Raw genomic sequence first — 57,671 nt, forward strand, 5'->3', positions numbered from 1 at the left:
CATGGGCTCCACCTGCCTTACGACCAAAAGCACCGCGTCAATATGTTTTTGCTGCAATCTGTCCGGCATTAGGGAAAATGACAGCCCTTATCCTGCCATACGCTAATACAGAAACAATGAATATCTTTCTTCGACATGTTTCTATAGATTTTCAAATTTATTTCATGATCATCGTTGTTGATCAGGCAGCATGGCATATGTCTAAAAATCTTGTTGTGCCTGAAAACATCCGACTTATACCTCAGCCCGCACATTCACCGGAGCTCAACCCCACAGAACATCTCTGGGAAGAGGTCAGAGAAAAGTATCTTCATAATACCGCTTTTCAATCCATTGACAGACTTGAAGACACACTTTGCACTGCTTTGAATGACATCTATAACGATCCGCATAGACTCACTTCTATGACAAACCTCCCTTATCTTAGAGTAACTCTATGAAGGCTACTCGGTATTAGGACATTTTCATTTTGGTTAAACACCGAATTTTAGTGCAATTGATAAACCCACATGGTTTTTGTTACTATATTTGACCTTATATTTGGTCTATATACTAAACACATTAGAGGGAGGCTGTTTTGTCAGGCAGGCGGGTGTTATTGGTAGATGACGATGAATTGGTAAGAGAGATGGTATCATTTTTTCTGACGGAAAGCGGCTTTGATGTCACTTCTGCTGCAAGCGGCAAAGACGCGCTTGACATTATAGATAAAGGGTCGTTTTTTGACATTATCGTCTCAGATATGAATATGCCTGTAATGAGCGGTTTAGAGCTTGCACAAGAGGTAAAAAACAGGGATTTGTACATACCGTTTATTTTTCTAAGCGGAACTCCCTGCGATTTAAGTGAAAGTAAACGCAAGGACCTTGCAGTTGCTGAGTGTCTGCTAAAGGACGCTACCCTTGACACCCAAATTGTTAACGCTCTGAAAAAGTATATTTAATGCTGATCTCTGTAAATAAAAAATATAAAGTTGCAGTCAGAAGCATAACAAGGCGGCAATGAGAAAGTGACGTAGGCGTACTTTCAGTACGTTGAGGAGCTTTTGACGATGCCAACGAAGTTAGGCGATTGAATGCAGCTTTATATAAGGAGTTATAAATAATAATATGCTTGACATAAGACACATTCGGGAAAATCCTGAAAAAATAATCCAATCGCTTAAAAAACGTAATTCCAATATAGATCTAAGCGAGCTTCTCAACCTTGAACAGCGCCGTAAGACGCTTCAGATGGAGGTTGAGGAGTTGAGAAACCAAAGAAACGTAGTCTCTGATGAGATAGGCAAACTCAAAAAGCAAAAGCAAAATGCCGACAGCCTTGTTAATAACATGAAAGAAGTGTCAGAGCACATAAAGCGCCTCGATGAGGACATAAGCGGCATTGAAACAAAAATCTCAGAAACTATGCTTCTTATCCCTAACATTCCACACGATAGTGTTCCCGTGGGAAAAGACGAGACCGAGAATATGGAGATAAAAAAGTGGGGAGAGCCGCAGAAATTTGATTTTGAACCCCTTAACCACTGGGATATAGGCACAGCGCTTAACATAATAGACTTTGAACGGGCGGCTAAAATTGCAGGCGCACGGTTTGCCCTCATGAAAGGGTTGGGGGCAAAGCTTGAGCGGTCGCTTATGAATTTCATGTTAAACCATAACGTAAAGCGGGGCTACACAGAGATTTTCCCCCCTATTTTGGTAAACCGGGTAAGCATGACGGCAACCGGACAGTTACCCAAATTTGCAGAGGAGCTGTTTCGCACGGCTGAGCCGGAGTTCTATCTGATCCCAACAGCCGAGGTTCCCGTAACAAACATCCACAGGGATGAGATACTTAAAGACGAGGAGCTTCCGATTCGCTACACAGCCTATACACCGTGTTTCAGGGCGGAGGCCGGCTCTCACGGCAAAGACACGCGGGGGCTCATAAGACAGCATCAGTTTAACAAGGTGGAACTTGTTATGTTTACCAAACCGGAGGATTCTTACCGCTATCACGAGGAGCTGACAGAGGTTGCAGAAAGCATTCTGGAGACTTTAAAACTTCCTTACCGAAGAGTGCTCCTATGTACCGGAGATATGGGATTTTCATCGGCTAAGACCTATGACCTTGAGGTGTGGCTTCCCGGCCAGAACCGTTACAGGGAGATTTCATCATGTTCTAATTTTGAAGATTTTCAGGCAAGACGCGCCGCCATACGGTTTAAAAGACCGGACAAAAAGGGGACAGAGTTGGTGCACACGTTAAACGGCTCAGGACTTGCTATCGGGCGCACTCTTTGCGCTATACTGGAAAATTACCAGCAAAAGGACGGCTCTGTCGTTATCCCCGAAGCTTTGTGCCACTACATGGGCACAGAGGTGATTACTGTTTAGCCATTTTCCTAAACATTGCTTTAATCATAGAGGAATATTTTGAAGTTTCCTCCTGATCTTTTTTTAATTGTGTTTCTGCTTGTTTTTTATGCAGAGTATTCGGGGACCCTTTTGCTAAATTATATATTAGAAGTATTCTTTCGTAATGTTCACGTCTTTCTTCAACAAGCGCTTCGTTTTTGTTTAAACCATATACTTCGATTGATTCTTTACCCTTTTTACTATTATTTAGATGATAAGCTACATTTTTTCTAAATGAAATATGCTACTCAGGGTCATCGGCAGCCGGATTAATCAGTAAAGGCTTCTCGTCTTCTATTTTGTCGTCATGTGTTAGTGCTCTGTTGTTGGGGTTTTCAAGAGGGAAACGATTTGCCTTACTTTGATTGCATTTTTCACAAGAAAAAAAGAGATTTGACCAATCGTAAGCAAGCCAATAATAACCGGGCCTTCTAAGCACTGAATCTATGTCTTGTTTGAAGCCGCCCTTTGGTCTGAAATGTTCCACATGACCATGACTTATATGAGTTACGTCCGATTCGCAAAAACAACACTTACCATGTTGTGCCTCGATTAAAGTTTTTTTTACTTCTTCATCACCATAAAGTTCTCTTTGAAACTTAAAAGTTTGAACCCCACTAATATAATACTCTTTATTTTCATTAAACTCGTTGCATAACTCCTGAGTTTTTTCTACTCCTTTAGTCGCAAGGATTTTAGGAGGCGTTTGTTGTTTTTTTATCCTGATCATTTTTTTTTATATAGTCTGCGGCTTTTCGTATTATATCCATCGCTTCTATATCGCGGGGTGTTTCACCTACCGGCAAATAGCCAAGTTCTTCTTCGATTGCTTCCAGTCGTTTTTCATCGTCATCGGACAGTTCTGATTTTGAAAGTATTGCCTTACGTTTATTGAGAAGCTCCTCCTTGCTTTTAGGCCAAGCTGATTTAAGACCAAATATATCGCTTGTAAGTATTTGATCTACACGCCAACTGCTTATGTGTTTGAGGCTGCTGTCAAGAACTACGTGATCACCTTCTTTTCTTAATAAAACAATGTTAGCCTCATTATTACCCTGAACTATTAGCGGACTATGGGAGGTCACTATAAATTGGGTTTTGGTAAATCTGCTGTTTAAGAAGTTTATTAATTCTCTTTGCCATGCAGGATGTAAGTGCAGGTCTATTTCATCTACCAGTACAACAGCAGGCTCAGACAGCGGGTCGTTACTGTCTGGATAAAGGTCGAAAAGGCGGCGTGTAAGGTCAACCATCCAAGCAGCCATAGTTTTGTAGCCTAAACTTAAATCCTTAAGAAATACCTCGCCGTAGGGAGTGTGAAACTTAACCTCGTTTCTATCAGGTGCTGTTTTATCTGGATTAATCTCGATATTGTTAACGTCCGGTAGTACATTTATTAATATCTCTTTTACTTTATCTCTTTTAGCGATTGCCGCCTTCTGTACGTCCGATTCCTTAATTGCTGCATAGTCGGCTAGCAAAAGCCATTCTTCAGGGTTCTTCAAATCTGTATTGTCAACTAAAATCTTATCACTTGCATTTTTATCAGGTTCTTCATGAAATTCTGTCGGAGAAAAGCGCCTGCCAGCTCCGTAGGCAAAACAATTCATCTTTATATTCACACCCTTAGAAAAATCTCCAGTAACCTTATAGGAAACGTTTTTAGGGAGATCTTGATTAGATTTTCTGGAATTTATATCAGATGCCGCCTGTGACAAAAACCAAAGTAGTGAAGTTTTTCCTGTGCCATTTTCTCCAAGAATAATGGTCCACTTTACAAAATCATTCTCATTGGCGCTTAAGTCCAGCTTCTGTTTTTCTTTAAAGCATCGTATATTTTTAAAGGTAAGGGATTTAAAATATACATGATTCCCTTTGCCTTGCTTTGCATTTTCCAGTGCCTCAAGTGTCAATGCTAAATTGTCACGTGTATTTTTAACAGATGGATGGCTTTCATCAAAAAACATTGAATATATATTTAAAGCCTTCTCGTAATACTCTTTAGCTTTCTCATATTCACCAAGGTCGTCCAAAATAAATCCATAATCATTAAGCAAAACAGCCACATTGCTATCTTTTGACTCTATAGCTTTTTCAATAACCGCATCGTCTATTTTTTCTGCTATTTCCTTTTGCATGGACGCTGTCTCTCTGTAGATTAACAAGTCTTTCATGTGATTTCCTAATGAAACTGCATGCTTACAAGCGCCGAAAATATTATCTGTTTTTGTGGCGTGGTATAACGCCTCCTCCAAATACTTTGGGTCTGGTTTTGTATCGTTTTCCTTGCTCTTTTCAACTTCACCATCATACCAGTTATAAGCAAGATCGTGAATTTTAAGCTTTTCGGCATCATCGAGTTTATCCCACATCATGTCTCGTAATACAGGGGTTACCCAATAGTAAGAATCATTTTGTCCTATCTGCTCCTTTTCCATAAATGTCATGGTTACAGCTTTTTCCAGCAGAGTTTTATCACCATACGTAGTAAAAGCATTTTCACCAACCGGTGTTCTAAAGACGGCGGATTTGTTTATAAAAGTTTTAAACTCCTCTCCCTCAGTTTCGGTTATTAAATCTAAAAGATAGTCTCTGACGAAATCCTCGTTTCTGTCTTTCAATTTTGTTTCAAGCTCTGCGACGTCATATTTGCGTTCGTCCTTTGCAATTATATCCAGCCACTCAAGAAGCAGGGGATTGCCGTGGCCATATTCGATGTATAATTTTTTGTTCTTACTTTTAGCAATGTTTTCAAGACTGTCGGTTTTTTTCTTTAAATCTGCTCCGGTAAAGGATATTAGCGGCATATCGTATAGCTTTTCATTTAGGCGTTTTCCTTCAAATTCAAGTTTGAAGTTATACCGGCTTGTGATTATAATGTTTGTAACATGCTCCGCCCAGTCCACAGAGTAAAACAGCGGCCTCATAGCGTCAAGGGCGTCAGGCGTTATACGGAATTCGCCATTAACCGAGCGTAGCACTGGCTCAAAATCGTCAAACAAAAATATTACGGGAATTTCATTAAATACATCTTTCATTAACTCTTTTATTTGCTCATTATAACCCATATCCGATTTTAGGATATTTAAGCCTTTTTCATTTTTTTTTCTTTCTACCAAATCCCTAATCTTTGTAAGTATATCAACTTTACTAAACTCACCATGAAGCACGATTAATTCCCTGTCTTTAAACCGCTCTACGAGTTTACCGGAGAGAGTGCTTTTCCCGACTCCTGCCACACCCCGGATAAGCAACCCAAACTTATTGTGTTCTTTTCCCTTTAGAATGTTAATTCCATGCTGTAAGTATCGCCGCCTGCCAACAAATCCGGTTTCAAGCACTTTAACCTGCGAATCCCCCAAAAACTTATAAAGCAGCTTTCGCCGTGGCAAATATTTTAACTTCTGTCCGGGGGTTACTATCGGCACAAGCGGGCTTTCATCAGTAAATGCCCTCAGGATATGCCACGAATGGTAACTGTCTTTATATAGTTGCCGTGTCTTTATAATGCTTTCGGCGATACCCTTGCCCTCTGCGATGGTTTTATAAAGCTCCGCTCCCATTCGAGTTGCGCTAAAATCATAAACCGACAGCCCCCAGCCAAGCACTATGGGAATTCCAGCCTGCACCATCTTGTATGCAAAAGACTGACCTGAGCCATCCCCCTTTCCTGTCAAACACCCGGAGAGAAATAGCATTTTGGGCTTAAAACTTTCCAGCTTTTCCCATAACCTTTCATGTGTCACCATATCGGGATTGCCTGTTTCATCTTCCATACAAAACACAGGGTTTTTGTCTTTATCAATAGTGGCATGACCGCTCATATGGACTATGTCGCTGCCATTAATTTCGAACAGAGTATCATACAAGCCGTCTATAGAGCCGGAATCCTCCACTGTTATATCAACAGGTATGTGCGCCCCATTTTTTCAAGAATTAGCTCCTCCTCCTTGTCGTACTCAAGCACAGGCTTTACACCCTGAGGAGATGAGGCCATAAATAGAAGTTTCAGAGGGCTGTTGTTGGGTTTTCGTCTTTTGTCTTTTCCACGCAACGCTGCCAGCCTGAAAATATTGATTTTGTGGGTAAGAAGCAGAAACCCTCCGTTATTAATTAATTCAAACGGCAAATCACTAATCTCCGGTGGAAGTTTCAAGTATATATTCAGAATCTCGTCGTTATCTGAAGCCTCGGTAATTTTTGAGGCTAATGTTCCGCCTGTACCGTTAAGAATATCAAAGAGTATTTTCCCGAGCTTTGCTCCCTCTATGTCATTATCAGCCCAATGATTTAACTTTGAAGAGTTAAGAGCATCTTGAATGCTCTTTTCGTCAACACTATGAGACGGGTAGTAATTAAACAGAATATCTCTTTTGTTTTTTGAAGACACAGAGGTTATTTCTACAGTAATATTCACCACTTATAGTAGCATAAAAGGAATATTCAGAACAAATGCTCTTTTAATCGTTGTTATGTCTCTTTATTAGTGCAGCCCCTCTGTTTTGAACAATTTCACTTTAATAAGAAACGGTTATTTCTACTTTACATTGACAGCCGTGTATTTTAACCTTGACATCCTTTTGCGTCACTCGTTAGAATTAGATGACAAATAAAATGAAAAAAGCATTTTGATTAAATCATCCTACCCACTTCAAATGGAAAGGAATCTAATACAAGTTATGGAAAAAATAAAACTTATAATAGGCACTCGCGGCAGTAAGCTGGCTCTTTGGCAGGCCAACTGGGTTAAATCTGAAATTGAGAGGGTCCAACCAGGCGTTAAAATAGAGCTTAAGACAATAAAAACAACCGGAGATAAAATCCTTGACGTGCCGCTTTCAAAAGTTGGCGGAAAAGGGCTTTTTGTCAAAGAGATAGAGGAGGCGCTCCTTGGCAATGAGTGTGACCTTGCCGTTCACAGTATGAAAGATGTACCGGTGGATTTCCCTGAAGGACTCCATCTGGCAGCAATTTTAAAGCGTGAAGCACCTGAGGATGCGCTCATAAGCAGGAGCGGCCTGAAATTTATGGAGCTGCCACATGGCGCAAAAATAGGCACAAGCAGTTTAAGGCGTGCTTGCCAGCTTTTGAATCTCAGACCGGATATAGAAATACACCAATTACGAGGCAACCTTGATACCCGTGTCAGAAAACTTGATGAGGGGCAGTTTGATGCTATAATAGTAGCCTGTGCTGGCCTAAACAGACTTGGTCTCTCTGCGCGTATAACCGAAAAACTTGCTCCTTCTGTGTGTCTGCCAGCAATAGGGCAGGGGGCAGTGGGAATAGAGTGCCGCACAAATGACAGTGTTGTAAATCCAATTGCCGATTTGTTAAACCACAAAGAGACTGAGCTTTGCGTGTCAGCAGAGAGAGCGCTTTTAAGAAAACTTCAGGGGGGTTGTCAGGTTCCTATAGCGGCTCATGCAACACTGTATGAAAACGAACTACTGAGGCTTTACGCTCTTGTAGGCAGTGTCACCGGAGACAGAATAATACGCGGAGTCAGAGAAGGCCGTACAGTGGATGCTGAGGCAATTGGAGTATCCCTTGCTAATGAACTCCTAAAAAAGGGCGCAAAGGAAATATTAGATGAGGTATATGAAAAATGATACGGTGTAGCAAAAAACCGCCTGGGGTCGCTGACCCCAAAGGTAAGGTATATTTAACCGGAGCCGGCCCGGGAGACATCGGGCTACTGACAGTGAAGGCATTAAAATGCCTTAAAAATGCAGATGTTATTGTGTATGATTTCCACATAAACGCTCAAATTCTTAACTATGCCAAAGAGGGTGCCGAGCTTGTATATGCCGGAAAGCGCGGCGGACATCACGATATGAATCAGGATGCCATAAATGCAGCCCTTGTGCAACTTGCACTGGCAGGGAAATCGGTTTGCAGATTAAAGGGGGGAGACCCGTTTGTGTTTGGCAGGGGTGGTGAGGAGGCTGAGGTTTTGGCAAGCCACGGGATAGAGTTTGAGATAATCCCCGGTGTCTCCTCAGCTATCAGTGTTCCGGCCTACGCAGGTATTCCCATAACGCACAGGAAGCATTCGTCCTCGTTTGCCGTGATTACCGGAAATGAGGATGAAACAAGGACAGGGAGCAGAATTAACTGGCAGGCACTTGCCGGAGGGTTTGACACTCTGGTGTTTCTAATGGGAGTCAAGAATTTATCTTTTATAACACAAAAACTTATAGAGCACGGTAAAAGCGCCGACACACCGGCAGCCGTAATCCGCTGGGGCACACGGCCTGAGCAGACAACGATAACCGGTGTTTTACAAAACATCGCATCACTATCGCAGGCTGAACATATAAGGCCTCCGGCCATCATGGTTGTAGGCACCACGGTACTTCTCAGAGATACTCTCAATTGGTTTGAAACACGGCCGCTATTTGGTGAAAGAATTTTAATCACCAGACCCTATAGCGCTGAGTATGAACCGCTTGAGTCGCTGGGAGCCGAAATCTTTGAGTTTCCAACAATTAAAATTGTGCTGCCTGAAAGCTTTGATGAACTTGACGCAGCCATAGACAATGTCGAAAGTTACGATTGGCTGATATTTACAAGCTCAAGCGGAGTTGACTATTTTATTAAACGCTTACTGGAGAAAGCTCACGACATAAGAGACCTCAAAGGGATAGGAATTTGTGCGATAGGAATAAAAACGAAAGAGGCAGTTGAAAAATACGGGATGCGAGTGGATGAAATGCCGGATGAGTTTAACGCAGAGGGCTTAATTAAACTATTTGAAAGCAAAAACGGGATAAAGAGCAAACGGTTTTTACTGCCACGGGCTGAAAAGGCAAGAGAGACTTTTCCTGAGCGTGTAAGAGCGCTTGGAGGTTACATCGATACCCCTGTGACATACAGGGCAATAAATCAAATACCCCATATAAAGCGGCTTGAACGGTTCCTAAGAGAGCGTAGAATCACAACCGCCACCTTTACATCTGCAGCCACGTTTACAAACCTTCTTGACTCTGTAAGCGGTAGCCTCACAGAACTCCTTTCAGGTGTAACCATTGCCGTCATAGGTCCGGTAACTAAAAAAGCTATAGAAAAACACGGCCTAAAGGTTGACATCATGCCAGAGCGTGCCACCATTGCCGATATGGTCAGTGCTATTGTTGAAAATAAATTAACAACAGTCAAATAATACAAAGTAGCATTCTATCGCCTAATTTTGAATAAAACTAAGAAAAAAACTAAAAAAATCAGGCTTGATATTGTTTTTTATTAAATGTTACACTTAATTCCAAGAAAAAATAGCATTTGAGGGAAAAAATGGAAAGTAAAAAACCAAACAGCACTGTCCACATAATTGACGTAACCAACAGAGATGGTGTTCAGACTTCAAGGATACTGTTGCCAAAGCTCTCCAAGACCATGCTGAATCTGTATCTGGACGAGATGGGAATTTTTCAAAGTGAGGTAGGATTCCCTACACTTAAGCATGAAATTGGCTACATTAATGCCAATCTCAAATTGTTTAAAAAAGGAGTTATCAAACAGATTCATCTTGAGGGCTGGTGCAGGGCTGTCACTGAGGATATTGAGTTAACATTTAAGAACTGCCCTGAGATTAAGCACTTAAACATCTCAGCCTCTACTTCAGATATTTTAATACGAGGCAAGTTCATGGGCAAGAAAACCTTTAAAGACGTTGTAGATCAAATGGTAAAGGCCGTAAAAGTGGCTCGTGATCATGGGGTGGAAACCATCGGGGTAAACGCAGAGGATGCCTCACGGACTGAGTTGGACAAGATAGAGGAGTTTATCATTGCTGGCAAAGAGGCAGGAGCAGACCGCTTCAGGTACTGCGACACTTTAGGCGCTGAGGGGCCTATCTCAATCTATGAAAAGATAAAAGAACTATCCGAAAAAACAAAATTCCCGATAGAAATGCACTGTCATAACGATTTAGGCATGGCTGAGGCAATCTCAATAGCCGGAGCAAGAGGAGCCACGGTGTGCGGCATGGACACCTATATAAATACCACAGTTAACGGCTATGGCGAAAGGTCAGGCAATGCAGACCTTGTATCCATTTTACTTGCACTAAAGTATTCTAACCACTTCAGTGACAGGGTTTATCTTGAGGATACGGTTAACTTAAAGCATTCGTGGAGGATAGCTAAGTATGCCTCGTATGCCTTTGGCCTTCCTCTTCCCATAAACCAGCCCGGAGTTGGTGCTAACGTGTTTGCCCACGAGTCAGGGATTCACGCAGACGGCGCACTAAAAGACAGAAGAAACTATGAACTCTATGACCCCGAAGACGTTGGACGCGGGCACTCTGATTTACTGGGCACAGGCCGGGTCATAACAACCGGCGCCTATGGAGGAATAAAGGGATTTCGCCACGTTTACGATAACCTCGGCGTTTACTTCAGTAACGACGATGAGGCACGCGACATACTTGAGCTTGTCCAGTACGCAAACCTGCACACTCAAAAACCGCTGACCGATGATGAGTTAAAATTTATAGCCAGTAATCCCGATGAAGTGAGAGAGATTATGAGGGTGGATTTATGATACACAATGTGACATTAATTCCCGGAGACGGCACAGGGCCTGAGATAACCGAGGCTGTCGTCAGGGTTGTTGAAGCTACCGGAGTAAAGTTTAACTGGGATGTGCAAAATGCGGGGATTGATGTGTTTGAGGCCGAGGGCAGTCCTCTGCCAGTAAGAGTTATAGAGAGTATAAAGAAAAACAAGGTGGCAATAAAGGGCCCCGTAACCACTCCTGTAGGCGGAGGCTTTAGAAGCGTTAACGTTACTTTGCGGCAGGAGCTTGATCTTTATGCCTGCCTACGGCCATGTAAAGCTTATGAGGGGGCACGCACCAGGTTTCCTGAGGTTGATATAGTAATAGTTAGAGAAAACACCGAAGACCTCTACGCAGGAATTGAGTTTAAAAAAGACGATGAAAACACTCTGTCACTGATAGAGTTTATAAAGTCCAAAACTGGTAAAACAATAAGAAACGATTCAGGAATAAGTATAAAGCCGATTTCCGTTTTTGGTACGGAAAGGATAGTGCGATTTGCCTTTGACTACGCACGTGCCCATGGCAGGCGGAAAGTGACGTCGGTGCATAAGGCAAATATAATGAAGTTTTCCGATGGCCTGTTTCTTGAGGTATCAAAAAAAGTAGCCGAGTCATATCCTGACATTGAGTTTGAAGACAGAATCATAGACAATATGTGTATGCAGCTTGTACAGAAACCGGAGCAGTATGATGTGTTAGTGCTGCCAAATCTGTATGGGGATGTGGTGTCGGATTTAGCAGCGGGTCTGATAGGGGGGCTGGGGCTTGCGCCCGGGGCCAACATTGGAGCCGAGATGGCAGTGTTTGAAGCCACTCACGGAAGCGCCCCTAAGTATAAGGGGCTTAACAAGGTAAATCCCATCGCTATGATGTTATCAGCTATAATGATGTTAAACCACCTTGGGGAGAAAGATGCTGCAGTTGCACTTGACAACGCTATAGCTAAAATAATCAGAGAGGGTAAAGATGTAACTTATGACATGAAGCCAAAACCGGATGACACAACTGCCGTAGGAACCTCCGGTGTTGCCGATGCCATCTGTAAAATACTTAAAAATGGATAAAAACTGTGCAATCTTACAGGGGAGCACTCTAGAGGGAAAATGAAAAGAATAAGGTTTTTTGTTGTCTTAATGGCCTGTGTTTTGCTGTTATTTTTAGCTGCTGCATGTACACCAGTGTGTGTATCTACAAGAGTCTCGTGTTTTGGTTATCAAAAGCCGTTTGACCTTAAGGGTTCTGTCATTGTGCCTCTATGTGAGAACTTGTTTATGACCTGTCAGTTTTGTTACGATTACAATGAGTTAGCAAATATATGCAATAAGGAAATCAGGGGCTGCAGCGGACGTTGTATGGTTTTTGGAGCGTGGGCGTCTTGTTATTCAAAAGACGGAAGGATTTCCTGCTTGTCGAAGGAACCCTCTAAAAACACAAAATCTGAGTCTGAGAAAAAATCAGAACCTGCAGCCGGTACAAAACCAAATATTGATGCAGAAAAAAAACCTGAACCCGATAAAAAACCGGAGCCTGACGTAAAACCAGTGCCACCAGCCGATACTAAGCAAGAGCCGGAGAAAAAACCTGAGCCCGCACCTGATACTAAACCACAACCTGAGTCCGGTGCCAACCCTGAGGCGGCAACTGATGCCAAGCCTGAAGCGCCAAAAGACACAAACACTGAACCGCTAAAAAATCAGGAATAATATCATAAGTTTTTTATCTCAGGATACATTGCTCAGGTTCTTTAACACTCAGTTTCTGTGGTTAAAAGTAAATGTCTTAGTCCTTACCTCACTGATTGAGATTTTGTTGATAGCTGCTATAATAGTTTTTGTAAGTATTTTCAAAAAACCGGTAAATTCCTTTGTTAAAAAATCCATAGACAGGCTTAACATGGCTGAAAGCATTTATGCGCCTGTTATAAGAAATATATCAGACCATTTAAGCGGCATTATTACAGCTCTGCTGCTTCTTTTTGCCCGTCACATATCGGTGGAATTACACCATAAAACCAAAATTTTACAACTGGCTGCAAACATCTACATTGCATGGATAGCCATAAGCATTGTATCAAGAGCTATAAAGAAGAGGGAACTTGCAAAGGCTGTAAAAATCGTGGTTTTGGTACTTACATGTCTTAATATTTTAGATTTGCTGACCCCTCTTATGGCACTGCTGGACAATATAGGTTTCATGTTTACAAACAAAAAAATCAGCATGTTGACCATTATAGAAGGTGTTGCACTAACCACAGTAGTATTTTATGTCGGCAATTTCATAGTAGATAGTATTTCAGTAAAAATCTCAAAAAAATCCAGCCTGAACCCGACACTTGAGGTGTTGTTTTTAAAACTGTCAAAAACTCTGGTTATTGTTATATCAGCAGCTGCCGGGCTTGAGATGGCAGGATTTAGCTTTCAAACACTTCATTACTTTAGTGGAGCTTTAGGCATTGGGATAGGTTTTGGCCTAAAAAATATCTTTTCCAATTATATAAGCGGGATAATACTGCTGATTGATAAATCCATAAAACCGGGAGATGTAATCGAGGTGGGAGATAAATTTGGATGGATAACAGATTTAAGGGCAAGATACGTTTCACTTTTGACAAGGGACGGCAAAGAGTACATAATCCCAAACGAGGAACTGATAAATCAGCGGGTGGTAAGCTGGACACACTCTGACAATCGCATAAGAGTTGTGCTGCCTGTGGGTATCTCGTATGACTCCGACGTAAGACTGGCAATGGATTTGACCGTAGAGGCGGCAAAGAGTGTACCGCGGGTATTGAAAAACCCTGAGCCTGTTTGCAGATTCATAGAATTTGCAGATAGTTCGTTAAACCTCTCTCTGAGAGTTTGGATAAGTGATCCGCAAAACGGAATCGCTAACGTAAAAAGTGATATTAATCTTGGGATACTGGACAGATTCAACTCAAACAATATAAAAATTCCTTACCCGCAAAGAGATATTCATATGAAACCACAAGCCTCTTAGAACGCGCGATAACACCAATTTTTAACTGCAAACTGATAAAATAAATCTGCTTATTACATTGATTGGATATATTGAGTTATAATAGACTTAATTCTTTATAAAATACACCTTGGGAGGGTAATAAGGCGATGGCAGGCACTGAGTTTAGCTGGTTACATTTGTCTGATTTACATTGGAATGAAAAAGTATCAAATGCTAAATGGTCAACGATTAAAAATGAATTATATAATGATTTAGATCGTATTCATAAAAAGGCTGGCCCATTTGATGTTGTTATTTTCTCCGGTGATTTAACCAAATTCGGCTCAAAAGAAGAATTCGACAAAGTTACTGAATTTTTAGAAGATCTGTTTAAAAAGTCATATTGTAAAGATGCTCACTTTCTGTGTGTTCCCGGCAATCATGATTTAGTCAGAGCTACAGATATAGATACCAATACTAACATTAACAATCTTGGATTATGGTTTACAAAAGATGCAATAAGAAAAAGATTTTTTGATGACACAAACTACGACCTCAGAAAATTTATTCACAATAGTTTTGAACACTATTTCACTTTTATTACATATAATACATTGCCATTTGCCAAAAATATCCAGCCCGGTCACTTACCCGGTGACTTTTCGGCTACTTTTGAAAAGTGTGATTATAAGTTTGGATTTATCGGTCTAAATTCCGCTTTCTTACATTTAACTGATGGGGCTAATGAAACCAATATCGCAGTAGATGTGGAACAGATTCATAAAGTTTGTAATAAAAATATTCCAGCATGGTGTGCCGCTAACCATGTAAATTTCCTAATCACTCATCATCCACCACATTGGTTAACCGGAGGAAGCGATGACAATGCAGTCCGTAAAGATTTTAAATCGCACATCGCTCCATCCGGTAGATTTCACGCTCATCTGTTCGGACATATGCATGATACTAACATTACGTTATCTTCAATGGGCGGAGGCCTGATCAAACGAGAACTTCAGGGAGTTGCTTTGTCTGAAATAGAAAAGTTACCTGATGGCTCAACAAAACGAATCCACGGCTATAGTGCCGGCAAAATTATTATTAATAAAACTGATGCCCAAATTTATTGGTGGCCGCGAAAACTAGCTGAGAAAAAAGATGGCAGTTATGGAATTGGACGTGACTGTGATTTTTATTTAGATGAAGACGGAGGGTATATTAAATCAGATGAATTTAAAATAAACATCAATGTAATCCCTAAAGCAAAAATCCTATACAAAGCTAATATTGTTACTTCTTACGATACACATCAGGTAACATATAGCACATTTTTAGGCCGTAACGAACTCATTAATAATGATTTAATACCATTATTGAAAGATCCCAAAAGGCGCCTAATAACCTTATGGGGCCCGCCTGGAGTAGGTAAGACAACTATCGCTCAAGTTCTACTGGAAAAGGCGGAGTCTTTGTCTTTATTTAAAGACGGAGTTTACTTCTGTTCGTTTCAGGACGTTGTAGCATTAGACAGTTTTATTGCAACACTGAACTCTACAGTAGCTAAATCTACAAATGCTAAAAAAGACACTCTGTTTGAATTTCTAAAAGAAAGAAATTGCCTTTTAATTTTAGACAATTTTGAGGACCCGCTTACAAGCAAAGATGAAGATAATGTAAAAGATTTTATTACAACGCTTTTGCCACATGCACCCAATGTGAAACTCGTAGTTACGACCAGAATAAGGCTTAATTTACCTAAAACAGAAGATGTCATACCTGTAGAAACTCTAAAGAGGGAGTATTCAGAGAAACTTCTTAACAAGTTAGTTGTCGCCCAAAAGATAGCCGTTGATTTGAAAAAAGGAGATTTACAAGCACTCCTTGACGAATTAGGGGATATTCCATTAGCAATAGAACTTGCCGTGCCTAACCTTGTTTCAGGGGTTGATGATTTGACAAACGAATTAAAAAATCTTAATCTTGGTATTTTAGGTGAGTGTGGATCAGATGAAACAAGTGTTGATAGAAATCAGAGCATCTGTAAAAGTATTTCTCTTTCTTATTCTAAAATAAAAAACGATACTGAAAGGCTTCTGTTTTTTGTCTGTTCTCTTTTTCCATCCGGACTTAAAAGGGCTGACGCAGATAAAATCATTCATGGGCTTGGATTGCAGACTATCAAATCACTTATAGACAAGTCTATAGTATCATATTCTGCTGAAAAGATATTCACCATGCTTGCTCCCATAAGAACTTATGCTTACGGAATGTTTAAGAAAATGGCTGAAATAGATGATGGCGTCAAAAATCGTTGGATTGATTTATGTATCGAGAAATCAAGGGAATATCATAATATCAAAAGTGGAACCGCCAAAAAAAAACCTAAAGACCTGATAAACGAGCTTCCCGATATGTTCAGAGTTTTGGAGTATCTGGTTTCTAAGTCAGAAAAAGATGCTCTTATTAAAATACTTGGTAATTTAACTGACTTTTCACACTTAGTTGGAATAACAAAAGATGTGATGTCTTTTTTAGATAAAACAAAAGAAATTGCAAAGAAAGCTGGTGATATTTTAGGGCAGGCTAAATGCATTTATTGGATGGGTTTTATTCATTTGTACGAATCAAGAAACAAGGAGGCGATGGAGTCTTATAATCAAGCATTGCCGCTTTACAAGCAGATTGGCGATATTTTAGGACAGGCTAGCTGCATATTTAGTATAGGCGACATTCATCTTTACGAATCAAGAAAAGGTGAGGCAATGGACTCTTATAATCAAGCGTTGTCGCTTTACAAACAAGTTGGCAGCATTTTAGGGCAGGCTAACTGCATATTTAGTATAGGCGACATTCATTTTAGTGAATCAAGAAATGATGAGGCGATGGAGTCTTATAACCAAGCATTGCAGATGTTCAAAAAATTCGATAATATTAATATTTTAGGACAGGCTACTTGCATATGGAGGATAGGCGATATTCATCGTTACGAATCAAGAAATGATGAGGCGATGAAGTCTTATAACCAAGCATTGCAGTTGTTCAAAGATGTTGGTACCATTTCAGGTGAGGCTCACTGCATTGCGGGTATAGGTTGTTGTTTTATAAATAATAACAAGACAGATGAAGGAATTAAAAAGGTATTTGAGGCGATCAAACTTTATGAAAAGGTAAGTGACAGACATTCAACAGGAGAAGCTTATAAAGACCTTGGCAATGAACTTGAGAAAATTAAAGGATATGAAGACAAAGCGCTTGAATATAGAAAGAAAGGTGAGGAGATATTAAATAGTATCGAGCGGGCGATAAAAGACTGAGACCGAGTTGCGCTCAAAAGAGGAGATTGCCACATCCCCTGCGGGGGTTCGCAATGACGGAGGGGGCTGTACATGAGCATCCCTATCTGTCATTACGAGGAGCGTAGCGACCAGGGGAATCACCTTGAGGTGTGAGTAATCTCCTCTTTAAATTATAGTTTAGGTTGCAACTCGGTATGAGGCGGGATAACATAAATCTTTTTATCTGCTCGTCTGTTGTGCGGGCGGAGCTCGCAATAAGACTTTTTAAGCGGCGGAACGCCGGTTAAAAAATTCTTTACCCATAAGTAAACCAACAAAACATCAGATAAAACCAACCAATCGCTAACCCAAAAACCGGGGGGTCACGGGGGAATCATTTCCCCGTGTGGGAGAGGGTTTAAGGGAGAGGGCAAAGCCCTTTCCCTACTACTTTTTCTTCTAACATTCCAGTAAGTTTTTCATATATAGCAGTCACCTGAGATTTGGTTTCCTCAGGATTACCGGAATTATCTATAACAAAGTCAGATAACGCAACTTTTCTGTCTTGCGGTATTTGTGCCGATAGTCTGCTCTTTATGTCCGTAGTACTAAATCCCCTGTTTTTAAGCCTCTCCTCAACTACCTCAATGTCGCTTATTACCGTTATTGTCTTATCAACATCTCTGGTAAAATTACCTTCAAAAAGAAGCGGTATTTCGGCAACTACCACCTTATCTGTATTTGACGAGGCCTTACGCTTTATCTCAGCTATCACTAAAGGATGAATTATCGTCTCAAGTTCCCGGCGCAATTGAGGATTATTAAACACGATGGCTGCGGTCTTTGGTTTATCAATGTTTCCGGCACTGTCAAAGACATCACCAAGAAGCTCCCTAACCCTGAGCTTTATGTCCGTTTCTGATAAAAGTCTGTGAACTATCTCATCGGAGCTTACTGTTATAGCCCCAAGCGCTTTAAACATCTCAAGAACAGTTGATTTGCCAGAGCCGAAATTCCCTGTCAACCCTACTAACACACTAGAGCCTGTACCTTACATACACTTAGTGTAGCCGCAGTCGTGACACACTGCACAGCCACTTTCGTGCTCAACCACTCCGCCACACTCTGGACATGCTCCCATAGACATGTTTACATTAGACTTTGGTTTTTCGGTAGAATTTTTGCTGTGGCTGCAGTAATTTTCCACTGCCTTAGCTATTGCATCTGCACAAGAGGATATTTTACCGCCGTTTGCCCATATAGGCTGATGACAGGATATCCCTTTAAGCTGAGTTATAAGCTCATCCGGAGCTATGTTACATCTAAGCGCCAAAGAAACAAGCCGTCCTATCGCCTCCGACTGGCTTGACGCACACCCTCCGGCTTTCCCGATGTGGTTAAACACTTCAAATGGCAAGCCGTTTTCGTCTTCATTTATCGTAACATAGAGATTTCCGCAGCCTGTCAGTATGGACTCGGTAGAGCCTTTAATCAGCTTAGGGCGCTTGCGCGGTGTCAGTTTCTGTTGAGCACTTACCTGAGCATCAACAGTTGTGGTACTGAGCGCTGCTGCCGTTGGTTCATGGTGGGATGAGGTAGTAAGCACCTGACCCTCGCGTGAGCCGTCTCTGTAAACCGTCACACCCTTACAGCCCAGTTTAAACGCCTGCATATACGCCCTTTTAACATCATCGGTTGTAGCTCCAGATGAAAAATTAACTGTTTTTGACACAGCATTATCCACAAACTTCTGAAATGCTCCCTGCATCTTTATGTGATACTCCGGGGTTATGTCATGCGCTGTGACAAACACTTTCCTGACGTCTGCCGGAATGTCGGACACCTCTGCAATTGATGGCCTTAGTGAAATATCCTCCATAAGGTCTAACGAATAAAACCCGCGCTCTTTTGATGTTTTTTCAAACCATGGATTAACCTCGTATAATCTGGTGCCGTCCATTACCGTTTTTACATAAGAGACGGCAAATATCGGCTCTATACCCGATGAACACCCGGCAATGATGGATAGCGTACCGGTTGGAGCTATCGTTGTAATGGTAGCGTTTCTTTGTTTTCTCTTTCCGTCATGAATACTCCCTTCAAAGTTAGGAAACACTCCCCTTTCCTCAGCAAGCGCTTCCGAGGCGTTTCGTCCCTCATCTCTTATGAATTTCATAACAGACTCTGCCGCCGTTAATGCCTCCTCGGAGTTATACGGAATCCCCAACTGTATAAGCATATCAGCCCAGCCCATCACTCCAAGCCCGATTTTTCTGTTTCCCTTTGTCATTTCCTCTATCTTTTTAAGAGGATACTTGTTTAAATCTATGACGTTATCAAGAAAATGAACAGCCTTGTGGGTGATTTCCCTGATGCGGTTGTAGTCAATTTCCATTGTGCCGGCGGATGATTTTTTAAGCATCTTTGAGAGATTTAGCGAGCCCAGGTTGCAGGACTCAAAGGGCAAAAGAGGCTGCTCGCCGCAAGGATTAGTGGATTCAATCAAACCCAGGTGCGGGGTTGGGTTTGACTCGTTTATCCTGTCAAGAAACACGATACCAGGCTCTCCGTTTTGCCATGCGTGCTTTACAATGAGATCAAACACAAAGCCTGCGCTTACTTTTTTAACCGCTTTGCCGCTTCTTGGATTAATAAGCTCGTACTCGCCATCTTCCGAGACGGAATTCATAAACTTTTCAGTAAGTCCTACAGATATATTAAAATTATTAAGCCTGTGGCTGTTTTCCTTACACGTTATAAATTCAATTATATCGGGGTGGTCAACCCTTAAGATAGCCATGTTGGCGCCCCTGCGGGTGCCGCCCTGTTTAACCGCCTCAGTTGCCGTATCAAACACGGTCATAAACGATATGGGTCCGGATGAGACCCCTTTGGTTGAACCGACAACATCTCCTGATGGCCTAAGACGAGAGAAACTAAATCCCGTGCCGCCCCCTGATTTATGAATTAAAGCAGCGTTTTTAACCGCTTCAAATATGCTCTCCATTGAGTCTTCAACCGGAATAACAAAGCATGCGCTTAACTGTCCCAGCCGCCTGCCTGCGTTCATTAACGTAGGAGAGTTTGGGAGAAAGGCCATATCGGCCATCATCTCGTAAAAATCCCTTTCCAACTGCTCCATGTCGGAAAAACTCTTCCCATAGTTTAAATCGTTTGAGGCTATCGCATGTGCAACACGAGTGAACATATCATGCGGAGTTTCAACAGGCTCACCGTTTTCACCCTTTTTTAAGTACCGCTTTTGAAGCACTTTTAGTGCATTTTGTGTCAGACTCATATCCGCTGTTGTTTCCAAAATTATAATCCCCCAATTTTATGCTACTTACTTACAATACAAACTAAGCAAGTTTGCTAATATTATATAGGAGAGGAGGACAGAATTTCAAGTGGTAAAAAACTTAAGGCGGGTTAGTCGAATATGTCAATGAGGTTAATTTGAAGTCCGTCTATGACTTTAGATGTTACTACGCCCTCAAATGCTGCAACACAATGGAGCCTGTACCTGTCACCCTCAATGGCTAATATTTGGATAGTTTGCAACTCCGGCATGACTATCCAGTATTCCGGCACCTTGTATTTTTCGTAGATAGCCTTCTTAACCTCGGTATCTTTTTCGTAACTGCCCTAAGATACTATTTCACACACCATATCCGGCACGCCTCTTACCCAATCCTTTTCAATATCGGCATGTTACTTTTTTATAAATAACAAGTCAGGCTGAAGTCTGTTTATTCCCTCCTCAAAGATTACGTCAAGGGGGGATAAATATAACTCTCCCAGGCCGTTTGTCTCAATGTAAGAAAAAATCTTACTTGCTATTCGTGATACAATTTTTTGGTGTCTTATAAATGGACTGGGGCCCATGATTTCCTCTCCGTTAATAATTTCCGTTAAATCTAAATCTCGTTCGATAGTTTGCATAAAAGTAGTGTATCAACAGAGAGATGGTTTTGTCAAAAATAAAAAAGTAGAATATATTTCCTCTTGTTTTTTTCATGTTAGTTGTGATTCATATATTTATTTTTCAAGTAAGACAAGTGAAATATAAGAATGCTACGTAAAAGTTTATGTATTGAACTAATACAACTAAGTTCTTTATTATCTTTTTGTCAAATCCGGCAAAGAAACGCTTTAATAAAATCATCCCAGCGGCAACAAAAAACGATAGTGTTTTGTCCTTTTATCGCATTATTATTGTCAGGTTGAATTGTACGAATAGATATAAAAAAAGGGAGGTTAAGATGAAATTTCTGCAAGGAAAATCTGTAGAAAAAGATTTAAAATCATATGATGCACAGGCTAAAAGCTTATTAGCGCAAACCCCAACCGATAAAAAACTATTGATGCTAAGCACAACTGTAGCAGTGACGTCAATTACTATGGTTCCCACTGCTGATGCTTCAACAGTATTGCCTGGAATTACGGATGGTCTCCCCGGATTAGACAAGGTATTTATTGAAGAGTTTCCAAAAGCAAACGTCCAGAGGTGTCAGATTCATGTGGCAAGAAATGTTTTAGCGAAGGTTCCTAATAAGCTGAGAAAGGATGTGGCGGATGATTTAAGGTCTATATTTTATGCATCGTCAAAGGATAAGGCGACAGATTTTTATAAGAGTTTTTATGAGAAATGGGAAAAAGAAATTCCATCAGCAGTAAAATCATTATCGCAGTCGGTAAATTGTTGTTTGACTTTCTTTAGTTTTCCCAAAGAGGACTGGATTTCATTAAGAACGACTAACATTATTGAACGTTTAAACAAAGAATTTAAAAGAAGAACAAAACCAATGGAGATTGTAGTGCCTGTTACAGATTGCTGGCTTTTATATCCTTAAAAATGGAATTGAGCTGGAGGGCAAACCCCAAAGGAAAGGTGCGGCCTAATTTGCCTTTTTATTTTTTCACACTAAACTCTTGACATTACCAGTCAACAAAACATCTAAATTTAGCCTAACTCCTTGAAAGTATCCTTTACATTAGTGATGGTACTTTTCTCTTTATCGTGTCTCATCAACTGCACTATCTTTTTTGCAGCCGCTAAGTTTATTAGTATTACCATGAAGTTTCTTTTCAGAGGTCTTAACCCGCCGCTCAAGTTTCCTGATGTCTTCCTCCGGGGGTAAGCTCTCAGGTTTGATGCCGCTTTTGTCAAGAAGCTCCCTAACATCCTGATTGTTCTTTACATGTTCAACCGTAATATGTTCCTCACCCTTTAAATTGTCTTTCCTAACGTTAAAATTCGTTATCTCTGTAGCCAGGTCCTTGGCTTTAATAGTAATAGTAGGAAGAAAATCCGCCAAAGGCCTATTTTCAGGGATACCTAATTTCTTTTTCATTTGAAAAGTTGAATGTCCGCCAAACAGTGCATGGTCTCCTTTACTCCTGATTCGTCCAAATCCCTGATTGTCAACGCCTCGCTCATAGATAATATTAGAAAGTTCTTTTTCCGTGTCAACTAATTTCCTTCTTGCACTCAAACGCTCATTGAGATTTATTCGCTCCTCAAGCAGTTCCTGTTTGCGCGTCTGAATTGCAAAATAACTCTGTGCGAATGCTATCTGTTCCTTGCGCGGGTCTCCGTTTTGAGCGATTAAATAACAGGCGTATCGTGTAAGCATTATGTCATCAACCTCTCTTTGCGCACCCTTGGCGATATCTATCATTTTGCTGACGTCAGCAAAATGATCGTTGACATCCTGCCCAGCATTCATACATGCGATTTTAGCCTTCTCTATTACCAATGAAAAATTGCGCCATTGTGTGTAGTCAAGAAGTGTCTGTAAATCCCTCGCCAGCCAATATTCTATACCATTTTCCTGATACGCCGATTCCTCAAATGTTTTGTTAAGTGATACGATAAGCTCTTTCCTCATTCTATTTAACCTCCCCCAAGTTATTACTGTCCCATGGCTAAAATCCATTACCTACGTTATGAAAGCGCCTGAAGAGCCTTCTTAATTCTGTTAAGCCCCTCTTTTATGACCTCCATAGAAGTTGCGTAGGATATGCGGATATAACCCTCCATACCAAAGGCGCCTCCCGGCACAAGTGCCACAGCGGCATCCTCAAGCAGATACATCGCCATATCCGATGAATCTTTAATTTTGCGGTTGCCGACCGATTTACCGAGATGGGCTTTTATGTTTGGAAAAGCATAGAAGGCGCCCTGCGGCCTCCGGCATGATACGCCCGGTATCTCATTTAACTCCTTAACAATGAATTCCCTGCGCTTGTCAAACTCTTTTACCATCGTCTTCACACTGTCCTGCTGCCCTGTCATCGCCTCTATGGCGGCCTTTTGGGAAATTGACATCGGGTTTGACGTTGATTGGCTCTGGATGTTTTCCATAGCCTTAATGACGCTCTTATCTCCGGCAGCATAGCCAATGCGCCACCCTGTCATTGCATGGGATTTTGAAAGCCCGTTTATGACGATGGTTTTCTTTTTCACCTCTTTATCTACTGAGGCTATGCTTATATGAGTGAGCCCATCGTAGAGGAGTTTTTCATATATTTCATCCGATACAATAAAGAGATTATGTTTAAGGGCAACTTCGGCAATTCCCTCAAGAGTTTTCTTGTCATACGTGTAACCGGTTGGATTTGATGGATAATTGAGGATAACTGCCTTAGTTTTTTTCGTGATTTTCTCTTTCAATGAATCCGCTGTGACCATAAATAAATCCTCTTCACGGCAGTCAACGATAACGGGCAGAGCATCGTTAAGCAGCACCTGATCCGGGTACGATACCCAGTACGGAGCCGGAATTAAGACTTCATCGCCAGAGGAGTACAGCGCTTGTGCGGCATTATACAGTGAATGTTTTGCTCCGCATGAGACCACTATTTCAGCTCGCTCGTAATCAAGTGAATTATCTGCCTTTAGCTTATTTATTATGGCATCCTTAAGTTCCGGCACACCGCCCACCGGAGTGTATTTTGTAAAACCCGCCTTAATTGCCTTAATTGCGGCTTCTTTAATGTTATCGGGAGTATCAAAATCCGGCTCTCCAAGAGCAAAACTAATAACATCCACTCCGGAAGCCTTCATCTCCTTTGCCTTTGAGTCAATTGATAATGTTGCCGATGGTTTAATTTTCTTAGCTCTTTCTGATAACATCTTAATCTGCCCTCTTTATTTTTTTGATTTACTCTAACTGAATTGCGTGATTTTAACATATTCCACAGATAAATTTTCGGTTTTTTGGTTAGAGTTTGAACAATTATTGACATGTCTGTCATCTTAAAACTATACTTTCTCTGTTATGTCTGTGACGTTTGATCAACTGGTTGCTATTGTGGAGAGGCTACGTTCAAAGGATGGCTGTCCGTGGGACAAAGAGCAAACGGCTGAAACCATTGTCAATTTTCTGATAGAGGAATCCTATGAGGTCGTGGACTCCATAGAGGAAAAAGACCACGCTAAGATTAAAGAGGAACTTGGCGACCTGCTGTTTCAAATTCTCTTCCTTGCCCGGATAGGGACCGAGGAGGGGCACTTTACCATTGAAGACGTAATCGAGGGTATCAGCACAAAGATGATTTCAAGACATCCGCATGTTTTTGGACAAAAGGTTTGTGCTGACTCAGAAGAGGTGCTTAAACAGTGGTATGATATCAAAAAGAGTGAGGGCAGGCATGATGAATCAATATTAAACGGAGTGTCAAAGTCGCTACCAGCTCTTTTGCGCGCTCAGATGATACAATCGCGTGCTTCACGAGTGGGCTTTGACTGGCAAACGATTAACGATGTTTCAGAGAAACTCGATGAAGAAATCGCAGAGTTTAAATCCGCTCTCACAGAGGAAGGGCCTTCATCAGAACGAGTGGAGGATGAGCTTGGCGATCTGCTCTTTACGATAGTCAACATTTCAAGGTTTTTGAAGCTGAATCCTGAAGCTGCTTTGCGAAAAACTACAAACCGGTTTATCAGACGGTTTAAGTATATTGAGGACAGTGCAAAAGCGCTTGGGAAATCACTTGATGACATGACACTTGCCGAAATGGATAGCTTTTGGCAAAAAGCTAAAGATTGTGGACTTTAAAATGAAAACAGAAAGACTGCCAGAGTGGCTTAAGACTAACACCTTTGAAGATCTCAGAGATACAAAAGTGTTACTGAGAAATAAGAGGCTTAAAACTGTTTGTGAGGAGGCGAGGTGTCCTAACAAGGGCTACTGTTTTAACAAGCCTACGGCTACGTTTATGATTTTAGGCGGCAGTTGCACAAGAAATTGCGGTTTCTGTTCGGTCTCTCATACCGGGGCACAGCCGGTGGATGCCGGTGAGCCGGAAAGAGTGTCTGAGGCTGCGTTTGAGATGAGTCTAAAGCATGTGGTAATAACCTCTGTCACGCGGGATGATTTACCAGACGGAGGCGCCGCCCATTTTGCTAAAACAGTTTTTGCCATAAGAAGGCGGCTGCCTCAGGCTGTAATTGAAGTGCTTACACCGGATTTCAGAGGAGACATAAGCGCTCTTAAAATTGTAACAGACTCAGAGCCCGATGTTTTTAACCACAACGTGGAAACTGTGCCGTCACTTTATTCTGTTGTAAGACCGGAGGCCGATTATAAAACCTCGCTTACTGTGTTAAGAAACGCCCGTGAACTGTCACATGGCACACACATAAAGACAAAATCCGGTTTGATGGTGGGTCTTGGTGAAAGCTTCGATGAGGTAATAGCGGTGCTCAGGGATTTACGGGCTGCTGGCTGCAATTATGTAACAATTGGACAGTATCTGAGACCCAAAAAGTCTAACCTTCCGGTTGTCCAATATGTGCATCCCGACATTTTTTTGAAATACAAAGACGAGGCACAGCTTTTAGGATTTGAAGCCGTTGCCTCAGCCCCGCTTGTGAGAAGCTCTATGGATGCTTTTGAGCTAAATGCAGGGATTTAATAAAAGTCTTATTTCTATTTATTATCACGTTATTACACCCGAAACGCTGGACTGCCGTGTTGTTATTTCCACGACAGTCCCACGTATTTTCCGATGATATATTACTGCAACGTCACCTGAACCGTTTCGCACTACTGGCGCTTTACTCTTGTACAGTTATTGTGCTTTACCCTTTATCTCCGTCATCCCTCTTCCACCCGATTGCCTGTTCTGAGCCCATGTTGCAGGATCAGAGTCAATCACGGTATATGACCCCGGCGGGATAATCACATTAGGATTTGCTATCCATACTGCATTTGGCACACCACCCTGCCCAGGCGTGGTACGCACCCCCCATGGCCCATACATTGTACCATTTGCAGAACGCAGGCCAATGGTCCCGCCTGCTGCTGTTCCCCTGCCATTATTCCAATGATATGTCATGATATTGGTGATTTGATAGGGTCTTGAAGTGTTGAGTACGGTTGGCTGTGTTGGCCCATTACCAACACCCCCCGTATTCATCGCATTAAGAATAATCTCTTCCTGAGAGGATATACCGCCAGCTTGTGGTGTAGTGTTACCTTGCGTTGTTTGTAGGTCCGCACTCCATGGGTAGTTGCCGATCCCTCCCTGGGTAAAGTTTCCGCTCATATGTCCTCCGGTGATTACTCCCGTGTAGCGCTGGTCGGCAACTGCCCGACGGAACGAAATACGGTTGCCGTCAACAGTTAGGTCGAGCATATCCTCCCACACACTGAGCATGAAACGGCCAGAATATTTGCTGTTGTCTCCACTTATCTCCATCTGGCCATGACTGGTGTTAAAGGTAATTTTCCAAGTGCCCGCGATACTGCCAGCCTCCGCCACTAAAGCCATCATAACAACCAGAAACAACGACAAGCCACATACAACTAATGATTTTACATTTCTCATTATGAGTCTCCTTTAGAAATATAATTAGTAAGTGTTTGTAATTTACCATAACCATTCAGTTTTATGTTCGGGTTTCTATATTGGATTTCGGTTTCAATTAAACAGTTAGATTCAACTAAAAACTTGACATTATCTCACATTTAATGTAACTTAAAACATTAATATATCTATACAAAGGGGCTGACACATGAAAGAAAAGTTAGTGTTTAAATTTATAATGCCAATACTGGTTTTTATGGTGATAGCTGTTGTAATTATTCAGTTTTTGCTGATCAATACTGTGAAGTATTATTTTAAGGATACTACAAGTAATCAGATAGAACATACAATGGAGGGCGTGCTTCAGGTACTTTCAACAACAGATGATCTGATGATGACTGAGGTGAAACGTTCCATGGAACACCTGAGGGAGACTTTAGCTGCTAATGGGCAGCCAAGCCGTGGGACAGAAGTGGATGTGGCCGGCAAGAAGGTTCCGGATGTTGTGTTTGGAAACACCGGGCAGGCCAATAACTTTAGCGTTGTGGATTCCGTAGTGAAAACTATGGAGGGTACAGCCACGGTTTTTACTAAAAGTGGTAATGATTACGTCCGGATATCTACAAACGTGAAAAAAAGCGATGGCTCCAGGGCAATAGGCACAATCTTAGACCCCGATGGTAAAGCCATCAAAGCGATAAATAGCGGCAAAGCATATTACGGAGAGGTAGATATCCTTGGTTTGCCTTATATTACAGGTTATGAACCTATTTTTGACAAAGATAAAAATATAATCGGTATAAGTTATGTTGGATACAAGGTTACGTCATTAAAAGGGCTTGAAAATGTAATTGTAGAGGATAAAATACTGAAAAACGGTTTTCTTGCCCTTATAGACGGTAAGGGAAAGATTCTGTTTAATTCCAGGCATGTGTCTCCGGAAAAAATAGAAAAATTAATAGCCTCTAAAGATGACAAGTGGTCTATAGTTGAGAAAATGTTCCCTGCCTGGGGTTTTAAAATTGTAGCCGCTTATCCCTTAAGTGATCTGAGTGAAATGTACAAAAAATTGTTAATTTACGTATCCATAGGCGTAATAGCATTATTTCTGGTATTTATAGCATTTATATTGTGGGCTGTAAAAAGGACAGTTATACGGCCAATAGACAGTATTGTTGACATTTCTGAGGAAATATCCCGTGGTAATTTAACTGTACGGATAGATGCCGGAGTCGGGGGTGAGATAGGCAAACTTCTGGCTTCAATCAGTTTAATGGCAGAGCGGTTGGGCGGTCTTTTAACTAGTATATTTGATTCATCAAAAAACATAATGGCTGTTAGCGAACAGTTAAATGAATCCTCTGTGCAAATGGCCCGCGGAGTGTCTGATCAGTCGGAGAGGGCAACACAAATAGCTGCATCATCTGAGGAGATGTCTCAAACAGTAGTCCACATAGCTGAAAACGCTATCCACATAGAGGCCTCAGCAAAAGAAACCAGTGAAACGGCAAAAGTAGGTGAGGATATAGTGCTTAAGGCAGTAAATGAGGTTAATGCGATAGCAGTTGTGGTTAATGAATCGGCCTCGTTGATATCCTCCCTTGGGCAGAGGTCAAAACAAATCGGGGAGATAATAGGTGTAATCAGAGACATAGCGGATCAGACCAATCTGCTGGCACTAAATGCTGCCATAGAGGCTGCACGAGCTGGTGAACAGGGGAGAGGGTTTGCTGTCGTTGCCGATGAGGTAAGAAAACTTGCCGAAAGAACCGGTAGTGCTACATCTGAGATAAGTACGATGATAACCGCAATTCAAAATGAGGTTCAGGTTGCTGTAAACTCTATGGATAATGGCACAAAGAGGGTACAGGTTGGAGTACAATATGCGCGTGAAGCAGGCAACGCTCTTCATGATATTGTAGGCGGTGTGGATAGTTTTAAGGAGATGGCTCATCAGATAGCCACTGCAACATCGGAGATGTCTGAGGTATCAAACCAGATAACATCTAATATTGAAACTATTGCAAATGTTTCAAGGGACACATCCGATACCACGGAAACTATAAACAGATTAGCAGCTCAACTTAGAGATTTTTCAAAGTCATTAGAAGAAATCCTGAAAGAATTCAATATCGGAGATTCTAAACTTTCATATCATACTGATAATTTACAAAGAAAATTAACCTAAAAATATGTTATCTTAAAGGAGAAAATGGCTAAAAGAGTAGCAACACCGGTTACTAAGAAGATTTTCTTTATGTGTGTGTCTGAGGATGTCGATCATCCCATACGCTGGTGTCTGAAAAATGACTTCAAAAGCCTCATTACTCTAAAAGCATACAAGGGAGTTAAAGATTTAAAAAGGGCTCTGGAGGCCGACCCTTGTAATTATCTAATCGTGGACTCTTTGGTGTTTGACCCTATTTTAAAACACACTGAGGAAATCTTTGCCAAATACCCGTTTTTGAAAATTCTGGTGGTGCTTCCCCCTGAATTAACGGCTGTTGAGGTCAAAAGCATCAAAGAATCGGCATCAGTAACTGATGTAATCATAAGACCGTTTACTCCTGAAAGCCTTTATACAGTCTTGTATGATTCTTTCGGGTTTAAAAAACCAAAAGAGGTCAACATATTCGGTTTAAAAAAAGGAATGGTTGTTGCTGATAACATCTTCTCTCAGTCCGGTTCAGAACCTCTGGTTGAGTGCGGTGTGGTGCTGGATGATGTGCTGATAGAGACACTCAAAAAACACAATATAAAAAAGGTAAATGTTCACGATGATATGACAAAGCTCCTGAACTGCTGGGAATATCAAAAGTGCGGCTTTTTTGGTCAATGTCCTGCCTCTATTTTTGTTGATGCTGACGGATACCTGGGCGGAGTTTGCGCTGGGCGCGGTTGTATGTTTGTAAAAGACACTATTTTAAATAACGAGCTTATCAAGGGTAAGAATTTTGTTGAAAAGGTAACACTTATGTGTTCAAAATGCGAGTTTTGTAAAATTGTGGCTACCGACAGCAAGGGAGCCGTCTCTCATAGCAATTTTGTTGAGCATATAAAAAATAACAAAGCCGATAAAAGAAATGAAAATCCGCTTGTTGAAAAACCAAAGATAAACTAAAGCGTTTTTGTAAGGAGGGACAGCCAGTGAAAAAAGCTGTAGTTTACCTTGCTGTATTTTTAATTTCGATTTTGTCATCAATTACCCAGGCTGTAGCTGCCCCGCCTGAGAATTTTACCGCTGAAATGGCCATCACGGACTTAACTATGAGCATAGCCAAAATGGGCAGCAAAACCCGTATTGAAACACAGAGTGCGCCGGGACTTGTTACAATACTTTCAGCAGACGAAAAAAAAATCATCTATTTATCCACAAAAACAAAAAAGTACGTGGAAGAACCGATGAAAACCACACTTGCACCAATGTATGGAAATGATTTAGTGGTGGAGAAAAAGCCAATAGGGCCTCAGACAATAGCCGGACACAGATGTGAAAGATATGATGCGGTTTTTTCCATAAAAGACCAACCCAATGAGAAACTTGAGGCTATGATATGGGAGGCCGTGGATTTAGGAAATTTAATTATTCGTTATGAATATGAAACAAAAGACAGTGAAGGGAAATCAACCATTGTCACGGCTCAGTTAAGAAACATTGTAACAGGCGGAGCTAAATCCTCTATGTTTGCCGTGCCAAAAGGTTACACGAAAGTGAAATCACTCTCCGAACTGACAACTGGTGCTTCAAACAGCGGCAAAGAGAAATAATTTGAACGCTAAATAGATTTAGGCTACTCTGTAACTTATGCTAAAATTGCGCTATTTTTCGTTCATTTTAATGTATAATAAATGTCATGTAAGATACCATAGTATCATTCGTTACAATTTAACTCTCTGGAGGGAATTGAGCAAATGACTGATAAGAAAAACATCGAGGTACTGATGGAGGAAAAAAGGGTGTTTCCCCCGCCTCAGGAGTTTTCAGATAAAGCCTGCATAAAAACAATGAAACAGTATGAGGAGCTCTACGCTCGTTCAATAAATGACCCTGAGGGATTTTGGGCAGATATGGCACATGAGCACATCCATTGGTTTAAAAAATGGGACAAAGTGCTTGAGTATGATTTCAATAAGCCCTCAGTGAAATGGTTTGAAGGTGGAAAGTTAAATGTGACATATAACTGTCTTGACAGATACGTCAACTCGCCGCTCAGGAACAGGGCTGCAATAATTTGGGAGTCAAACTACGGCATAATAAATAAAACCTACACCTACCAGCAGTTATACACGGAGGTGAATCGTTTTGCTAATGTGTTAAAAAAGCACGGAGTGCAAAAAGGCGACCGTGTGATGATATATCTTCCGATGGTGCCTGAGATAGTAATTTCGATGCTTGCTTGTGCACGAATAGGGGCAATCCACAGCGTTGTTTTTGGAGGCTTTAGCGCTCAGGCCCTAAGAGACAGGATTATAGATTGTGGAGCAAAACTTGTGATAACGGCGGATTTTGGCTCAAGAGGCGGTAAACTTGTTCCTCTTAAAAGCAATGCCGATGAGGCCGTAACCCTCTGCGACTGTGTTAAAAAAATGATAGTGGTTAAAGTTCAGATGATGTCTTCTCCGGATGTTTCTATAAAAGCTGGACGAGACCTCTGGTGGCATGATGAGATGGGAGCAGCGGATATAACCTCATCTTGCCCCCCTGAGTGGATGGATGCCGAGGATCCTCTGTTTATCCTCTACACATCCGGTTCAACCGGAAAGCCTAAAGGGGTTCTGCACACAACCGGAGGCTACCTGCTTTATACAACCCTGACTTTTAAGTGGATATTTGACAACCGTCCTGAGGATATATTCTTTTGCACTGCCGATGCCGGCTGGATTACAGGCCACAGCTACATAGTCTATGGTCCCCTTAGCAGCGGCGCCACAACAGTGCTCTTTGAAGGCATACCAACCTATCCTGATCCTGGGCGCTTTTGGAAAATAGTGGAAAAATACGGCGTTAACGTCTTTTACACAGCCCCTACTGCCATCCGTACTCTTATGCGGGAGGGCGATAAATGGGTACACTGTCATGATGTTTCCTCACTTAGACTTCTTGGCACAGTTGGTGAGCCAATAAACCCTGAGGCATGGATGTGGTACCATGATGTGGTGGGAGGGGGAAAAATCCCAATTGTGGACACATGGTGGCAGACTGAAACCGGAGGCATAATGATAACTCCGCTGCCTGGAGCCATGTCGCTTAAGCCTGGGTCAGCTAGCAAACCATTTTTTGGTATAAACCCTGTGATACTTAAAGAGGATGGGACAGCAGCAAGTGCAAATGAGGGCGGGTATCTTACAATAAAAGACCCGTGGCCGGGAATGCTGAGGGGCACTTATGGTGACCCTGAGAATAAACGTGTAAAAGAGGTATATTTCTCACGTTTTCCGGGTGTTTATTTTACCGGTGACGGAGCAAGAAGTGACGAGGACGGTGACTTCTGGATTATGGGACGCATTGATGACGTTATAAATGTCTCAGGGCACCGCATAGGAACTGCCGAGGTGGAATCTGCCCTGGTTAGCCATGAGCTTGTGGCAGAGGCAGCCGTTGTAGGGTATCCTCATGATATCAAAGGTGAGGCGCTCTACGTGTATGTCACTCTTAACGAGGGAATAGTTCCCACAGAGGAGCTAAAACACGAGCTTGAAAAACATGTTAGAACAGTTATCGGCCCCATAGCCGTACCGGATAAGATTCAATTCACACCATTTTTACCTAAGACCAGAAGTGGAAAAATAATGAGAAGAATCTTAAGGAAAATCGCACACGGTGAACTTGAAAACCTCGGTGACACAAGCACCCTCGCTGACCCCCTCGTTGTTGATGCCCTGGTCAGCGGCAGGCAATAAAGTGGAGGATGGTTTGTTTAAGATTATTGCGTACTATCATATAAAAAGAGGACAGGAGAATATTTAACAAAAAGATAAAAGCGTGTTTTCTTGATGACATTCTGCGTTGCTCACTGGATGCGGCAGTGGTTGCCTGCGATCTTGAGTATCGTATAATTTATTATAATCCCATGGCAGCTCAGCTTTTTAATTGCAGTGTTGAGGAGGCGTTAGGGACAAGCTTCCTGGAAATTCAGGAAAGGCAGCTTGTTATTCCCGATAAATTATCAGAGGCTATAAAAAGGGTCAAAAAAGACGGCGAAATTTCCTACGTTCACAGAAGGACAATATACGGCCAGAATATGTTTCTTGAATCCAGAATTTCTTGCATACAAAATAACAAAGGCCAACTGACAGGATATGTTTTTACCTCACGGGATATAACACCTATGAAAACCCTGTCGGATAAATTAAGTTACCGTGTAACTTTGGAAAATCTTGTTGCCTCAGTCTCAGCCGGTTTAATAAGCATACCTGCCTCAGAACTTTACAATGAAATGAAGAGATCACTTGAGCGGATAGCTGAAACATTAGAGGCCGAGTGCGCATATCTTATCGTATATAACGATGGTGACAACATAGTCCATCAATGGCGGCATACCGATTCTGCAAATGTCTTAGATAACGACACACTGCAGTGGTTTAGGCTCATAGCTAATGACAGCAGAATAACCTTTTATGATAAAACGAATTCAAAACCCTCAGAGGCGGAAAATGAGTTTATACCTAAAGGGGTTTACTCTGTTATCATAGCACCTCTTGTATATGGCGAGAAAAAAATAGGGTTAATCGCCATTGCCTCTGAAACTGAGTACAGGCAGTGGCAGCAGGAGGAGATAGTTGTCATAAAGATGGTAAGTGAGATATTCGTAAGTGCCATGATAAGAAATGAAACAGAGGAAAAACTGCATAAATTGGCGCACTACGATACTCTGACAAATGTACCCAACCGAATGCTCTTCAATGACAGACTAACTCAGGCTATGGAGCAAGCACGGAGACATAATACAATGTTGGCGCTATTGTTTATAGATTTAGACAGGTTTAAGAGAATAAATGACACACTGGGACATGACATAGGGGATTTGCTGTTAAAAGAGGCCGCCGGCAGAATAGAGCTATGCACAAGGAAATCCGATACGGTTGCCAGAATGGGAGGGGATGAGTTTACAGTTATAATGACAAACCTCCAGAAGTCAGATGATGTCTCACGGCTGGCCGCAAAGATTATTACATCGCTTTCGGCGCCCTTTTTTATCAGACACCACGAGTGCTCAGTAGGTGCAAGCATTGGAATAAGCGTGTTCCCAGCCGATACCGACGATGTTGTCACACTGCTTAAAAACGCTGACATTGCCCTCTATCAGGTAAAAGAGCACGGACGTGGGGATTACCAGTTTTTCTCTCCATCAATGAACAAGCGCTCAGTACACAGACTCAATCTGGAAAACAGGCTGAGAAAGGCGCTTCTGACTGATGAATTTTCGGTGCTCTACCAGCCGCAGGTGGGTATCAACAGCGGCAACATCATGGGGATGGAGGTAATAGTGCGGTGGATAAGCGCAGAGTCCGGTTATGTACACTCTTCCGATTTTATTCCGATAGCTGAGGAGGCCGGGTTGATTTTATCTCTGGGTAAGATGGTATTCAGGCAGGTTTGTACGGTAAGTAAAGAGTGGGCTGACATGGGTTTTAACCACATAGCAGTGTCAATAAAAATTCTTGAAAGCCAGTTCAGACACCGGGAACTCCTGGATGTATTTCAAGCAATACTGAAAGAGACCGGAGCCAATCCGGCACTGATAGATATCACACTAAATGAAAACACTGTAATGACAGATGTTGAACAGTCCATCTCAATATTGAAAAAACTAAAAAATCTCGGATTTTCAATAACCATTGATAACTTTGGTACAGGGTATTCCTCTTTAAGCCACCTTAAGAGATTTCCGGCGGATGCTTTGAAAATAAACAAAACATTTATAAATAACATAACCGTGGATACTGACTATTCGGCCATAGCAAAAGCCATAATAGCGCTGGCACACACCTTAGGCCTTAAGGTGGTGGCAGAAGGCGTTGAAACCAATGAGCAGCTTGAATTTCTCCGTGCCGTTAACTGTGATGCAGTGCAGGGGACTTTGTTTACACCAGAACTTGCCCCGTATGACATTCTTAATATTCTTAATGATGAGGCAAGTTTTAAAGTAATGGGCTGACCACAATGGCAGTTGGTGCGCCACATATCAGCTTTAAAAGTGCCGTAAAAATCTCCGCCTATACGATTGCCCTGATTGCTTTTTTCTCCGTCTTTACCCATATTTCACCAGTATTTCCCGCAGCCTTTATAGCTTTGCTTGCGCTGGCTTTTTATTTTGACTTCAAAAAACCCGCTCACATCTCACGGCTTGCGATAAATCTGGTTTCAGTTATAGTGATAGCGGTGTCGGTTTACAGGGTTATGACAGAGGATATAGTTGAGCCGTCAGTTGAGGCGCTGATTATACTTCTTGCCATGAAATTTCTTGAAGAAAAGAAATTCAGAGACTACATGCAGATATATCTGATATCGGTTTTTGTCCTGATGGGCTCAGCTTTGCTCTCGATTGATTTTACTTTTTTTCTGTTTTTTGTAGTCATGTTTTTTCTGACAGCAGTCTCAATTGTGCTTCTTACGTATCACATTGAGGCGCCGGAGTTAATCATAGACAGGGCGTCTTTTATCAAAATAATAAAACGTGCCCTTCTCATACCGCTTGCCTCAATTCCTCTTACAGTAGTTATATTTATGATACTTCCCAGAACAAATTACCAGTTCCTCAGATTTCTAAACCATGGACAGGTTGGGACATCCGGGTTTTCCGACACTGTTTCTCTGGGCAGTGTGTCAAGCATTCAGATTGATAGCAGTCCCGTGTTACGTGCAAGCATGGACCCTGTTGATGAGCAATCTCTGTACTGGCGAGGCATAGTGTTTGACCACTTTGACGGCTTAACATGGAAATCAAGTCTCAGAGAGGATGAAAAACAAGGAAATAAAAACACGCTACAAGGGGGAAAAACCATCCTTCAAACTATTTACCTGCAACCTTACGACAATAAATTTCTCTTTGCACTGGACAGGCCGGTATCGGTAAGCTACAGAGGCTCAAAAATTTCAGAGGATTTTACCGTCTCTCTCAGGGATACCGTTAAGGCTATGATAAAATACGATGTGATTTCAAAAATTGAAGTACCGCTAAACAGTAATGCACGCACAATACCAAATAATACAAAAAGATACCTTCAACTTCCGGACAATGTACCGCCACAAATTCTATCCCTGTCAAAATCCCTGACCGGAGGCCGCAGTACAGATGAGGCGATAAAGACCATCTACAGGTATCTGCACTCAGGCCTTTACACGTATTCGCTTGATAAACTTCCTACCTCAGACACTCCTCTGTCTGATTTCCTGTTTAAGAAAAGGAGCGGTAACTGCGAGTACTTTGCCTCAGCCATGGCACTTATGCTAAGAGCGGCAGGAATTCCAGCCAATGTTATAGGAGGCTACAAGGGCGGAGTTTATAATAATGTCGGCAGATACTACATCGTGCTCCAAAAAAATGCCCACGTGTGGGTAGAGACATTCGTTGAGGGAAAAGGGTGGGTAAGATACGACCCAACCCCGCCTCTTAGCACTAATCCCCTTTTAGCGGAAAAAGCTGAGCTTTCCTCCTACCGCCTGCTTGCCGACAGCATCAACTACTACTGGAACTCTCTTGTAATTAACTACAACTTTGATAAACAGCTAAGCATCTTTAACAAGCTGAGAATTGCCGTAGAAAAACCGGTCTTTAACATTAAGCTAAAGGAAATCCACCCGCAATGGTTGTATTTAGCGTTTCTGCCAATAGTTTTCTTTGTTGGTTATCATTTACTGGTAAAGAGAAAAACAGTTGAGGAAAGATTAATTTCGGAGTTTTATTTAAGGCTAAGCAAACGAGGTTTTGTAAAAAAAAGCAGCGAAGGATTACAGGAATTTGTCCTATCAATAGACGATAAACAGTTAAAAACTGACGCTATGAGATTTGCTCTGGAATTCCAGCAGATATTTTATAAAGACATGAAATTTACCAGCAATAAGGTGCGGCTTTTAAAAGATATTTTGGCCTCTTTAGCTGCCTGATACAGGGTAGCTGCCAAAAAGGTAAAATAATGGTGTAGAAAAAGGACTGGATTCCCGCTCGTAGGCGGGAATGACAAAGTGGCATAACCCTCTTTTTGTCATTCCTGCGAAAGCAGGAATCCAGTTTTTTAGTATGTAACTCGGTATGATAAAACCTGAGAATATGTCATATTTCAGGCACTTTTTTATAGTTGGTTTTTATTTATTTTGTCAATATCTTCAGGGTCTTAGGATTCAGTAAACTCATCATGAAAAGCATTTCCATTTAAAAAATATTCCCAATACCCTTTATATCTCAGCAACAATTTCTTAAACATACGCCCTCGTTGTCTGACATTATATAGCGGTTTAGTAATGAATTGCAACACGCAGCGGAATTTATACCGAATTGCGCTTAAAGATATAAATAAAGGACATGGATTCCTGCCTTCGCAGGAATGACAGGATATGAACCACCCCTTTGTCATCCCGCACTTGTTGCGGGATCCAGTCTTTTTTCTCCGCCATTACATTATTTTACCTTTTTGGCGACAACTCGGTATTAGCGTTAGAAACATAATCTTTTTAAATTTTTTTAATCTGCTCGTCTGTTTAGCGGGCGGAGCTCGCTGTGAAACTTTTTAAGCGGCGGAACGCCGGTTAAAAAACTTTAAACCACAAACATACTGCACTATATAAAAAGAGGAGATTGCTACGTCGCTAACGCTCCTCGCAATGACGTGATAGTATTATCGCTATCACCAAAACCGGGGGTCACGGGGAATCATTCCCCGTGCGGAGAGGGTATAAGGGGGAGGCAGAGCCTTCCCCTTACTTATTACCTTACTATTATTACAGTATTAAAGTGAACCCGGAGGTCTGGGAGCGTTTTTTTTGCTTAGTGAGTAGATAAATGCGAGGACTTCGGCAACTGCCTTGTACAATTCCTGCGGGATTTCCTTGTATAAATCCAGTGCGGAGAGGATCTCAACGAGTTGTTTGTCCTCTTTTATCGGAACGCCGTGAGCTTTGGCAACATCGAGAATCTTCTGTGCCATGAGGCCGCTGCCCTTTGCCACAACACGCGGAGCACTGCCGTCTGTTGGTTTGTACTTAAGTGCTGCTGCTTTTTGGCGTTTCTCTTCCAATATAAAATCTAAACCCTGAGGTTTAATCCCTGTTCTTTTAAATTTTCCATTATGTTTAGTGTTTTCTTTTGCCCTATGTTAATCACTTTCAGAGAAAGCCCGGCATTATGGAAACGATTTTCTAACTCTGTCCTGTTATTAGCAATTAACTCTGTGGTCTCTTTCTTTTCGGCGTGGAAAGAGATAAAAAAACTCCCCTCTGAAACCGTTGTAGATACCGAAAGTTTACCCATACTGCCAAGGTCTAGGTTAATATCGCATGAAAAAGACTTTTTAGCGTGGTACTTGTTTTTTTTAAAAAGCAGCTGTCCGTCTTTCATCTCCGGCCACGAAAAAGGTAAAAACGTGTATATCGTATCGTTGGCTCGTGAGTTTATCTGATAGTGCTCGATGTTTTTTAAGAATTTGTCTATTGTACTGGTTATCTCATCTTTTGATGCTCCGCTATGGCGTAGCACCACTCCAATCCTGTCCTGCTCCACAATGTCTTTTGCTTTCAAAAGCAATGCCTTCTGATCATGAGATAAATCAAGTTTTTCTTTACCGGTTGCAGGCTTATCTATAAGTGACACCGCCTCATCCAACCGCTGTTTTATTACAACTACGAGCTCTTTTTCATTTAAGCTGTGAGCCTGTTTGTCTGCTTGTCCAACCAGTGACTTTAAATCTGACAATATACTTTTGAATTCTGGCACTGCCTCCATCACATCAACCTGTGCGGCAGACACTTGTGCTGCTGGCTGTTGAGTGGCGTTTGCTTGTGTAGCTACTTGTGTTGGGTTTGCTTGTGCAGAGTTTGCCTGGGTGCTGGCTTGTTGAGCAGGCAGTTGTGTAGCGTTTGCTTGTGTAGCTGCTGCTTGCGGGCCTGCTGTTTGCAGGCCTGGTAACTGGGAATTCTGAGTTAAGAAACTTTCAGCCTTAGAGATGAAAGTATCCAGTGTGTTGCTTAGAGTATCGTTAAGATCAAGAGTTTCCACTCCTTCAACCGCTTTTTGCAAAGCCTCGCCAACTAGTTCCTTAACTCCCATACTTTCATTTAAAGCCACATCTTTTATTTTAGTTTCAAACAAGACCCCGGAGTTTTCGATGTTTGCCTTCAGTGCAGGCATAGATATGTCTTTCATATCAGGCATTGTTTGCAGCAGGCGGCCAATCTCCGGAAAAGTATTTTTAATACTCTGCGGCAAATTAGAAAGCATATCTTTTAAAACTTTAAAATCCGAGGTGTCAACACGGGCATCTGAGAGTTGTTTGACCGTTTCATTAACTTTAGCGCTTACCGGGTCCTCGCTTGTGTTATCCACATTGTCGGACTTTTGTTCAACTCCCAAAAACCTGAGCTTGACCTCTTTTCCTGTGCCAACTACCTCAAGATTTATCTTGTCTCCCTCTGTCAAGGGTACATTGGTATATACAAGCAAGGTAGCAGCCTGAGAATCCATAGCTTTACCAACTGGGGGAGTTATCCGCAGGGACACCATGCCAGACTCAATTATATCAAGCACGTCTGCACTTAGCAAATCCCCAAGGGAAAGCGACATGGCTTTTCCTTCAGATGGTCTAAACAGCACCATGTTATCCACATTTGGCAACACGATAGTGTTTATCATTTATGAAAACCTGCTCTTTGTGGCCGTTCCGGTTATGTCCTTATCCAAAACAACCTGTACTCCTCTCATCAGTGTTGCATTAAAAATCAAAGGGCCCAGAAAATTTGCTATTACCTTGCCGTTTTCAACCCTTATTATTACAAGCACAAGTAAATCCTCGGTGTTTTCCAGGTCCAGAAATTTCTTAGTCATAGGGTCTAACACTATAGAAAAGCCCGGCATCAGAACCGCTGGATCGGTAACTATAAAGGCAATATCGGGATCATCCACTGCCTGAAGCCACTTAATCTCTGTATCCTTATAGTCCATCAGCACGTAGCGTTTCAGGTCCGGAAAGCCAAGTATCCCCTCAGGAAAACTAATCACCTTTGAGCTTTCCAGCTCAATTGTGCCAAATCTGGTTGTAACTATCCGTATAGTATCGCTATCCGGGCTATTTTCTTCTATCTTATCCAAGGACATTTTTTATCTCATCAAATTCCGTCACACCCAGGCCGACAGAAAGAATGTTCTCTGATTTTATCTTCTCATAGAGTTCCTGCCTGTAGATTCGTACCCCCGTCGGTGCTTCTATCCCAAGTCTGACTTTGTTACCCTTTATCTCTACCACCGTTATGGTAATAGAGTCGCCCAACTTTATGGCTTCCTCTGACTTCCTTGTCAACACGAGCATCTTGCCCTCCGTTACCGTCCAGTCAACGTTCCCTCGCTGACCTCTCTAAGGATTACTCTTTACTACTCCCACTGCTCCTACTAAATCAGCCTTAGCTTAACACAATATTACACACTTTCTCTATATCAAGTTATTTCAGATAATTCAAAAGTGATTCTGACATTATTTGGAATGAACTTTGCCTCAAAGCCTGCATGGCAAGCTCGGACTTCGACAGATCAGAGACTACCTTTGCAATGTCGGCATCCTGATAATTTGACAGTACCTCCTGAGTTTGCATAGTGGTATCGTCAAGTGCGTTATTGGTTCTGTCTATGTAATTTGCCCTTGCACCTATTGTTGCTCTCACTGTGGCTGTGTTATCAAGGGCCAACTGTATTGGTTTCAGATACGCCTGCATCATATCAACATTATTAGAGTTAAAGGCATTTTCCACACCCTCAACCATCTCCATGTAGTTTGTAAATGACGAGGAACTTATGCCGGCTGCTGTGGGATTGCTTGAGTTGCTTACAGTAATAGTAATCTGCGGCACCTGGTAATTTTGAATTGTGGGAACTGATCCCACCATAACTGATTGTCCTATAGTCTTTTTAGACGGTATGTAGTGGGCAAAGGTGCCGTTATCCAGTCTGATGGTCTGAGTTGTAGCCATAGAAATCATAAATGCTGCTGAGGCGGTTATATTCTCTGTAATCCGTGCTGTGTAGTTTATATCCACATTAATGGGTTTGCCATCACCATTGAAAATATATGCACTCCCTGAGGTGCTGAAGGCCTGTTGATTAACCTTTTGGCCGGAGAAAATATTACGTAACTCATACTTTGTGTTGGCAAGCTGGTAGATACCCTGTCTTATAGTGGAAACCTCCTGCCCTATATCAATTCTGTCAGAGGGCCCTCTTGAACCGTTTGTGCCATCTACGATGAGTTCATCTAAGCGTTGCAGGTTATCGGTTAAGGTGTTCATAGCAGTTTCTGAGGCGTCTAAAAAACCTTTGGCATCATTCATATTTCTTTGAAATTGGCCGTTATCATTTATAGTAAGCTTATAATCCAGAACCTTTGACTCGGCTACGGTGTCATCTGAGGGGCGGTTAATTCTAAGCCCCGAAGCCATCTGTTCCTGCGTATTAAAGAGTTTTCCAAAGTTACTCTGTAAACTATAAGTAACCCTGTCGTTTGTTAAAAATTGAGACATTCTTACGCCCATAAGTGCACCTGCATTATATAGATATCAGTTAGCGATGATAGTGTTGCAGTTTGGTGGCCACTGCTGATTGTATAAAGAAGACGGATGACAGACACTTCTCAGGCCTCCCTGGTTAGAAACATACCTGTCTTGTCTTTTTTAAGCTGTGCTGACCCCAGTGAATTAAGCAAGTTCAGGTTGTTTCTCACATAGCTAAGGGAACGGTCTATCAGTACCCTGTTGAAACTATTCAGTTCATCAAGGCTTTGAAGTAATGACTTTAAACTTGCACGTATCTCCATAAATTCGTTATCGGCGGTTAATTCAGCTAATTTTGCTAAATTAAAATCTGCAGGTGTTGTTGAGCCTGTAATTTGCTCTTTTAACTCAGGAGACCGAAGATATATTTCATTTGTAAGCCGTTTCACTAATCGTATTCGCTCATCCTCTAAAAGCCGTAACTTCAGTATTAACGTATCTTTTTCCTTAGAAAGCTGCTCAACTGCCTGTTCATTAAAATCAACAAGGCTCTCCCTCTCTCTGGTAAGAAGACTAAAAAGACTCCGATAGCCTTGTAACTGGCTGAGGAGAACCTTTTTTATGTCTGCCACATATTTTTTCACATCGCCTCTTGAAGCATCTTTGACGCTATGTTTTCAGGGGATACCTCATAAGTGCCGTCATTTATAGCACCGCTTACCGCTGCAACCTTTTCATCGCGGGTCTCTGGCAGCGTGGCTATGGTACCCTTAATATCCTCAATTGCGCGTCCCCGGTCCGATATATTGACCATATCGCTTGCGGCCCTGCCAGTACCGGTATTAGTGTCCTTTGACGTTCGGACTGCCTTTCTGCTGCCGGTTGCCTCAGTAGCATCAGGTGGTTTATTGCCGTAAATCTTCATCACATGCCTCCTGCACTCATTTTATCGTCCCCTCTTAATCCCGTTACCACTTTATCGGCACTTTGAGAGTTATTCTTTAGACATCCTCGTCTGTTTCGGTATTTTTTCCCTGAATTTCATTTTTCATATTAAGCTGCTTAACAATCATGTCTTGCAAACCAAGGCCTCTTTTGGCAAATTCGCGGGAAAGCTCAGTGTCAAACATTCCCATAAACACATCGCCACCTAAGCCTTTTCCAAACATTGGCTTTACTGTCTGTCTCATGGACTTTAGCATTTGCTCGATAAAGAGTGCCTCCATCTCGCAAGCTACGGTTTTAACCGACTTCCCGTCCTTTTTCCCCTTCAGCTGTTGTAACGCGCCGAAAGAATCCACCCCGCCTACCGGCATACTATATTATCTCCAAATCGGCCGTCAGTGAGCCGGATGCCTTCAACGACTGGAGTATGGCTATGAGATCACGCGGGGTAGCGCCAAGTTTATTCAAGGCTGCGACAATCTCACTGAGGGTTGAGCCGGTGATTTTTGTAAGTGCCACATTTTTATCTTTAATGTCTATAGCTGCCGCAGGTTGCACAACAGCTCCAGGTTCCATTTGTGGCGAAGGGAACTTCACCTCTATTGTTAAATCCCCGTGTGCTATTGCCACCGGGTGGAGCTTAACATTTTCGCCAATTATTACTGTCCCGGTTCGTTCATTTACAATGACTTTAGCTCTGTTGTCAGTGTTTGCGTCAAGGGATTCAAGTTGATTGACAAGCTCTACAACCCTGTTGGTATATTTGGGCGGAATCTTAACTTTCACCGAGGATGGGTCCGGGGTGGTGGCATAATTGCCGCCAAGAAAACCATTTATGGCATTCCTTATGTTTGAAGCCGTGGTAAAATCAGAATTTTTCAAATTAAAAGTAATATCCTCAGCATGAGCAAGGTCAAAGCCAAACTCCTTCTCAACGCTTGCACCGCTAGTGATAAGGCCAACGGTGGGGAAATTCTTAGTAACTGATGCGCCACTCTGGGCTGCCGTAAAGCCGCCGATTGATACGCTGCCCTGAGCCAGTGCATAGACTTTATTGTCAGGGCCTTGCAGAGGGGTCATCACAAGGGTGCCACCCTGAAGACTTTTAGCGTCCCCGATAGCTGACACATTTGCGTCCACCTTCATCCCGACTTTTGGAAAGGCTGGCAGAGCTGCCGTGACCATTACAGCAGCCACGTTTTTTGCAGTAATATCCGTGGATTTTATAGAAACCCCCATCCGATAGAGCATATTTACCATGCTCTGGAGCATGGGGCCTTTTTTGTCACCGCTGCCGTTTAAACCCACAACAAGGCCATAACCAACAAGTTGATTCTCCCGTATCCCTTTTACTGTGGTTATGTCTTTGACACGCTCAGCACACACTGTTGAGGCGGTAAGAAGGCTTATAGCCGCCATCAAAAGTGCTGCTATCGCCTGTTTTGCGCATCTTTTTGCTAATATATCCAAACCTGTCATCTTATCCTTCCTTAAAAGGGTGAAACCTTATTCCAAAGCCTTACCAGCCATCCCGGTGACTGCAGTTCTTGCAAGTAACCATCTCCTACCAGATACATCCTGGCATCAGCCACCTTTGAGCTTGCTACAGCGTTATTTGAGTCCACATCATCAGGCCTTATTATACCCTGAAGCACCAGAATTTTTCTTTCATAATTTATGGTAACCTCTTTTCTTGAATCAATTACGAGATTGCCGTTAGGAAGCACTTCTATAACTTTAGCCGCTATGGTAGCAGTGAATTTAGCATCTTGCTTGGTTTCGCCTTTGCCCGTGTAACTGTCTTTTGCAGAGGTATTAACCTGGCCACCGGAGCCTGCTCCACCAGTCAGGCCTAAAGTGGCGGATGTTAAATTAAAAAGACCCGTTACACCTTCATTTAAAGTTGAAGTCTTAGTCCCATCGGTTTCATCTTTATTATCTGCCGTTACGCTTTCTGAGATATTTATTGTTACAATGTCATTAAGCCGCTTTGCCTTTCTGTCCTCATAGAGGCTTGCCGTATCGGTGTACAAAGAGCCGTCCTGAGGACGTTTTTCTGAATCCCCGCCATAGTAGTACTTTGATGATTGAGTAGGGAGTTTACTGGCCGGCGATTGACAGCCATAGCTGGCCAAAAGTGAAAAGATTGCCATTATCATTAATAGTGTTTTCATATTCAGTGTTTCCATGTTTTTAGTTGTCCACAATTACAGTACGGCTGTCGATGACTTTGCCGAAGATTATTTTTTTAGATTTTGGGTTTGCAACTCTGATATACTGTCCCATAATGCCGTCTTCTTTCGCTATACCGCTCATGGTTATTGTAAATTTGTCAGCTTTGACCATCATAACAACCTCACGGCCTTTCTGAACAACCGGTGCTGTTTCAATAAGAGTGCTGGTAATAACCCGATTGGCTGGAATTGTGTGATTAACCATTTTCCCAACGATTAATGATGGATCAGTGATAGCGCCTGCAGGAATTCTTCTTATATCATACAGGGTTTTTGCAATATCGTCTAATGCAAGAACAGTGCCCTTTTTCAGAGGTCTCACATTAGCCATTACCCATGTACGTGCCGAAACATCCGCCTCGTAGTAATTGACGTCACCGGAGGAAAACTTCATTGCAAACATGGCTCTGCCTGGTATTGCACCGTTATATAAAACGACCTCAACAGGGGGCATATCGGGAAACTCTGCTGCAGGACTTACGCTTCTGACCTCCACATCAGGCCACGGATACACCTCCGTGACATAGGCCTTTACGGCATCCTCAGGGCTCCACACTGCCATAAGCATTGTTAAAATTAGAGTTGTCACCATGTCAAATTACCTCTTTAGATTATTAGCCGTCTGAAGCATCTCATCAGACGTTTGGATTGCTTTTGAGTTAAATTCATAAGCTCTCTGGGCAACTATCATGTTTACCATTTCATCAACTACATTAACGTTGCTGGTTTCCAAAAACCCCTGAGAAATCGAGCCAAAACCATTCTGTGAGGCAGTGCCCAAATCCACTGCTCCTGAGGCATCGGTCTCTTGATACAGATTTGAACCTATTGCCTTAAGACCTGCCGGGTTAACAAACCGTGCAAGCTCTATCTGTCCAATTTGGCTGTAGGTGGTCTGTGTGTTTTGAGTCACAGACACAATGCCGTCAGAGCTTATACTTAAGGCGGTAGTATCACTGGGAACGGTTATTTCCGGTTCAAGCGGGTAACCGGAATCGTTAACAATTTTACCATCCTTATCCAGTTTAAAGGCTCCCGAACGGGTGTATGAAATTGTGCCATCCGGCATTAGAATCTGAAAAAACCCTGTGCCATCAACTGAGAGATCCAGCTGATTCCCTGTATTTATAACATCCCCCTGCATAAATATTTTCCCAACTGCCACGGGCGCTACTCCAAGGCCTATTTGTTCACCGGTAGGCGATACCAATCCCTCTGCCGTTTGAGCGCCCGGGTTTATGATTGCCTGATACATCAAATCCTTAAACTCAGCCCGGCCTTTTTTGAAACCATACGTGTTTACATTAGCCAGGTTGTTTGATATTGTGTTAATATTGGTCTGCTGAGCAGTCATTCCCGTTGCCGCTATAAAAAGTGATCTTTGCATCCCCTGTGACCTCCTTATAAAAACCTATAAAGTATTAATAAGATGTTATATATTTGCCATGCCGGTAGTTACTTTACTGGTAGCTTCATCAAAAGACTGCATTACTTTCTGATGTGCCTCGTACTCTCTGTAGAGCTCTATCATGTTGACCATTTCCCGCACTATGTTGACATTTGACGTTTCAAGGTGGCCTTGCTCCACAGTTGAATTTGACGCAACAGGCGGCTCTTCTGAGGCAAAGGTGCTGTCGCCTTGTTTATAGACAGATGCCGGGTTTTCAAATTGCACAACCTGAAGCTTGTCTATTGATACGCCGTTTACTGAGACATTACCATCGCTGCTGATGTTGATATCCCCGTTAGGGATTCCAATAGGGCCGCTTGTGCCTTGAACAAGCCGTCCATCGGCAGTAGAAAGAAAACCCGCTGAGTTGACTTTAAAGTTACCGTTTCTTGTGTATTTGCCGCCGTCTAAAACAAAATAACCGGGCCCGTTTATGGCCGCGTCCAGTTGGTTGCCGGTGTGAATCAAGCCGCCCATTGAGCGGTCGGTATAAACTCCGGAGTGGTAGGTCATATCTCTTGCATCGTTGGGCTGTTCCATATCGTTTAACTCGGTAAGCAAAAAGTCTTTAAAGCCCATCCTGTCAAGTTTGTAACCATACGTGTTAGAGTTGGCTATGTTGTTGGAAACTAATTCCAACTCCTTCATTTTTGACACTGCCCCAGAGGCAGCTATATACATTCCTTTATACATTTTTCGTCGCTCTGTAAGTGTAAATTGCAAATACTATGCCAAATATATAACATCTTAATAATAAAGGTATTTTTGCTTTTTGCAGTTAATTCTAAGTCAGATTGACGGTACATTTTTTCTGAAAATGGGAAAAGTTTTCCGGAATATCAACATTGTGTTTATAATTTAGATTTATACTGATAATTTAGATTATAATATGCTATTAGGCAAGAGGAGGGAGTGGTATAAATGCAAAACATATTGATAGTTGATGATATGGTGGAAAATCTCCTTGTACTGGAAACTCTCCTTGATCAGGCAGACGTAAATATAGTAAGGGCGATAAATGGTAAAGAGGCGCTGTGGAAACTTCTAAGCGATGAGTTTGCCCTTTTAATACTTGACGTAAATATGCCTGAAATGAATGGCTTTGAGGTAGCAAACCTAATTAGAACCAACAAGAAAACCAGGACGCTCCCAATAATTTTTATAAGTGCTACAAACATAGATGAAGCATTTGTTTTTAAGGGTTATAATCTTGGTGCCGTAGATTATTTAGTAAAACCGGTCAACGATATAGTTTTAAAAAGTAAGGTAAGCGTATTTCTTAAACTTGACAAACAAAGGCGAATAATAATTGATCATTCTCAGCTACTGCGTAAAGCAAACGAGGAGTTACGGCTTCAAGGTGAAATTTTGGCTAACGTGTCAGAGGGTGTTATACTCATTAAAGCCTCAGATGGAACCATTGTGTTTACTAACCCAAAATTTGAGCAGATGTTCGGTTACAATGAGGGAGAGCTAATTGGCAGGAATATCTCTGTTGTTAATGCTCCCGGTGAGAAAACACCTGAGGAAACAGCAAGGGAAATTCAGGATTCATTGAACAGAAACAATGTCTGGCGTGGTGAACTGCGTAATATTAAAAAAACAGGTGAGATTTTTTGGTGTTATGCAACCGTTTCGACCTTTGACCACGCAAAGTACGGTAAAGTGTGGATAGCTGTACACAATGATATAACGCAAACTAAGAGAGCACAGGAGGAGGTAAAAACAGAGAGGGATAAACTTAAAAGAATAATGGAGAAAATGCAAGACGGCGTCATTATAACAAGCAAAGAATATGATATAGAGTACATTAATGACACCATATCAAAAGTGTTTGGTGATGTAAACGGACGTAAATGTTATGAGTATTTTCATAATGACACAAAGCCCTGCCAGCTGTGCAGAAGTGAAGAGGTGTTTTCAGGTAAAAGCATTGTCCGGGAGGCATATTCACCTGTAAGCAATAAAACATATTCGATCTTTGAGACCCATATTAATAATCTTGATGGAACATTGTCCAAGTTTGAAGTCTCTCACGATATTACGGATATTAAAAATGCTCAGGAGATAATGAAAAGAGAGCTGGATCTACAAAGCGCTATTGCAGAAGTATCAGGGGCATTATTATCTGCTGATAAAAGTATATATGATATAGCACAGATAGTGCACAAACAGGCTATGAAACTTACCTCAAGCGCTCACGGCTTTGTGTCCGAGGTTGATACAGAAACTGAGGAGGTCATAACACATGCTTTGAAAGGTTGTATTCCCTCCGGGCACATTCCATTGGAGAGGTTTCTTTCTACTCCTGCTGTGATTGGTGATACGCTTATTGGACAGATAGCTCTTGCTAACCCGGAGAAAGATTATACCGATGAGGATTTAAACATCATAAAACGTCTTGCAACAATTTATGCACTTGCAGTTGAGCGTAAACGAATTGAAGAGCAATTGAAAAACTTAAATAATCATCTTGGGGCAATGGTAGAGGAGGAGATCGAAAAAAGACGAACTCATGAGCAGATGCTGATTCAGCAGTCTAAGATGGCAGCCATGGGGGAAATGATAGGATTAATCGCCCACCAGTGGAAACAGCCGCTAAATGCTGTAGGATTAACGATACAGGATATAAGAGATACTTATGAGTACGATGAACTTAATGAACAATATCTCGATAAGTCAGTTGAATCCATGATGGCACAGTTAAGTTTCATGTCAAAGACGATAGATGATTTCAGGAATTTCTTTGTACCCTCAAAGTTAAAAGTCCGGTTTAATGTAAAGACAGCTATAGAGGAATTGCTGTCAATGTTTGCAAATATACTTATCAAAAACAATATAAAAGTTTCTGTGCAAACAGACAGCGATACGTTATTTAGTACTTTTGGCTATCCAAATGAATTTAAGCAGGTGGTGCTCAGTATTTTAAATAACTCAAGAGATGCAATTGCCGCCATAAAGACAAATGGCAGCGAAATCAAAGGTTGTATCACAATTAATATAGGTAACAACGAAGGCAAATCCAGGGTCATCGTTTTAATAGGAGACAACGGCGGAGGAATTGCCGATGATATTATAGGAAAAATTTTTGAGCCTTATTTTTCAACTAAAGAAACCGATGGCACAGGGATTGGGCTTTATATGTCAAAGACGATAATAGAGACAAATATGGGCGGCAGTTTAACAGTGCGTAATATCAGTGGCGGAGCGGAGTTTGTGATAAGTCTGGATGTTTATACGGTTGACCCCGGCAAATAGTTTTAGAATCAGGTAATTTCAATCCTCCTCAGGCCGTGTGCCGTAGTATCAGTTATATAATAAAGAAAACCACTGTGCTGACCGATAAGTGAGTATAGTTGCCTGATGATGGTTTTTATGCTAAAATTGAGTTAAGAGGTGTAAAATGGACAAAGATGCCATTGAAAAAGTCATAGGAAAAGTAAGAGAAGGGCTTAAACCTGAGGGCGGCGACATTGAGTTAATAAACGAAAAGGACGGGGTTTTATACGTCCGGTTAACCGGTTCCTGTGAGAGTTGTCCAATGTCGGGGTTAACTATGACAAACTGGGTAGAAAAAACGCTTTTAGAGGGACTTCCCGGATTAAAAGGTGTAAAGGCTGTCTGAGTATGCGCCGTTTACAGGTCGTTTCCCTTGTTGCTGTGTGTTTGCTCTTGTTAGTGCAAGCAGCAGCGGGGGCTAATGCCAAAAACGAAATTAAAGATGTACGGGTATTTTCTTCAAAACAATATACACGCGTAGTTATAGATCTGCTCACTACCCCTGTCTTTAAAGAAGGGGCTATCCCTGACGCTAAGAAAATTTACTTTGACCTGCAGGATGCCGTCCTGAGAGCAACGTCTGTGAAGTCTAAGGATGTATCTAATGCTGTCATTAAAAAGGTACGCTTAGGACAGTTTGACGCAACCACGGTAAGAATTGTTTTTGATCTCGACAACTACACTCAGCACAGGGTGTTTACCTTAACAGATCCTAACAGAATAATTATAGATGTATATGCTGCTAAGGAACAAACTGAACCTCTGCCTGCAGAGTCAAAATCAGGAGTCGAGGAAACCTCTGCAAAAAAAGACCAGCCATTAATTAAGGAAAAAACCAAAGCTAAGGAAAAAACCGAACCTTTGCCTTTTGAGGCTAAACCAGGCACCGATGGAACCGTTGCAAAAAAAGACCAGCCATTAGTTAAGGAAAAAACTAAAACTAAGGAAAAAACTGAACCTCTGCCCGCAGAGTCAAAATCAGGAGTCGAGGAAACCTCTGCAAAAAAAGACCAGCCATTAGTTAAGGAAAAAACTAAAACTAAGGAAAAAACTGAACCTCTGCCTTTTGAGGCAAAACCAGGCACCGAGGAAACCTCTGCAAAAAGAGACCAACCATTAGTTAAGGAAAAAACTAAAACAGGGGAGAAAGTTAAATCCGAGCAAAAGGCCAAACCAGAAGAGAAAGCTAAAGCTGAAGAGAAAGTTAAATCCGAGCCAAAAACCACAGATGAGGATGTGGCAAAAATTGAGGAAAAGGTCAAAGCTGAACTAAAGTCTAAACTTGAGGAAAAGCCTAAAAAATCTGACAAAGTTAAGACTGCCAGTCAAAAACACTCTGATAAGCCAAAGACATCTGTCAAAGATAAGGGGAAAAAGGGCAAGGACAGTGATATCGCAGTGCAGGAAATTGAGAAAAAAGTGGAGAGTGAGACTTTTACCCGTAAAAAGATAGTGATAGACCCTGGACATGGCGGCCATGACACCGGGGCCATAGGTGTAACCGGCCTTCAGGAAAAAGATGTTGTGTTAGAGGTAGCTAAAAAGACTGCCACTATTTTGAAAGAAAAATATATGTATGATGTAACCCTTACGCGCGATGATGACACGTTCATCTCCCTTGACGAAAGAGCCGCCATAGCAAATGGTAAAAATGCCGATTTGTTTGTCTCCATCCATGGCAATGCCAATAATTCCCCCTCGGTGCGAGGTTTAGAGACATACTTTCTCAACTTTTCTAACAGCGAGGAGTCAATGAAAGTAGCTGCCCGTGAAAACGACATCTCAGTAAAACGGATGAAAGAAGTGCAATCGGAACTGGGGCTTATTCTGGCCTCACTGGCACGTGAGACCAAACGTGATGAATCCCTCCGGCTTGCCCACTACTTACAAAACTCACTGTACACGTATCTGAGGAAAAAACATAAGGATATAGTGGATCATGGCGTAAGACAGGCGCTGTTTTACGTTTTAGTCGGTGCTAACATGCCCTCAGCCCTTGTTGAAATTTCATACCTTACAAACCCTGATGAGGAAAAGCGCCTGAAAACTGACCAGTACAAGGATGAAATAGCCGCCTCCCTTGCCGCAGGCATTAACAAGTACATGACCTCGCTGCCAGGAGCACCGGAGTATGCAAAGGCTGCCGGAGCCAAAAAGAGACTCAACTAATGATAAAAACCTGTTTTAAGCTCTCATTTTATTTATTATTCACTGTTTTAATTTTCACACTGTCTAATCTTAAGTTTTTTGTTGTATTAAGTGCAGTAGCCGGCTTACTCTGTCTGTTTTCTTCTGAAAAGCGCTATCGCGCGGGAGCTCTTCCCATAGGGTTGTTTCTTACCGCCACGTTTCTTAGTAACGCACTGTTTTCAGACGGATTATTAGTGGGCTCTTTCTTAGGAATATACGTATCTGAGGAGGGACTCAAACTTGCAATGCTGCGGACATCAAGAGTGTTTCTCATGATATTTGGCGCTAAGCTGCTTATGCTCTATGTAACAGCTGCAGAGCTCAGGGAGGCACTTGGTAAAATTCTGTCACCTCTTCGGAAACTAAAAATTCCGGTTGATGACTTTATGGAAATCCTCACTCTTACCATGCTTGCAGTTCCGCTTTTAAAGACCCACTTAGTGGAATCATTTAAGGCAAAAGACGCTCAAAATACAAACGGCAGCCTGATGGCTAAAGCCCGCACTGCTGCCTCATTACTGGTTCCCACACTGATAATGATTATAACCTCACCGGAGATAATTTTCAAAGAAACCAAGACCCTTTAGGGATTTTTCACTACATAATTAAAAGTAAGGAGACGCATAAGACTATGGAAGGTTTTGTGATTAAAAATGCACTTGTTTACGACGGTACGGGAACAGCTCCGGTAAGGGCTACAGTAGGAGTTAAAAACAGTAAAGTGTCGTTTGTCTCAGAGAGTTTTGTAAATAACGGGCTACATTCAATTGATGCAGAAAATATGGCACTGGCCCCAGGCTTTATTGATGTCCACAGCCACTCGGATTTCAGCATTTTTAATTACCCTGATGCAAAATCCAAGCTCCTGCAGGGAGTTACAACGGAGGTAAACGGTAACTGCGGCTTTTCTGCCTCCCCTATATTAAATGACGCCAAAACACAGATGGAAAAAGAGTTCACATCCTGCGGGATAGAAACGCGTTGGGAGAGCAGGGCTCAGTACACAAGTTCGCTGGCGGAGTTTCCAATTGGCTTAAACATTGCCACTTTGACAGGGCACGGTAACATAAGGGGCTCTGTAATGGGCTACGAAAACCGCAAACCAACCGGCGACGATCTCAATCAGATGGCCGATGCCTTAAAAGAACAAATCAACCTCGGATGCCGCGGAATGTCCACAGGGCTTATTTACCTTCCCGGGGCTTTTTCTGATAGCACCGAGATAATTGAAATAATAAAACGTTCCGGATTAAAAAATATAATTTATGCCTCACACATGAGAAGCGAGGGCGACAAGCTTCTTGAGTCTATAGAGGAAACCCTTGAAGTGGGACGGCAAACCGGAGTAAAGGTTCAAATTTCACATCTTAAAACATCCGGCAAGCGCAACTGGCATAAGATCGGGGATGTTATTAAGGCTATCAGGCAGGCCTCTGCAGATGGCATACGAGTGACCTGTGACCGCTATCCATACAGCGCCTCTCAAACCTCACTGGATGCCGTGCTTCCCTCGTGGATTTATGAGGGCGGTGATGAGGCTGAATTACAAAGGCTTAGAGACAAGCAGTATATCCTCCGCCTGAAAGAAGAATTGGCACACATTGTCAGTGATTTATCCTATTGGGACTCTGTTATGGTGTCAACAGTAAAAAGCGATAAGAATAAGTATATGGAGGGTAAGACAATTGGGGAGCTGTGCCGGATAAAACAGGAGAAACCGCTTGATTTTACTGTGGCACTTCTGATAGAGGAACAGTTAAAGGTGGATGCTATTTATTTTTCCTTAAGTGAGGATAACTTAAGGGAAATCCTTCAGCTTCCTAATTGTATGGTTGGCTCAGACAGTTCGTTAAAGTCAATGGATAGCACGGGGGGCGGCAAGCCGCATCCGAGGGGTTTTGGGAGTTTTCCCAGATACATAAGAAAGTATGTTTTAGATGAGGCCCTGATGCCGCTTGAGACAGGAATAAGAAAAATTACAGCCACCCCTGCTGAAACGTTTAATCTTAATGGGCGCGGAATAATAAGAGAGGGTGCTTACGCAGATTTAGTCATTTTTTCTGTATCGGACATAAAAGATTGCGCAACATATGAAGCACCTCATACACCTCCCTCAGGAATACGCTACGTGTTTGTTAACGGACAGATGGCTGTAAACGAAGGCGTCTTTACAGGAACAAAGGCTGGTATGATATTATAGCGTGGTACAGGTTAACAAATTTTATATAGTTTCCCTTGTAATTCTGATTTTAGTATTTGGGTTTCTGAGTTATCAGGTTATGGAGCCGTTTCTTACGGCCATAGCCTGGGCTCTGGTTTTAGGGATAGTGTTTTATCCGCTTTTTTTGTTAATAGGCAGGGTAGTTAAGTGGAGGATTGGGGCATCTCTGATAACACTTTTCATAATTGTTTTTATGATAGCAGGACCAATTTTTTACATGTTTATGCTGATGGGAAAAGAGGTCAAACTTCTTATTGAGTACTTAAACGATACCAACTACGAAAGCATTACCCATGTGTTTACACTAAGGCCTGTAACATGGTTTCTTGAGCATGTGCATGTTAAGCCGCCAAACAGCGATTTAGACATAAAAACTCTGATTAATGAAAACGTGGTAAAAATCGGGCAAAACATCATGCCTCACCTTACGTATGGAGTCAAAAATATTTTTATTGGGATTTTAAACTTTACGATAATGGTATTTACCTTGTTTTTCTTTTTCATAGACGGCCCGCGCTTTATAAATAAGATAATGGCACTCTTGCCTTTTTCCAAAAGCCACAGGGCACGGCTCTCCAAAGAGATAAAGGACATGGTCATATCGGCCATATACGGGGGCGTTGTAGTGTCGTTTTCACAGGGCATTGTGGCGGGGTTGGTATTCTATTTTTTGGATGTTAAAGCACCGGTGCTTTTGGGTACGTTTACAGTTTTGATGTCATTTATACCGGGCGGCGCTGTAGCAGTGTGGGGAGTGGTGGATATTATACTTTTCCTTAACGGCTCCTACACTCACGGGATTATACTTTTGCTTGCAGGCATTTTTGGCATTAGCATGATTGACAACATTGTCCGGCCGATAATTGTAAGCGGGAGAACTAATGTGCCGGTGTTGATTATATTTTTTGCAGTCATTGGAGGCATCAAAGAGTTTGGAATGGTTGGGATAATAATGGGCCCTCTGGTGCTTGTGCTGTTCGTATCGCTTGTTGAAATTTTCAGAACAATTGAAGAGGAAAACGCAACCTGACAAGAAAACAAAAGTAGGTTGTAAGGGACAGGTAAAAATTATTTAACGGGGTTAGGAAATGGTTGTTAACTCTTTAAGTTTAATGGCCTCATCCTGTGTGTTCAGAGCATCAACGATTTCGTCAATTGCGCCCTCAAGAATAAGGTTTAGCTTGTGCAGAGTCAGACCGATTCTGTGGTCTGTTACCCGGTTTTGCGGAAAATTGTAAGTTCTTATGCGTTCACTTCGGTCGCCTGTACCGACCTGAGATTTTCTGTTGTCAGCGCGTTCTTTCTCTATCTTTTCCAGCTCCATATCATAAAGCCTCGAACGGAGAACTTTCATCGCCCGTAATTTGTTTTTAAGCTGAGAACGCTCATCCTGGCACTGCACTGTTACACCTGTTGGGATGTGGACAATTCTGATTGCCGAATATGTGGTGTTGACTCCCTGGCCGCCTGGGCCTGAGGAGCAAAACGTATCGACTCTTAAATCCTTTTCATCAATCTTAAAATCTATCTCCTCAGCCTCCGGCAGCACTGCTACAGTGGCAGCCGAGGTGTGAATCCTGCCCGATGCCTCAGTCACCGGCACCCTTTGTACTCTGTGCACGCCGCTTTCGTATTTTAGGCGGCTATAAGCGCCCTTGCCAGATATTCCTGCAACCATCTCGCGGTTGCCGCCCAGTCCTGTCGGGTTAGAGTCTATAACGTCCACTTTCCAGTTCCTGCCCTCAGCGTAACGGCTGTACATTCTGAATAAATCTGTGACAAAGAGGGCTGCCTCCTCGCCGCCCGTGCCTGCCCGTATTTCAAGCACCACACTTCTTTCATCGCGTGGGTCCTTAGGCAACAGCATGAGTTTAAGATTATTTTCAAGCTCAGGCCTCTTTACCCTTAGCTCCTCTAATTCATCTTTAGCCAGTTCCTTGAAATCATCATCCGAAGCACTCCGAAGCACCTCCTCAGCCTCCTCTATATCAGAAAGCACCTTTTTATATTCCGTGATTTTTCCTACTATTGGCTCAAGATCGGAACACTCCTTTGAATACTTAAGGGAATCCTTGTGGGATGCCATCACCTCAGGCTCGGCAAGCTTACTGCGTAGCTCCTCATACCGTGTCTCTATGCTTTTAAGTTTATCGAGCATTAATCGCTCCGCCAGTTTCCGGCAGTACCTCTAAAAGAGCGCGCAGAGCTACCTCAACCTGTGAGTCATCAGGCTCCTTTGTTGTTATGCGCTGCAGAAGCAGCCCCGGTGCTATCAAAAACCGTATTAACGGATTTGAACTCATTTTAGCTGATAATCTGAGAGTTTCATAAGAAATTCCGGCTATCAACGGTATCATAACCACTCTTGAGGCAAATTTCATATAAAAACTCCACTCTTTTGGTATCAATGAGAAAATCAGTATGCTCATAATCATAACTATAAACAGAAAACTGGTGCCGCATCGAGGATGATGTGTGCCAAATGGCCGTATCTCATCGAGCGTCATACCGGTTTTTGCCTCATACGCAAAGATAACTTTGTGCTCGGCACCGTGATACTCAAAAATTCTGCGCATATCTTTCCACAAGCTGACACCATAGACATAGATGATGAAAAACACCACTCTTACCACTCCATCCACAGCGTTAAACACAAAGGAGCTGTCATTAACGGCTGGCACAAAAACTCCCATCGCTTTGGTCAGATACAAAGGGAGATAGAGAAACATCCCTATTGCAAGCACAAAAGCACTGACCATGGTAAGCAGCATAGACAGAGGTGAGATCGGTTTATCGTCACCCTCATAAGCCTTAGCGGCTGAGTACTCAATTGCCTTTATGCCAAGGACAAGGGACTGCAAAAGAGCCACAACCCCGCGTAGCACGGGCAATTTGAGGAGCTTTGGTAAAGGCTTAAGTTGCTCCTTCTTAACATGAATCTCCCCTTTAGGATCCCGCACGGCAACCGACCACAGATCCTTTGATTTCATCATCACGCCCTCAATAACAGCCTGACCGCCTATTTTCATATGTGTGTACCGCTATTTTTTTGTAGTTGCGTACTTCCTCCTGAATTTCTCCACACGCCCTTCGGCATCTACGATTTTTTGTTTACCTGTGTAAAACGGATGACAGGCGGAACAGATATCCACTGTTATTGTTGGCCGTGTTGACCTTGTCTCAAAAGTACTGCCACAGGCACACGCCACCTTCGCTACATTGTACTTCGGATGTATTCCTTCTTTCAACTTATTAATACCTCCACAAGAATTTTTCCAACCATTATTGTAACACATTTATTGTTAAAAGTAAATAAAAAGGGAAAGGACTCTGTCCTTTCCCTTAGACCCCTACCTGCAAGGGAGCCAGCTCCCTTGCAGGTAGGTTTTGTTGAAGCGATTTTTATATGTAGGGGCTGCCCCCTGTGGCTGCCCAGATTAAAGAATTTTTTAACCGGCGTTCCGCCGCTTAAAAAGTTTCAATGAGAGCTCCGCCCTCAAAACAGACGAGCAGATTAAAAAAATTTAATTACTAACTACTGTTCCGAAAGAAAATCCAGTAATGACCCAGTGGAAATGTTATTACCGCTGTATCTGGTATTATAACTCAAAATACTCTCTTATGGCATTAATGCCCTTTGTTGCTATCTCTAT

General features: G+C 42.1%; 51 protein-coding genes and 1 pseudogene (1 of these 52 running past the window's edge). 25 read left to right on the forward strand and 27 right to left on the reverse strand.

What is annotated here, in order from left to right:
* The 3 genes from HQK88_03700 to serS form a co-directional block, all read left to right on the forward strand.
* On the forward strand, positions 1–440 hold a 440-nt coding region (locus HQK88_03700; protein ID MBF0615907.1), incomplete at its 5' end, for a transposase.
* Positions 441–577: 137 nt separating this feature from the next.
* Entirely contained in the window at positions 578–943 is a 366-nt protein-coding gene (locus HQK88_03705; protein MBF0615908.1) for a response regulator, read from the forward strand.
* 166 nt (positions 944–1,109) lie between these two features.
* Positions 1,110–2,378 (forward strand): serine--tRNA ligase, encoded by a 1,269-nt coding sequence (gene serS / locus HQK88_03710; protein ID MBF0615909.1) that lies wholly within the window; start codon positions 1,110–1,112, stop codon positions 2,376–2,378.
* Positions 2,379–2,643: 265 nt separating this feature from the next.
* Here the strand turns inward: serS and HQK88_03715 are convergent, their stop codons facing one another.
* From HQK88_03715 to HQK88_03725, 3 genes are read right to left on the reverse strand one after another with little or no spacing between them, the layout of a single operon-like run.
* Complete coding sequence (locus HQK88_03715; protein ID MBF0615910.1) at positions 2,644–3,129, reverse strand: hypothetical protein; 486 nt, start codon at positions 3,127–3,129, stop codon at positions 2,644–2,646.
* Complete coding sequence (locus HQK88_03720; GenBank protein MBF0615911.1) at positions 3,095–6,295, reverse strand: AAA family ATPase; 3,201 nt, start codon at positions 6,293–6,295, stop codon at positions 3,095–3,097. The genes HQK88_03715 and HQK88_03720 overlap by 35 nt, the downstream gene beginning before the upstream one ends.
* 2 nt (positions 6,296–6,297) lie before the next feature.
* Positions 6,298–6,789 carry a hypothetical protein gene (locus HQK88_03725; GenBank protein MBF0615912.1) on the reverse strand — a complete coding sequence of 164 codons (492 nt, stop codon included), beginning with the start codon at positions 6,787–6,789 and terminating at the stop codon, positions 6,298–6,300.
* Between the two features lie 289 nt (positions 6,790–7,078).
* Here HQK88_03725 and hemC point away from each other — a divergent pair, with 289 nt between their 5' ends.
* The 7 genes from hemC (at position 7,079) to HQK88_03760 (ending at position 17,233) form a co-directional block, all read left to right on the forward strand.
* Positions 7,079–8,011, forward strand: a complete 933-nt coding sequence (hemC, locus tag HQK88_03730; protein MBF0615913.1) for a hydroxymethylbilane synthase — start codon at positions 7,079–7,081, stop codon at positions 8,009–8,011.
* Positions 8,008–9,564 (forward strand): uroporphyrinogen-III C-methyltransferase, encoded by a 1,557-nt coding sequence (gene cobA, locus HQK88_03735; protein MBF0615914.1) that lies wholly within the window; start codon positions 8,008–8,010, stop codon positions 9,562–9,564. Before hemC ends, cobA begins: the two co-directional genes overlap by 4 nt.
* Positions 9,565–9,692: 128 nt before the next feature.
* Positions 9,693–10,943 carry a homocitrate synthase gene (locus HQK88_03740; protein MBF0615915.1) on the forward strand — a complete coding sequence of 417 codons (1,251 nt, stop codon included), beginning with the start codon at positions 9,693–9,695 and terminating at the stop codon, positions 10,941–10,943.
* Positions 10,940–12,025, forward strand: coding sequence for an isocitrate/isopropylmalate dehydrogenase family protein (locus HQK88_03745; GenBank protein MBF0615916.1), 1,086 nt, complete (start codon positions 10,940–10,942; stop codon positions 12,023–12,025). Before HQK88_03740 ends, HQK88_03745 begins: the two co-directional genes overlap by 4 nt.
* Before the next feature lie 39 nt (positions 12,026–12,064).
* The gene (locus HQK88_03750; protein MBF0615917.1) at positions 12,065–12,664 is read left to right on the forward strand and encodes a procyclic acidic repetitive family protein; all 600 of its coding nucleotides are present in this window, start codon (positions 12,065–12,067) and stop codon (positions 12,662–12,664) included.
* 28 nt (positions 12,665–12,692) lie between these two features.
* On the forward strand, positions 12,693–13,958 hold the full coding sequence (locus HQK88_03755; GenBank protein MBF0615918.1) for a mechanosensitive ion channel: 1,266 nt from the start codon (positions 12,693–12,695) through the stop codon (positions 13,956–13,958).
* A 128-nt stretch (positions 13,959–14,086) separates the two neighbouring features.
* Positions 14,087–17,233 (forward strand): metallophosphoesterase, encoded by a 3,147-nt coding sequence (locus HQK88_03760; protein MBF0615919.1) that lies wholly within the window; start codon positions 14,087–14,089, stop codon positions 17,231–17,233.
* Positions 17,234–17,612: 379 nt separating this feature from the next.
* Here the strand turns inward: HQK88_03760 and HQK88_03765 are convergent, their stop codons facing one another.
* The 4 genes from HQK88_03765 to HQK88_03780 all read right to left on the reverse strand — a co-directional run bounded on the left by HQK88_03765 (position 17,613) and on the right by HQK88_03780 (position 21,136).
* Positions 17,613–18,230 (reverse strand): dephospho-CoA kinase, encoded by a 618-nt coding sequence (locus tag HQK88_03765; GenBank protein ID MBF0615920.1) that lies wholly within the window; start codon positions 18,228–18,230, stop codon positions 17,613–17,615.
* A gap of 15 nt (positions 18,231–18,245) precedes the next feature.
* Positions 18,246–20,492 (reverse strand): vitamin B12-dependent ribonucleotide reductase, encoded by a 2,247-nt coding sequence (locus HQK88_03770; protein MBF0615921.1) that lies wholly within the window; start codon positions 20,490–20,492, stop codon positions 18,246–18,248.
* Between the two features lie 131 nt (positions 20,493–20,623).
* A complete protein-coding gene (locus tag HQK88_03775) occupies positions 20,624–20,803 on the reverse strand; it encodes a Uma2 family endonuclease (GenBank protein MBF0615922.1) in 180 nt (59 codons plus the stop codon).
* Positions 20,804–20,905: 102 nt separating this feature from the next.
* Entirely contained in the window at positions 20,906–21,136 is a 231-nt protein-coding gene (locus HQK88_03780; GenBank protein ID MBF0615923.1) for a Uma2 family endonuclease, read from the reverse strand.
* A 494-nt stretch (positions 21,137–21,630) separates the two neighbouring features.
* Between HQK88_03780 and HQK88_03785 the strand changes: the two are divergent.
* Positions 21,631–22,130: pseudogene (locus tag HQK88_03785) on the forward strand (transposase).
* Positions 22,131–22,209: 79 nt separating this feature from the next.
* On the opposite strand, the gene dinD reads toward HQK88_03785, so the two are convergent.
* Positions 22,210–23,085: a DNA damage-inducible protein D gene (gene dinD / locus HQK88_03790; protein MBF0615924.1), complete on the reverse strand. Its 876-nt coding sequence runs from the start codon at positions 23,083–23,085 to the stop codon at positions 22,210–22,212.
* A 56-nt stretch (positions 23,086–23,141) separates the two neighbouring features.
* On the reverse strand, positions 23,142–24,332 hold the full coding sequence (locus tag HQK88_03795; protein MBF0615925.1) for a pyridoxal phosphate-dependent aminotransferase: 1,191 nt from the start codon (positions 24,330–24,332) through the stop codon (positions 23,142–23,144).
* A gap of 145 nt (positions 24,333–24,477) precedes the next feature.
* Between HQK88_03795 and mazG the strand changes: the two genes are divergently transcribed.
* Positions 24,478–25,257 carry a nucleoside triphosphate pyrophosphohydrolase gene (mazG, locus tag HQK88_03800; protein MBF0615926.1) on the forward strand — a complete coding sequence of 260 codons (780 nt, stop codon included), beginning with the start codon at positions 24,478–24,480 and terminating at the stop codon, positions 25,255–25,257.
* Between the two features lies 1 nt (position 25,258).
* Positions 25,259–26,116, forward strand: a complete 858-nt coding sequence (gene lipA, locus HQK88_03805) for a lipoyl synthase (protein MBF0615927.1) — start codon at positions 25,259–25,261, stop codon at positions 26,114–26,116.
* A 156-nt stretch (positions 26,117–26,272) separates the two neighbouring features.
* Here the strand turns inward: lipA and HQK88_03810 are convergent, their stop codons facing one another.
* A complete protein-coding gene (locus tag HQK88_03810; GenBank protein ID MBF0615928.1) occupies positions 26,273–27,031 on the reverse strand; it encodes a hypothetical protein in 759 nt (252 codons plus the stop codon).
* 187 nt (positions 27,032–27,218) lie between these two features.
* On the opposite strand from HQK88_03810, the gene HQK88_03815 reads away from it, so the two are divergent.
* The 6 genes from HQK88_03815 to HQK88_03840 all read left to right on the forward strand — a co-directional run bounded on the left by HQK88_03815 (position 27,219) and on the right by HQK88_03840 (position 37,118).
* A complete protein-coding gene (locus tag HQK88_03815) occupies positions 27,219–29,198 on the forward strand; it encodes a Cache 3/Cache 2 fusion domain-containing protein (protein MBF0615929.1) in 1,980 nt (659 codons plus the stop codon).
* 24 nt (positions 29,199–29,222) lie between these two features.
* The gene (locus HQK88_03820; GenBank protein MBF0615930.1) at positions 29,223–30,131 is read left to right on the forward strand and encodes a hypothetical protein; all 909 of its coding nucleotides are present in this window, start codon (positions 29,223–29,225) and stop codon (positions 30,129–30,131) included.
* A 26-nt stretch (positions 30,132–30,157) separates the two neighbouring features.
* Positions 30,158–30,778: a hypothetical protein gene (locus HQK88_03825; GenBank protein ID MBF0615931.1), complete on the forward strand. Its 621-nt coding sequence runs from the start codon at positions 30,158–30,160 to the stop codon at positions 30,776–30,778.
* Between the two features lie 144 nt (positions 30,779–30,922).
* On the forward strand, positions 30,923–32,911 hold the full coding sequence (acs, locus tag HQK88_03830; protein ID MBF0615932.1) for an acetate--CoA ligase: 1,989 nt from the start codon (positions 30,923–30,925) through the stop codon (positions 32,909–32,911).
* Positions 32,912–33,036: 125 nt separating this feature from the next.
* Positions 33,037–35,169, forward strand: a complete 2,133-nt coding sequence (locus tag HQK88_03835; protein MBF0615933.1) for an EAL domain-containing protein — start codon at positions 33,037–33,039, stop codon at positions 35,167–35,169.
* Between the two features lie 5 nt (positions 35,170–35,174).
* Positions 35,175–37,118, forward strand: coding sequence for a DUF3488 domain-containing transglutaminase family protein (locus HQK88_03840; GenBank protein MBF0615934.1), 1,944 nt, complete (start codon positions 35,175–35,177; stop codon positions 37,116–37,118).
* 839 nt (positions 37,119–37,957) lie between these two features.
* Here HQK88_03840 and HQK88_03845 read toward each other — a convergent pair.
* The 13 genes from HQK88_03845 to HQK88_03905 all read right to left on the reverse strand — a co-directional run bounded on the left by HQK88_03845 (position 37,958) and on the right by HQK88_03905 (position 47,021).
* The gene (locus tag HQK88_03845; GenBank protein MBF0615935.1) at positions 37,958–38,245 is read right to left on the reverse strand and encodes an EscU/YscU/HrcU family type III secretion system export apparatus switch protein; all 288 of its coding nucleotides are present in this window, start codon (positions 38,243–38,245) and stop codon (positions 37,958–37,960) included.
* A gap of 8 nt (positions 38,246–38,253) precedes the next feature.
* Positions 38,254–39,855, reverse strand: coding sequence for a flagellar hook-length control protein FliK (locus HQK88_03850; GenBank protein ID MBF0615936.1), 1,602 nt, complete (start codon positions 39,853–39,855; stop codon positions 38,254–38,256).
* Positions 39,856–40,317 (reverse strand): flagellar assembly protein FliW, encoded by a 462-nt coding sequence (gene fliW, locus HQK88_03855; GenBank protein MBF0615937.1) that lies wholly within the window; start codon positions 40,315–40,317, stop codon positions 39,856–39,858. It abuts the gene before it with no gap.
* On the reverse strand, positions 40,304–40,528 hold the full coding sequence (csrA, locus tag HQK88_03860) for a carbon storage regulator CsrA (GenBank protein ID MBF0615938.1): 225 nt from the start codon (positions 40,526–40,528) through the stop codon (positions 40,304–40,306). Before csrA ends, fliW begins: the two co-directional genes overlap by 14 nt.
* Before the next feature lie 130 nt (positions 40,529–40,658).
* Positions 40,659–41,741, reverse strand: coding sequence for a flagellar hook-associated protein FlgL (gene flgL / locus HQK88_03865; GenBank protein ID MBF0615939.1), 1,083 nt, complete (start codon positions 41,739–41,741; stop codon positions 40,659–40,661).
* Between the two features lie 98 nt (positions 41,742–41,839).
* Entirely contained in the window at positions 41,840–42,343 is a 504-nt protein-coding gene (locus HQK88_03870) for a flagellar protein FlgN (GenBank protein MBF0615940.1), read from the reverse strand.
* Positions 42,340–42,624: a flagellar biosynthesis anti-sigma factor FlgM gene (flgM, locus tag HQK88_03875; GenBank protein ID MBF0615941.1), complete on the reverse strand. Its 285-nt coding sequence runs from the start codon at positions 42,622–42,624 to the stop codon at positions 42,340–42,342. The genes HQK88_03870 and flgM overlap by 4 nt, the downstream gene beginning before the upstream one ends.
* A gap of 76 nt (positions 42,625–42,700) precedes the next feature.
* Positions 42,701–43,015 carry a rod-binding protein gene (locus HQK88_03880; GenBank protein ID MBF0615942.1) on the reverse strand — a complete coding sequence of 105 codons (315 nt, stop codon included), beginning with the start codon at positions 43,013–43,015 and terminating at the stop codon, positions 42,701–42,703.
* Between the two features lies 1 nt (position 43,016).
* Positions 43,017–44,123: a flagellar basal body P-ring protein FlgI gene (locus tag HQK88_03885; protein MBF0615943.1), complete on the reverse strand. Its 1,107-nt coding sequence runs from the start codon at positions 44,121–44,123 to the stop codon at positions 43,017–43,019.
* Between the two features lie 11 nt (positions 44,124–44,134).
* A complete protein-coding gene (locus HQK88_03890; protein ID MBF0615944.1) occupies positions 44,135–44,818 on the reverse strand; it encodes a flagellar basal body L-ring protein FlgH in 684 nt (227 codons plus the stop codon).
* Positions 44,819–44,837: 19 nt separating this feature from the next.
* Positions 44,838–45,470 carry a flagellar basal body P-ring formation protein FlgA gene (flgA, locus tag HQK88_03895; GenBank protein ID MBF0615945.1) on the reverse strand — a complete coding sequence of 211 codons (633 nt, stop codon included), beginning with the start codon at positions 45,468–45,470 and terminating at the stop codon, positions 44,838–44,840.
* A 6-nt stretch (positions 45,471–45,476) separates the two neighbouring features.
* Entirely contained in the window at positions 45,477–46,265 is a 789-nt protein-coding gene (gene flgG, locus HQK88_03900) for a flagellar basal-body rod protein FlgG (protein ID MBF0615946.1), read from the reverse strand.
* Positions 46,266–46,310: 45 nt separating this feature from the next.
* On the reverse strand, positions 46,311–47,021 hold the full coding sequence (locus tag HQK88_03905) for a flagellar hook-basal body protein (protein MBF0615947.1): 711 nt from the start codon (positions 47,019–47,021) through the stop codon (positions 46,311–46,313).
* A gap of 228 nt (positions 47,022–47,249) precedes the next feature.
* Here HQK88_03905 and HQK88_03910 point away from each other — a divergent pair, with 228 nt between their 5' ends.
* From HQK88_03910 to HQK88_03935, 6 genes are all read left to right on the forward strand, one after another.
* On the forward strand, positions 47,250–49,586 hold the full coding sequence (locus tag HQK88_03910; protein ID MBF0615948.1) for a PAS domain S-box protein: 2,337 nt from the start codon (positions 47,250–47,252) through the stop codon (positions 49,584–49,586).
* A gap of 145 nt (positions 49,587–49,731) precedes the next feature.
* Positions 49,732–49,953, forward strand: coding sequence for a NifU family protein (locus HQK88_03915; GenBank protein MBF0615949.1), 222 nt, complete (start codon positions 49,732–49,734; stop codon positions 49,951–49,953).
* A 2-nt stretch (positions 49,954–49,955) separates the two neighbouring features.
* On the forward strand, positions 49,956–51,776 hold the full coding sequence (locus HQK88_03920; protein MBF0615950.1) for an N-acetylmuramoyl-L-alanine amidase: 1,821 nt from the start codon (positions 49,956–49,958) through the stop codon (positions 51,774–51,776).
* Positions 51,776–52,384 (forward strand): hypothetical protein, encoded by a 609-nt coding sequence (locus HQK88_03925; protein ID MBF0615951.1) that lies wholly within the window; start codon positions 51,776–51,778, stop codon positions 52,382–52,384. The genes HQK88_03920 and HQK88_03925 overlap by 1 nt, the downstream gene beginning before the upstream one ends.
* A 44-nt stretch (positions 52,385–52,428) precedes the next feature.
* The gene (locus tag HQK88_03930; protein ID MBF0615952.1) at positions 52,429–53,997 is read left to right on the forward strand and encodes a D-aminoacylase; all 1,569 of its coding nucleotides are present in this window, start codon (positions 52,429–52,431) and stop codon (positions 53,995–53,997) included.
* A gap of 1 nt (position 53,998) precedes the next feature.
* Positions 53,999–55,048, forward strand: a complete 1,050-nt coding sequence (locus HQK88_03935) for an AI-2E family transporter (GenBank protein ID MBF0615953.1) — start codon at positions 53,999–54,001, stop codon at positions 55,046–55,048.
* A 51-nt stretch (positions 55,049–55,099) separates the two neighbouring features.
* Here HQK88_03935 and prfA read toward each other — a convergent pair whose 3' ends face one another.
* The 4 genes from prfA to HQK88_03955 form a co-directional block, all read right to left on the reverse strand.
* Positions 55,100–56,176, reverse strand: a complete 1,077-nt coding sequence (gene prfA / locus HQK88_03940) for a peptide chain release factor 1 (GenBank protein ID MBF0615954.1) — start codon at positions 56,174–56,176, stop codon at positions 55,100–55,102.
* The gene (locus HQK88_03945) at positions 56,166–57,047 is read right to left on the reverse strand and encodes a DUF1385 domain-containing protein (protein MBF0615955.1); all 882 of its coding nucleotides are present in this window, start codon (positions 57,045–57,047) and stop codon (positions 56,166–56,168) included. Before HQK88_03945 ends, prfA begins: the two co-directional genes overlap by 11 nt.
* Positions 57,048–57,059: 12 nt before the next feature.
* Positions 57,060–57,266 (reverse strand): 50S ribosomal protein L31, encoded by a 207-nt coding sequence (gene rpmE / locus HQK88_03950; GenBank protein MBF0615956.1) that lies wholly within the window; start codon positions 57,264–57,266, stop codon positions 57,060–57,062.
* A gap of 351 nt (positions 57,267–57,617) precedes the next feature.
* On the reverse strand, positions 57,618–57,671 hold the 3' portion of the coding sequence (locus HQK88_03955) for a leucine-rich repeat domain-containing protein (GenBank protein ID MBF0615957.1). The gene runs 924 nt beyond the window's last position; only the last 54 of its 978 coding nucleotides appear in the window; its start codon lies beyond the right edge, outside the window — the gene reads right to left on this strand; the stop codon is at positions 57,618–57,620.

The organism is Nitrospirota bacterium (assembly GCA_015233895.1).
Lineage (GTDB): Bacteria > Nitrospirota > Thermodesulfovibrionia > Thermodesulfovibrionales > Magnetobacteriaceae > Magnetomonas.

Bases quoted from the DNA above. Each gene is read 5' to 3' on its own strand.
- serS (MBF0615909.1), top strand. From the start codon at position 1,110: ATGCTTGACATAAGACACATTCGGGAAAATCCTGAAAAAATAATCCAA.
- HQK88_03715 (MBF0615910.1), bottom strand. From the start codon at position 3,129: ATGATCAGGATAAAAAAACAACAAACGCCTCCTAAAATCCTTGCGACT.
- hemC (MBF0615913.1), top strand. From the start codon at position 7,079: ATGGAAAAAATAAAACTTATAATAGGCACTCGCGGCAGTAAGCTGGCT.
- cobA (MBF0615914.1), top strand. From the start codon at position 8,008: ATGATACGGTGTAGCAAAAAACCGCCTGGGGTCGCTGACCCCAAAGGT.
- HQK88_03740 (MBF0615915.1), top strand. From the start codon at position 9,693: ATGGAAAGTAAAAAACCAAACAGCACTGTCCACATAATTGACGTAACC.
- HQK88_03745 (MBF0615916.1), top strand. From the start codon at position 10,940: ATGATACACAATGTGACATTAATTCCCGGAGACGGCACAGGGCCTGAG.
- HQK88_03750 (MBF0615917.1), top strand. From the start codon at position 12,065: ATGAAAAGAATAAGGTTTTTTGTTGTCTTAATGGCCTGTGTTTTGCTG.
- HQK88_03760 (MBF0615919.1), top strand. From the start codon at position 14,087: ATGGCAGGCACTGAGTTTAGCTGGTTACATTTGTCTGATTTACATTGG.
- HQK88_03770 (MBF0615921.1), bottom strand. From the start codon at position 20,492: ATGAGTCTGACACAAAATGCACTAAAAGTGCTTCAAAAGCGGTACTTA.
- HQK88_03780 (MBF0615923.1), bottom strand. From the start codon at position 21,136: ATGCAAACTATCGAACGAGATTTAGATTTAACGGAAATTATTAACGGA.
- dinD (MBF0615924.1), bottom strand. From the start codon at position 23,085: ATGAGGAAAGAGCTTATCGTATCACTTAACAAAACATTTGAGGAATCG.
- HQK88_03795 (MBF0615925.1), bottom strand. From the start codon at position 24,332: ATGTTATCAGAAAGAGCTAAGAAAATTAAACCATCGGCAACATTATCA.
- mazG (MBF0615926.1), top strand. From the start codon at position 24,478: ATGTCTGTGACGTTTGATCAACTGGTTGCTATTGTGGAGAGGCTACGT.
- lipA (MBF0615927.1), top strand. From the start codon at position 25,259: ATGAAAACAGAAAGACTGCCAGAGTGGCTTAAGACTAACACCTTTGAA.
- HQK88_03810 (MBF0615928.1), bottom strand. From the start codon at position 27,031: ATGAGAAATGTAAAATCATTAGTTGTATGTGGCTTGTCGTTGTTTCTG.
- HQK88_03815 (MBF0615929.1), top strand. From the start codon at position 27,219: ATGAAAGAAAAGTTAGTGTTTAAATTTATAATGCCAATACTGGTTTTT.
- HQK88_03820 (MBF0615930.1), top strand. From the start codon at position 29,223: ATGGCTAAAAGAGTAGCAACACCGGTTACTAAGAAGATTTTCTTTATG.
- acs (MBF0615932.1), top strand. From the start codon at position 30,923: ATGACTGATAAGAAAAACATCGAGGTACTGATGGAGGAAAAAAGGGTG.
- HQK88_03840 (MBF0615934.1), top strand. From the start codon at position 35,175: ATGGCAGTTGGTGCGCCACATATCAGCTTTAAAAGTGCCGTAAAAATC.
- HQK88_03850 (MBF0615936.1), bottom strand. From the start codon at position 39,855: ATGATAAACACTATCGTGTTGCCAAATGTGGATAACATGGTGCTGTTT.
- fliW (MBF0615937.1), bottom strand. From the start codon at position 40,317: ATGTCCTTGGATAAGATAGAAGAAAATAGCCCGGATAGCGATACTATA.
- csrA (MBF0615938.1), bottom strand. From the start codon at position 40,528: ATGCTCGTGTTGACAAGGAAGTCAGAGGAAGCCATAAAGTTGGGCGAC.
- flgL (MBF0615939.1), bottom strand. From the start codon at position 41,741: ATGGGCGTAAGAATGTCTCAATTTTTAACAAACGACAGGGTTACTTAT.
- flgM (MBF0615941.1), bottom strand. From the start codon at position 42,624: ATGAAGATTTACGGCAATAAACCACCTGATGCTACTGAGGCAACCGGC.
- HQK88_03880 (MBF0615942.1), bottom strand. From the start codon at position 43,015: ATGCCGGTAGGCGGGGTGGATTCTTTCGGCGCGTTACAACAGCTGAAG.
- HQK88_03885 (MBF0615943.1), bottom strand. From the start codon at position 44,123: ATGACAGGTTTGGATATATTAGCAAAAAGATGCGCAAAACAGGCGATA.
- HQK88_03890 (MBF0615944.1), bottom strand. From the start codon at position 44,818: ATGAAAACACTATTAATGATAATGGCAATCTTTTCACTTTTGGCCAGC.
- flgA (MBF0615945.1), bottom strand. From the start codon at position 45,470: ATGGTGACAACTCTAATTTTAACAATGCTTATGGCAGTGTGGAGCCCT.
- flgG (MBF0615946.1), bottom strand. From the start codon at position 46,265: ATGCAAAGATCACTTTTTATAGCGGCAACGGGAATGACTGCTCAGCAG.
- HQK88_03905 (MBF0615947.1), bottom strand. From the start codon at position 47,021: ATGTATAAAGGAATGTATATAGCTGCCTCTGGGGCAGTGTCAAAAATG.
- HQK88_03910 (MBF0615948.1), top strand. From the start codon at position 47,250: ATGCAAAACATATTGATAGTTGATGATATGGTGGAAAATCTCCTTGTA.
- HQK88_03915 (MBF0615949.1), top strand. From the start codon at position 49,732: ATGGACAAAGATGCCATTGAAAAAGTCATAGGAAAAGTAAGAGAAGGG.
- HQK88_03920 (MBF0615950.1), top strand. From the start codon at position 49,956: ATGCGCCGTTTACAGGTCGTTTCCCTTGTTGCTGTGTGTTTGCTCTTG.
- HQK88_03925 (MBF0615951.1), top strand. From the start codon at position 51,776: ATGATAAAAACCTGTTTTAAGCTCTCATTTTATTTATTATTCACTGTT.
- HQK88_03930 (MBF0615952.1), top strand. From the start codon at position 52,429: ATGGAAGGTTTTGTGATTAAAAATGCACTTGTTTACGACGGTACGGGA.
- prfA (MBF0615954.1), bottom strand. From the start codon at position 56,176: ATGCTCGATAAACTTAAAAGCATAGAGACACGGTATGAGGAGCTACGC.
- HQK88_03945 (MBF0615955.1), bottom strand. From the start codon at position 57,047: ATGAAAATAGGCGGTCAGGCTGTTATTGAGGGCGTGATGATGAAATCA.